44 protein-coding genes (2 of these 44 cut by a window edge) are annotated in these 57,671 nt (G+C 55.5%); 18 read left to right on the forward strand and 26 right to left on the reverse strand.

What is annotated here, in order from left to right; genetic code table 11:
• A protein-coding gene (locus AC3WRD_RS07140) for an alpha-xenorhabdolysin family binary toxin subunit B (RefSeq protein ID WP_102620016.1) crosses the window boundary here: on the forward strand, positions 1–970 show its 3' portion. It extends 74 nt beyond the left edge of the window; only the last 970 of its 1,044 coding nucleotides appear in the window; the start codon falls outside the window, past its left edge; it ends in the stop codon at positions 968–970.
• A 40-nt stretch (positions 971–1,010) separates the two neighbouring features.
• Here AC3WRD_RS07140 and AC3WRD_RS07145 read toward each other — a convergent pair whose 3' ends face one another.
• Complete coding sequence (locus tag AC3WRD_RS07145; protein WP_102620015.1) at positions 1,011–1,757, reverse strand: anti-sigma factor family protein; 747 nt, start codon at positions 1,755–1,757, stop codon at positions 1,011–1,013.
• Entirely contained in the window at positions 1,750–2,271 is a 522-nt protein-coding gene (locus AC3WRD_RS07150) for a sigma-70 family RNA polymerase sigma factor (RefSeq protein WP_096821442.1), read from the reverse strand. The genes AC3WRD_RS07145 and AC3WRD_RS07150 overlap by 8 nt, the downstream gene beginning before the upstream one ends.
• Positions 2,272–2,425: 154 nt before the next feature.
• On the opposite strand from AC3WRD_RS07150, the gene AC3WRD_RS07155 reads away from it, so the two are divergent.
• Positions 2,426–3,397, forward strand: a complete 972-nt coding sequence (locus AC3WRD_RS07155) for a metallophosphoesterase family protein (RefSeq protein ID WP_096821441.1) — start codon at positions 2,426–2,428, stop codon at positions 3,395–3,397.
• 14 nt (positions 3,398–3,411) lie between these two features.
• Positions 3,412–3,720, forward strand: coding sequence for a cupredoxin domain-containing protein (locus tag AC3WRD_RS07160; protein ID WP_102620014.1), 309 nt, complete (start codon positions 3,412–3,414; stop codon positions 3,718–3,720).
• A 44-nt stretch (positions 3,721–3,764) separates the two neighbouring features.
• On the opposite strand, the gene AC3WRD_RS07165 is transcribed toward AC3WRD_RS07160, so the two are convergent.
• The 13 genes from AC3WRD_RS07165 to AC3WRD_RS07225 all read right to left on the reverse strand — a co-directional run bounded on the left by AC3WRD_RS07165 (position 3,765) and on the right by AC3WRD_RS07225 (position 21,041).
• Complete coding sequence (locus AC3WRD_RS07165; RefSeq protein WP_102620013.1) at positions 3,765–4,814, reverse strand: hypothetical protein; 1,050 nt, start codon at positions 4,812–4,814, stop codon at positions 3,765–3,767.
• A gap of 30 nt (positions 4,815–4,844) precedes the next feature.
• Complete coding sequence (locus AC3WRD_RS07170) at positions 4,845–6,662, reverse strand: hypothetical protein (protein ID WP_102620012.1); 1,818 nt, start codon at positions 6,660–6,662, stop codon at positions 4,845–4,847.
• A 3-nt stretch (positions 6,663–6,665) separates the two neighbouring features.
• The gene (locus tag AC3WRD_RS07175) at positions 6,666–7,958 is read right to left on the reverse strand and encodes a hypothetical protein (RefSeq protein ID WP_102620011.1); all 1,293 of its coding nucleotides are present in this window, start codon (positions 7,956–7,958) and stop codon (positions 6,666–6,668) included.
• A 19-nt stretch (positions 7,959–7,977) separates the two neighbouring features.
• Entirely contained in the window at positions 7,978–8,898 is a 921-nt protein-coding gene (locus tag AC3WRD_RS07180; protein WP_096821436.1) for a hypothetical protein, read from the reverse strand.
• Between the two features lie 76 nt (positions 8,899–8,974).
• A complete protein-coding gene (locus tag AC3WRD_RS07185; RefSeq protein WP_102620010.1) occupies positions 8,975–11,344 on the reverse strand; it encodes a hypothetical protein in 2,370 nt (789 codons plus the stop codon).
• A gap of 10 nt (positions 11,345–11,354) precedes the next feature.
• Positions 11,355–12,497, reverse strand: coding sequence for a hypothetical protein (locus AC3WRD_RS07190; protein WP_102620009.1), 1,143 nt, complete (start codon positions 12,495–12,497; stop codon positions 11,355–11,357).
• Complete coding sequence (locus AC3WRD_RS07195; protein WP_102620008.1) at positions 12,476–13,921, reverse strand: alkaline phosphatase family protein; 1,446 nt, start codon at positions 13,919–13,921, stop codon at positions 12,476–12,478. The genes AC3WRD_RS07190 and AC3WRD_RS07195 overlap by 22 nt, the downstream gene beginning before the upstream one ends.
• On the reverse strand, positions 13,911–15,143 hold the full coding sequence (gene eboE / locus AC3WRD_RS07200) for a metabolite traffic protein EboE (protein ID WP_102620007.1): 1,233 nt from the start codon (positions 15,141–15,143) through the stop codon (positions 13,911–13,913). The genes AC3WRD_RS07195 and eboE overlap by 11 nt, the downstream gene beginning before the upstream one ends.
• Positions 15,140–16,024 carry a TatD family hydrolase gene (locus tag AC3WRD_RS07205; protein WP_096821431.1) on the reverse strand — a complete coding sequence of 295 codons (885 nt, stop codon included), beginning with the start codon at positions 16,022–16,024 and terminating at the stop codon, positions 15,140–15,142. The genes eboE and AC3WRD_RS07205 overlap by 4 nt, the downstream gene beginning before the upstream one ends.
• A 36-nt stretch (positions 16,025–16,060) precedes the next feature.
• Positions 16,061–16,816: an EboA domain-containing protein gene (locus AC3WRD_RS07210; RefSeq protein WP_102620006.1), complete on the reverse strand. Its 756-nt coding sequence runs from the start codon at positions 16,814–16,816 to the stop codon at positions 16,061–16,063.
• Positions 16,813–17,703: a UbiA family prenyltransferase gene (locus AC3WRD_RS07215; protein ID WP_102620005.1), complete on the reverse strand. Its 891-nt coding sequence runs from the start codon at positions 17,701–17,703 to the stop codon at positions 16,813–16,815. The genes AC3WRD_RS07210 and AC3WRD_RS07215 overlap by 4 nt, the downstream gene beginning before the upstream one ends.
• Positions 17,700–19,574: a 3-dehydroquinate synthase gene (locus AC3WRD_RS07220; protein WP_102620004.1), complete on the reverse strand. Its 1,875-nt coding sequence runs from the start codon at positions 19,572–19,574 to the stop codon at positions 17,700–17,702. Before AC3WRD_RS07220 ends, AC3WRD_RS07215 begins: the two co-directional genes overlap by 4 nt.
• 591 nt (positions 19,575–20,165) lie before the next feature.
• Complete coding sequence (locus AC3WRD_RS07225) at positions 20,166–21,041, reverse strand: LysR family transcriptional regulator (protein ID WP_158243855.1); 876 nt, start codon at positions 21,039–21,041, stop codon at positions 20,166–20,168.
• Between the two features lie 214 nt (positions 21,042–21,255).
• Between AC3WRD_RS07225 and panB the strand changes: the two genes are divergently transcribed.
• The 9 genes from panB to AC3WRD_RS07270 all read left to right on the forward strand — a co-directional run bounded on the left by panB (position 21,256) and on the right by AC3WRD_RS07270 (position 31,369).
• On the forward strand, positions 21,256–22,080 hold the full coding sequence (gene panB / locus AC3WRD_RS07230) for a 3-methyl-2-oxobutanoate hydroxymethyltransferase (protein ID WP_102620002.1): 825 nt from the start codon (positions 21,256–21,258) through the stop codon (positions 22,078–22,080).
• Between the two features lie 299 nt (positions 22,081–22,379).
• Positions 22,380–23,048, forward strand: coding sequence for a GntR family transcriptional regulator (locus tag AC3WRD_RS07235; RefSeq protein ID WP_096821385.1), 669 nt, complete (start codon positions 22,380–22,382; stop codon positions 23,046–23,048).
• Positions 23,049–23,127: 79 nt separating this feature from the next.
• Entirely contained in the window at positions 23,128–23,934 is an 807-nt protein-coding gene (locus AC3WRD_RS07240; protein WP_102620001.1) for an ABC transporter substrate-binding protein, read from the forward strand.
• An 11-nt stretch (positions 23,935–23,945) separates the two neighbouring features.
• On the forward strand, positions 23,946–24,722 hold the full coding sequence (locus tag AC3WRD_RS07245; protein WP_102620000.1) for an amino acid ABC transporter permease: 777 nt from the start codon (positions 23,946–23,948) through the stop codon (positions 24,720–24,722).
• 2 nt (positions 24,723–24,724) lie between these two features.
• Positions 24,725–25,504 carry an amino acid ABC transporter ATP-binding protein gene (locus AC3WRD_RS07250; RefSeq protein ID WP_096821383.1) on the forward strand — a complete coding sequence of 260 codons (780 nt, stop codon included), beginning with the start codon at positions 24,725–24,727 and terminating at the stop codon, positions 25,502–25,504.
• Between the two features lie 20 nt (positions 25,505–25,524).
• Positions 25,525–26,616, forward strand: a complete 1,092-nt coding sequence (locus tag AC3WRD_RS07255; RefSeq protein ID WP_102619999.1) for a polyamine ABC transporter substrate-binding protein — start codon at positions 25,525–25,527, stop codon at positions 26,614–26,616.
• Between the two features lie 25 nt (positions 26,617–26,641).
• Positions 26,642–28,252, forward strand: coding sequence for a gamma-glutamyltransferase family protein (locus tag AC3WRD_RS07260; protein WP_102619998.1), 1,611 nt, complete (start codon positions 26,642–26,644; stop codon positions 28,250–28,252).
• A gap of 131 nt (positions 28,253–28,383) precedes the next feature.
• Positions 28,384–28,899, forward strand: coding sequence for a cupin domain-containing protein (locus AC3WRD_RS07265; RefSeq protein WP_102619997.1), 516 nt, complete (start codon positions 28,384–28,386; stop codon positions 28,897–28,899).
• 1,189 nt (positions 28,900–30,088) lie between these two features.
• Positions 30,089–31,369, forward strand: a complete 1,281-nt coding sequence (locus AC3WRD_RS07270; protein ID WP_102619996.1) for a tyrosine-type recombinase/integrase — start codon at positions 30,089–30,091, stop codon at positions 31,367–31,369.
• 45 nt (positions 31,370–31,414) lie between these two features.
• Here AC3WRD_RS07270 and AC3WRD_RS07275 read toward each other — a convergent pair whose 3' ends face one another.
• The 3 genes from AC3WRD_RS07275 to AC3WRD_RS07285 all read right to left on the reverse strand — a co-directional run bounded on the left by AC3WRD_RS07275 (position 31,415) and on the right by AC3WRD_RS07285 (position 36,395).
• Positions 31,415–33,166 (reverse strand): UvrD-helicase domain-containing protein, encoded by a 1,752-nt coding sequence (locus AC3WRD_RS07275; RefSeq protein WP_102620060.1) that lies wholly within the window; start codon positions 33,164–33,166, stop codon positions 31,415–31,417.
• Positions 33,166–35,070, reverse strand: coding sequence for an ATP-dependent nuclease (locus AC3WRD_RS07280; protein ID WP_102619995.1), 1,905 nt, complete (start codon positions 35,068–35,070; stop codon positions 33,166–33,168). The genes AC3WRD_RS07275 and AC3WRD_RS07280 overlap by 1 nt, the downstream gene beginning before the upstream one ends.
• A gap of 290 nt (positions 35,071–35,360) precedes the next feature.
• A complete protein-coding gene (locus tag AC3WRD_RS07285) occupies positions 35,361–36,395 on the reverse strand; it encodes a DNA-binding protein (RefSeq protein ID WP_102619994.1) in 1,035 nt (344 codons plus the stop codon).
• Between the two features lie 178 nt (positions 36,396–36,573).
• On the opposite strand from AC3WRD_RS07285, the gene AC3WRD_RS07290 reads away from it, so the two are divergent.
• The gene (locus AC3WRD_RS07290) at positions 36,574–37,521 is read left to right on the forward strand and encodes a site-specific integrase (protein WP_102619993.1); all 948 of its coding nucleotides are present in this window, start codon (positions 36,574–36,576) and stop codon (positions 37,519–37,521) included.
• A 220-nt stretch (positions 37,522–37,741) separates the two neighbouring features.
• On the forward strand, positions 37,742–38,113 hold the full coding sequence (locus AC3WRD_RS07295) for a DUF7693 family protein (protein WP_492604504.1): 372 nt from the start codon (positions 37,742–37,744) through the stop codon (positions 38,111–38,113).
• Here the strand turns inward: AC3WRD_RS07295 and AC3WRD_RS07300 are convergent.
• The 5 genes from AC3WRD_RS07300 to AC3WRD_RS07320 all read right to left on the reverse strand — a co-directional run bounded on the left by AC3WRD_RS07300 (position 38,019) and on the right by AC3WRD_RS07320 (position 45,497).
• Positions 38,019–38,573: a hypothetical protein gene (locus AC3WRD_RS07300; protein WP_256580575.1), complete on the reverse strand. Its 555-nt coding sequence runs from the start codon at positions 38,571–38,573 to the stop codon at positions 38,019–38,021. The two genes, AC3WRD_RS07295 and AC3WRD_RS07300, sit on opposite strands and share 95 nt — an antisense overlap.
• A 1,094-nt stretch (positions 38,574–39,667) precedes the next feature.
• The gene (locus tag AC3WRD_RS07305; RefSeq protein WP_102619991.1) at positions 39,668–40,312 is read right to left on the reverse strand and encodes a hypothetical protein; all 645 of its coding nucleotides are present in this window, start codon (positions 40,310–40,312) and stop codon (positions 39,668–39,670) included.
• Between the two features lie 971 nt (positions 40,313–41,283).
• Positions 41,284–42,480 (reverse strand): hypothetical protein, encoded by a 1,197-nt coding sequence (locus AC3WRD_RS07310; protein ID WP_207267944.1) that lies wholly within the window; start codon positions 42,478–42,480, stop codon positions 41,284–41,286.
• 142 nt (positions 42,481–42,622) lie between these two features.
• Complete coding sequence (locus AC3WRD_RS07315) at positions 42,623–43,807, reverse strand: phospholipase D family protein (protein WP_256580574.1); 1,185 nt, start codon at positions 43,805–43,807, stop codon at positions 42,623–42,625.
• Positions 43,808–44,342: 535 nt separating this feature from the next.
• On the reverse strand, positions 44,343–45,497 hold the full coding sequence (locus tag AC3WRD_RS07320; RefSeq protein ID WP_178081848.1) for a hypothetical protein: 1,155 nt from the start codon (positions 45,495–45,497) through the stop codon (positions 44,343–44,345).
• Between the two features lie 622 nt (positions 45,498–46,119).
• On the opposite strand from AC3WRD_RS07320, the gene AC3WRD_RS07325 reads away from it, so the two are divergent.
• Genes AC3WRD_RS07325 through AC3WRD_RS07340 form a run of 4 tightly spaced genes read left to right on the forward strand, consistent with a single transcriptional unit; the run spans position 46,120 to position 52,584 of the window.
• Positions 46,120–49,902 carry an ATP-binding protein gene (locus AC3WRD_RS07325; RefSeq protein WP_102619988.1) on the forward strand — a complete coding sequence of 1,261 codons (3,783 nt, stop codon included), beginning with the start codon at positions 46,120–46,122 and terminating at the stop codon, positions 49,900–49,902.
• Positions 49,899–50,516 (forward strand): condensin complex protein MksE, encoded by a 618-nt coding sequence (locus tag AC3WRD_RS07330; protein WP_102619987.1) that lies wholly within the window; start codon positions 49,899–49,901, stop codon positions 50,514–50,516. Before AC3WRD_RS07325 ends, AC3WRD_RS07330 begins: the two co-directional genes overlap by 4 nt.
• Entirely contained in the window at positions 50,513–51,751 is a 1,239-nt protein-coding gene (locus AC3WRD_RS07335; protein WP_102619986.1) for a hypothetical protein, read from the forward strand. The genes AC3WRD_RS07330 and AC3WRD_RS07335 overlap by 4 nt, the downstream gene beginning before the upstream one ends.
• Positions 51,739–52,584 carry a DUF7281 domain-containing protein gene (locus AC3WRD_RS07340; protein WP_102619985.1) on the forward strand — a complete coding sequence of 282 codons (846 nt, stop codon included), beginning with the start codon at positions 51,739–51,741 and terminating at the stop codon, positions 52,582–52,584. Before AC3WRD_RS07335 ends, AC3WRD_RS07340 begins: the two co-directional genes overlap by 13 nt.
• A gap of 895 nt (positions 52,585–53,479) precedes the next feature.
• On the opposite strand, the gene AC3WRD_RS07345 is transcribed toward AC3WRD_RS07340, so the two are convergent.
• From AC3WRD_RS07345 to hyoA, 3 genes are all read right to left on the reverse strand, one after another.
• Positions 53,480–53,719, reverse strand: a complete 240-nt coding sequence (locus tag AC3WRD_RS07345; protein ID WP_102619984.1) for a hypothetical protein — start codon at positions 53,717–53,719, stop codon at positions 53,480–53,482.
• Between the two features lie 316 nt (positions 53,720–54,035).
• Positions 54,036–54,998, reverse strand: coding sequence for a restriction endonuclease (locus tag AC3WRD_RS07350; protein WP_102619983.1), 963 nt, complete (start codon positions 54,996–54,998; stop codon positions 54,036–54,038).
• A 644-nt stretch (positions 54,999–55,642) separates the two neighbouring features.
• A protein-coding gene (gene hyoA, locus AC3WRD_RS07355) for an NACHT domain-containing antiphage protein HyoA (RefSeq protein WP_102619981.1) crosses the window boundary here: on the reverse strand, positions 55,643–57,671 show its final stretch. It continues 2,315 nt past the right edge of the window; the window shows 2,029 of its 4,344 coding nt (coding positions 2,316–4,344); the start codon falls outside the window, past its right edge; the stop codon is at positions 55,643–55,645.

Consider the following 57,671-nt stretch of genomic DNA (forward strand, 5'->3'; position numbering starts at 1 on the left):
CGACATTTCGACCCTGGCGCGTTTTCGCAATGTTCATTCCGACGTGCTGCAAGAGCGCGCGCAACAAGTCGCCGCGTATTTGAACAACACCGATCAGACCCTGCGCGAAGCGTTTCCGGTTCTGTTGACCGCATTGAGCAACGCGTCCGGGGACAGCTATTTCTCGGCGCTCGAAGAATTGCGCGACACCCTCGGCCGGGATGACCTGACGACCGAAGACCGGACCTTGCTCAACGCTGAAATCCGCAATATCAAAGGGATCGTCGAGGCGATGTTCGAACGTGTGGAGGCTCGGTTTACAGAGTGCGCGCAGCGTCTGGACAACGATGTGCGCAGTGTCTACAGCGTCGAAATCGGTGAGCGCGCCAATGAGCCGTTGAGCGTTGCCAAACAGCGCAAGGCACGGATCCTGGCGCATCTGGATGAACACTGCCGGAGCAAGGCGACCTGTGTGGAGCAACGCGACACCCTGGTCAAGGCTCAGGAGGTGATTCGCGAGTTCAATCTGGCCGAGATGTACAAGAATGCGATCCCGTCGGGCAAGGTGCTCGACAGCATCGACATGGCCAACCCGAAGAAAGAGGCGGTGAAGCAGGGCATCGAACTGGTGCGCAAAGTGCTGGGCGTGGTGTCCGAGGGCATCAAGTACAGCGAGTTGGCGACTGCGCGCAACAATCTGGACAAGGAAATCCAGAGCATTTCCCAGGCAATGAATGCGCTCAATACCGATCTGCAAGCGGCAGAGGATGTGCTGTCGGATGCCAGTGCGATCGTCGAGATCAGCCGTCAGCGGCGGGTCGCGGGTGAAGAGATCACCGCAGTGGCCAATGTCTGGAAAGGCTTTGCCTTGGCACTTGAGCGCCTGAAGAACAGCGACTACTCGCGCAGCGATCTGTCTTCGCTGATCAATCGGTACAAGACGCACCTGGTCACGCTGAGTGCGGATTACAACGCCCTCATGATCAACTGAGGGCCGGGCGCAGTCGGTCAAGCGACGGGCTGCGCCTGCTTCAGACCCCATTTCTGAGCAGTTGGCTGAACGCCTCCAGCTCACTTTTCTCGACATCGGAAACCAGCACGAAACGCATGTGACCGGCCTGCCAGGAAATCACGTTGAAGCCGCGAATCGTCTGGCTCTGCGACGGTTTGTCGGCGTCCGTTGTCGGCAGGATAAACACATTGATGATGTGTTTGGCGCGGCCGTAACTCAGGGCAGCGGTGGTCTGGTGTTGCAGGTAATCGAGCCGTCCGCCGAGCAGTGGAAAGCCTTGCGCCGAGTAGTCGACGACGGGTGGTGAGAAGTCGAGTTTACCGGTGAACCAGGGTTTTACGGTGTGGCGATCCGACGACACCACATCGTTCAGGTGCTGGCCCATCAACGAGCGCACGTGGCTGGAGACGGCTTCGTCCATCAACGGTTGTTCGCTGCCCGGCGTTGTCACGTAAAGCACCATCGCCAAGGCCAGGGCCGCTGCGGAAAATGCCGGGGCGAACCATTTTCGCCAGCGTTCGAACGGGCTCGGCGATGCAGGCGCAACGGCGGCCAACACGCTGGCCGCCAGTGATGGCGGCGCGGAGTAATACGGCGCATGGCGTTTCACGCTGACCTTCAGTAATTTGGCCTCATCATGCAGCCGCGCACAGTCAGCGCATGTGGCCAGATGCGTAGCGACATCCGCAGCCATCGCCGGATCAAGTTCCTGATCCAGGTAGCCATGCAGTTGTGTCTGGCAAACCGTGCAGTGGAGTTCATTCATGATCGTGCAACTTCAGTAGTTCCAGCTTGAGCATGGCACGCGCCCGGGCCAGTCTCGACATGACGGTGCCGATGGGAATATCGACCACCAGGGCGATGTCCTTGTAGGGCATGTCTTCGAGTTCCTTGAGCACAATGACCTCGCGAAACGCCGGCGGCAAGGCGCTCAGTGCCTGCTGGAGCAACGCCGCGTTTTCCGTGTGAATGGCCAGCAGTTCCGGGCTCTGGCTGTGGCTCAGTGCGCCGCCGCTATCGCTGCTATCGCCGGTTTCGTCATCGATAGCGACCCAGTGGCGTCCGGCCGAGGCTTTGAGCCAGGTGTAGCTTTCGTTGCGCACGATGGTCAGGAACCAGGCCTTGGCGTTGCCATCGGCAAAACGCTGCAAAAACCTGAAGGCGCGCAGGGCGCTTTCCTGCACGACGTCCCGTGCAGCGCTGTCGTTGCCTGTGATCCAGCGCGCGAGGTTGTAAGCCGCGTCCAGGTGCGGCGCAATCAGTTCCTCAAATCGATTCATAGTGGTTTCCGCACCGTCACACCCCTATAACCGTGATGCGTCGTGTTTTATTCCCTGAAAAGAATTTGTTTTGCAGCGTGGAATAAACGTTCGCCCCGCGTGGTTCTACCTGGTGTCAGCTACATCACTGTAGTCCGCCAGCGAGGACATCCCCATGGACAATCAAGCAAAACATCCACTGCGCACCGACGGCTTGCTGCACAACCCCGACCGGCGAACGCTGCTCAAATGCTCGGCGTGGGCCGGGGCCGGGGTCCTCTGGGCATTGAGCGGCGGCATTCCCAGAGCGTTTGCGATGGATGAGGCGGGTAACGTCACCGACCCCAAGGCGTTGGCCAGCACCTTTCATTTCGTGCAGATCAGCGATTCGCACATCGGCTTCAACAAGGAAGCCAATCCGGAACCGGTGAAAACGCTGCAAGTGGCGATCGACAAGGTCATCGCACTGCCGAAACGGCCGTCGCTGATCCTGCACACCGGCGACATCACGCACCTGTCCAAGGCCGAGGAGTTCGATACGGCGGCGCAGGTGCTCAAAGGCCTGCCGTCTACCGTGCATTACATCCCCGGTGAACACGACACCCTCGACGAGGGCGGCGGCAAGCTCTATCTGGAACGTTACGGCAAGGGCACCAAAGGCAACGGCTGGTACAGCTTCGATGATCATGGCGTGCATTTCATCGCGCTGGTCAATGTCTTCAACTTTCAGGCCGGCCATGAAGCCACGCTCGGCGCCGATCAACTGGCGTGGCTGGCTGATGATCTGCGCGCGGTTTCGACCAGTACGCCCGTCGTCGTGTTCACCCACATTCCGCTGTGGACGATCTATCAGCCATGGGGCTGGGGCACCGAGGATGGCGATCAGGCGATTGCGATGTTGCGCAAATACGGCTCGGTGACGGTGTTGAACGGCCACATCCATCAGGTCATCCAGAAGGTCGAAGGCAACATCACCTTCCACACCGCCCGTGGCACGGCGTATCCACAACCGGCACCGGGCGCGGCGCCGTCTCCGGGGCCGATGACCGTGGCAGCCGATCAGTTGCGCAACTATCTGGGGATCACCGATGTGCGTGCGACACAAGGCGATCATCCGCTGGCGCTGATCGATTCGACACTGGTCTAGGGGAGGGCAGCCAGATGAAAACGCGATTTTTGGCGGTGGTGTGCCTGATGCTGTCGATGCCGGCGTGGGCGCAGGAGGTGAAGGTCGATATCAAGGAGTTCATGTTCGGCCCCAAGGACCTGACCGTGGCCGTGGGCACCAAGGTGACGTGGGTGAATGACGATCAGATCCCGCATACGGTGGCAGAGACCCACAAGGTGTTTCGCTCGGGGGCGCTGGACACCAATGACAGTTTTTCCTGGGTGTTCAACACGCCGGGCGAGTTCGAGTATTTCTGCGTGCTGCATCCGCAGATGATCGGGAAGATAGTGGTGACTCAGTAAACAGAGGGCGCGGCTTCAATGAGGCCGCGCCCTTTTTTCTGTTTTCAGAGCTGCACCCGACGCAGTCTGCCGCTCAACGCAACTACCTTGTTATCCGGCGTGGGCAGCGGGCGCCCCGTCAAACCCATCCCTTCGCTCACCAGCACCGCGTCCTGCACCAGACAGAGGTTGGACGGAGTATCCAGGTCGCGGGCGAGTACGGTTACTTCGCTCGTTTGCAGATCGCAGCTCAACAGTCGCCCGCTGAACCGGGTGAACCCGCCATGCAGGGTTTCGCCATTCCAGTCAGGCGGCAAAGGTTGTTGAAGACGACTGCAAAGCTCCAGCACCAAGACGTTTCCTTGCGGACACAGCGCGAGTCCGGTGGGCAGTTGCAGGCCGCGAATCAGCACTTCGATCCGGCCGGTGTCGGGCCAGACCCGGATCACCTGGCCGGCCTGATCATCAAAGTCGATGCCTTTGCGGCTCGGGTCGCTTTGCAGCTCTCCGGAGAACAGGCTGATCAGCACGGCGTCCGTCGCCGGTTCGTGCACCAGCGTGACGGGGACGGCTTCCTGGCCCATGTCCAGATCGGGCAACTGCACCAGCACCTGTTCATCCTCACCGGTGCTGAACTCCACCAACTGATTGGTATCGGGTTTGACGGCCAGCCAACTGCGGCGAGTCGGGTGATAACACAGCGCATTCAGATTGCCCCGGCTGTGAAACACCGGCTCGGGCGGGGTGTATTGCAGGTCCAGCAGTTTCGAGCCCTCGACATAGTCGGTCTGGCTGACCAGGCAGCGCCCGTCACCGCAGGCGATGTCCGACAGCCCCATGATTTCATCGCGCAGCATGCGGGCCTGCATGTTCATGGCGCGGAAACCTTGCGCCAGTGTTTCAGGGGCGAGATACGCGCCGGGCTTGAGCAGGTTAGGTCGCAGTCGGCTGATGCGACCGCTGAATGTCTGGTCCGGCAGGCCTGAACCGGCTTCGACCAGCAGCAGGCTGCCGTCGGCTTGCACGCAGGCGCCGCGAGGGTTCAGCAGGCCTTCGGCGATGATGGTGCTCGGGCGCAGGGTCTCGCGGGGGCGCGCAGGAATATGAACAGTCATAGGTTTCTCTCCATGGGCTGATGGACGCGATTACTGCGGCGGTTGCCACGGCTCGCCCGTGAGATAGGCCCGCAGCAGTGCCCGCTGACAGGGCGACATCGAGCGCACCACGGGCATGAACAGCGTGGTGCCTTTGTAGGCATCCGAGGTTCGGGCGAGGATCGGGTTCTTCGCGCCCATGATCGCGTCGGGCTGGTTCAGCGGGATGTAGCGAGACATGGCCGGGAATGCCAGGTAGTGAAAGCGCAGAACGTTCGGATACATCAGTTGCCAGGTGATGGTGGTGCCCCTGGGGATGCCGAAGTCGGTCTGGGCGTATTTGCGGAAGTTGGTGAAATACGTGCCGCTTTCCTGACCGTTGACGGTGTAGGTCAGGGCGACGAAACCGGCGAAGGGAGCTGCTGCGGGTTTTACGTTGACGGAGAAAGTGACGGCCAATTGACCGGGGCTCACCGTCAACGCCGGGGGGAAATAAAGGAAGTCGCAGTACCGCTGTTGCGTGTAATACGGTCCCGAGGGCGCGGCGGTGAGATCGATTTCAGTTGTCCTGGTCACCGCAGCACCCAGATACCGGACCTGCAGCGTAATCGACAGGCCCTGTGGGTAGTCCTCGGTATAGACACTGCGTTGATCGGCATAGATCCGATAGACGGACTCTGTTGCCTGCAACGTAGTCCCGGCGACCGTGCCGGGGGCATTGATGGCCAGCGCTGAGGATCTGACCGCAGACTGCTGAGTTGTATTGAGAGGCACATCGACAATGCCGCCATACACGTAATAATCGAGCAGGGGACTGCTGGTCGGATCGAGTGTAGTCAGGGTGGTCTCACCGGCTGCCAGGGTCACAGGACCGTAATTCCCGTTAGGTCCGATAGGGCTGGTGATGTCATCCCTGACGACTCTGAACGTCTCTTTCGGAATGATGTTGACCATGTCGACGCTCAGCATTTGCGCGTTGCTCAGGTCGGCGTAGCCGGTGCCGCCGGTGTCCTGATTGACAATCTGACGGCCCGCCTGGCAGTTCAGCGGCTCATTGGCGAACGCCGGAGCCAATGTACCGATGACCCGGCCAATGCTCGGGTTCGGGGTGTCTCTGCCGGCGGCATAATCGGCTTGCAGCTGGGGCGTGGTCATCGTCGGGCACATTTCGAACATCACGAAGCGCAGGACGATACCGGTGGCCCCCGGCGCCTGGATGATCGATCGCAAGCCGCTGCTGTTCTGGTTCCAGCTGACAATACTGCTCAGGGGAAAGGTCAGCTGGAAGGTGCCACTGATACGGCAAGAGCCGGGTGAATCCATCTCACTCGGCAGTGGCTGCAGCACCCGCATGCCGAGATCCAGACTGCTGCAAACCGTATTGGCGCGAATCAGCAATTGGATGTTGTTACTGCCACCGATTTGCAGACCACCGACAAATATCTGGGTGGTGGTGGTCGAGGTGGGGTCGAGATCCACCATCATCGGGCCCGATACCGGCCCTTGTCCGGTCACCGGGTCCACAGAACCCAGCAGATAGACCGGCTGGCCCACCATATCCCCGGTGGTACTGACGCTGCCGGGGCTGCCCTGGGAACTGATCAGCGCGTTTTGCATGTCGACGACATGCTGCCCGTAATGATTCCAGCCGCCGGCGGTGTAGTAGTCGCCCGTGGGCGCATTGATCATGTTGTTCAACTGATCGTCGGTGTAAGACTGGGCCCCCGCTGCGAGGGTCGAGGTGGTCAGGTCGAAGATCGGCCAGTTGTCATCGCCGTTATAAGGAATGGTGGGTGAATTGTTCGGCAGGCTGACATCCGTGCGGATACCACCCCAGAAATTCAGTCGCGGGCCATTGAGGATGCTCATGATTTATTTCCCGTCCTTGATGGTTTTGCCGAGTGGCGAATTGGCGAATTTGAACAGATAGGAGTAATCGGACTTGTAAGGACTCTTGACTGGTGTCGCCATGGAGTGACAGTTCATGCAACTGCTGTTGGGCTGGATGTAGCTTTCCATGGTCACGTTGGCCGACAGTGCCGGCGTCGGCTGACCCAGCGGGTTGCCGGGGTTGTCGGGCATCAGCGGGCGTTGGGTGGTGATGAGCTGGTAGTACTTCAACACGCTTTTTTGCAGCCCCGGGTCGGCCTGGTAACTGGCGTTGATCTGGTTGGTGATGTCGGCGATCGGGGTGACCCGGTTCAGCGGATTCGGGGTCTGGAACGTGGTGCCGGGTTTGGGCACGCAGACCTGATGCGGGCCCTGAGTCTGCCAGTCGCACGGCGACTGGTTGAGCGTCGCGGCGGGCGCAGCAGCGTTGAAGTAGGAATAGGCCGTGCCAGACGCGGGCTGATCGACCCACTGACCGTTCACCTGCACCTTCGGCGGAACGTTGTCGACCTGTTCGAAGGTCGACCAGATCCACTGCGGATAACCGTTCGCCTTGGTGATGATGTGCAGACCCACCAGCCCCAGAAACGCCTCGCTGACCCCGATCTTCTCGCCTTGGTCATTGAACCTGGCCACGCGCGCGATCATGGTCAGGTAACGGCGGGCGTTGTCACGAGGCGTGAGAATGCGCCAGCTCGATTTGATCTCGATGACGCCCCAGGGGAATTGGATGTTGTTGGCTTTGGAAACGACGTCGGCGTTATAGAAGTTGTTGCCCACGATGTAGTTGTACGAAGTCTCGTTGGCCGAGATGTCGTAGTAGGTCGGGTTCCGGGCCTGATCGATCAACCAGCCGCCGACCGCCTGATCGACGGCGTTCACCTGAGCGCTGTTTTTCAACGAGGCGATGTTGATGATGTTGAAGCTTTTTGCGATTTGCGGGGAATTCCACGGCCCGGGATTGGCGGCATTCGGCAGAAAGATTTCGCCGACGGTCTTGTAGGTCTGCCAGACGGTGTAGCCGGCCGCACCGGGCTGTTTGGTGCAGTCGGGATTGCCGCGCTGCCCGTTCTTTGCCGGCCAGCTCAAGGCGATGAACATCTGCCAGCTGTACTGATCGAATTGATCCTGTCCAGCCGTAGCGGCCGGTGCAGTACTGGGCGGCTGGCAGTTCAACTGGCTGGCCTGCGTCGATGTCATGGCTTGTTCCCTGGCCAGCACCGGCAGGCTGGCCAGACCCAGCAATATCACGGAATAACGGAATGTGGTTTTCATGGCGATCCTTCGTCGTTGATCACGGTTTACGCTGCATGAGTTTGTTCCACTGCGCTTTGTGGCCATTGCTCTGCGATTCCGGTGGCTCGAACAACTGGCAGGGCGGCGGGTTCGACGGGCACATGGCGGCGACCTGCGCCCAGGTCTTTGCCGGGTCCGGTTTGGCGATGTGAAAGTCGGTGTAGTTCTGGCTGACGATCGGCGCGTTGGCGACGCTGCTATCGCCGGAAAAGAAGAACGATTGCGGCGGCCGGTAGGGCGGTTGTCCCGACATTTTTTTGTAGAAGGCATAGCCGAACAGGATCGGACCTTGCGGCGAATCGAGATCCAGGGCGTAAGCCTGCACGCTGCCGTTGAGGTTTTTGCTGCGCTCGGCGCTGTAAGGAAGGTGTTCGATGAAGTCCTGCCGTGGCGGATGATTCATCGGGGAAAACATGCAGCAGGCCGGCATGTCTTTCGGGCGGTCTTGCGGGTAGGTCAGGAAGTACGCCTTGTTGCCCAGGGACACGAACGAGCAGGTGTAGTTGTTGTTCTTGATCGGGAAGATCGGCAGACAGTATTTCTCGTAGTGCTCCATCATCGCGCCGAAGCCGTCGCCATCCGGCGGGATGTACGTTGTGTCGTAGTAGCTGGTTCCGCGAGAGACGGTGTAGTCCGCAGGCGTCAGGGTCGAAGGTGGGTTGCTGTAGGGTGGCGGGTTCTTTTCGTAGTTGTGCATCACCCGGTACATGGTCCAGTTGCTGATCCAGAACGCCGGGAAGAACGGATCGGAGGGCTCGCCGGGAAGACGCGTGGCGATGCAGTTGCCATTCTGCTCATTACACCCTTCGGTGTTGTGCACCCCCATGGTGAAGTACACGGCGCCGGTGTCCTGGGCAAATACAGGCGGACTGAACAGCAGGATCAGCAGCAACAGACGATTCAAGAGGCTGACTTTCATGGGTCACTCCTTGGCAAAGCGCACGGCGGGAGCGAACTCCCGCAGTGGCTCATCTTTCCTGATTGAGCAGCGTGGGTCAGAGGTTGTCGTAATCACTCATATGGAGTGGCATGGGCGGGAAGTTGCGCTTGACCAGTTTCTGCGCCCACAACTCCAGCACGGCGCGACGGCTTTGCGACAGGTCGCGGGTGATGGGCATCGCGAGGGTGCTTTCTTCCTGGTACTCCTTGCTGATCAGCCGGATCAACTGATCGACAGCGCCTTCCACCCGCGTGCGGGAGTTGAGCGGCATGAACTTGTTCATGATCGGGTACAGGTAATAGAACGTCTTGAGAACCCGTGGGTAGATGAAGTCATCCCAGATCGCTTCGGGCGCATTCTTGTCCTTGTAGATGTCGTTCCAGTAATTGACGAAGTCCTGTTGCAACTGCATGTCCAGAGGCAGGACGCGTAGTGGGGTGAGGAAGTCGATCTGAGCCTTGTTGAGCGCGAAGCTGAACGGGATGACCGGGTCGCTGGTGCCTTCCTTGACGATGAAGCGCAGCGTAGGGAAACCCGGAGCCAGAGCCTTGAAACTCACCTGGGCGATGCCGTTGGCGTCGGTGGTGGTGGCGACGTAGGAGTAATCCACCGTCTGATCGTTATCCAGCGTTCCACTGACGTAGACGCCGGCGTCGAACTCCAGGCAAGGGGTCAGGGGGACCGTGATCGGTTTGCTCGGTCCATTCATGAATGACTGATAACTGACCGGAACGCCCACCGGTTTGTCTTTGGTTTCCAGATTGACCAGTCGACGACCGCTGCCGGTGGCCAGGTAGTTCGCTACAGGCGCCGCGCCCTTGAACTGTGGCAGGTGGGCGGTGTTTTTGTTGCGGTCTGCGTTGTCGTAGAACAGCGTGAAGTCGGGGTTGTTTCTGAACGTCAGGTAATAGTCGCTGGTGGTCACGTTGTAAGGGTTGCCGTATTCCACCACCCAGAGCGTGGTGTTGGCGGCCGGTTGACCATTTTTCTGCACCATGATGTTCAGCGTCTTGCGATCGTTCACGTCGACGAAGGTGCCGCTTTCTACCACCTCGGCGGTCCAGACTTGCTGAACGGCGGCCTTCACGGATCCTGTCGAGTTCTGTTGCTGCAACTCCAGCGGACCGGATTGCAAGGTGGCCGTTTGCGTGGCGTTGAGAGGGATATCCAGCAGGCCCGAGCGCTTGTCGAATGCCGACTGTCGGTACTGATCGAAACCGATGTCGACCACCGGCACGAAATTCCCGTTCTGCGATACGCCCAGCTTATAGTCGCCGGCCTGGAACTTCTCGGCAGTCAGGACATCGGCGTTCTTGTCCAGCGGATAGAACGGAAACGTGTTCGCCAGATCCAGCGACAGCGTGTTGTTGGTGATCTGCGCCGATGTCACACCCAGATTGGTGCTTGTCGGCTGAGACATGCCGGGGCGAGTGACCATGATCTTCTGGTCGGTGACCAGACGCGGGCCGGCGGGCGCCGTGGGGTATTCGTGGTCGAACCACAGACCCAGGGTCGCTACGGTACGGTTGTAGGCGGGGTTGAAGAAAATATCGGAAACGTTGTCCAGCCCCTTTTGATACATCGCCGTCATACGGGCCAGCGCCGATGGATCATTGTTGCGGGTGTTGATGTACGGGAAGTCGTTGAACACACCGTTCCTGTCGTAACAGGTGAGGTACGTGGCGAACCTGAACATCAGGCCCTGAGCGTTTTGAGCCTCCATCTGTTGCTGGAGATTGCTCAGCAGGACGGAATCGCCGATGACCCATTCCAGATTGTCCCGGGGAAAACAGGTCTGCCAGGTGGTGGTGACATACGCCAGACCGCCAAAGTCACCGGCCCAATTGAACGTCAGGAAGCGGTCGAGCATCCGGTATTGACGATTCAGGGTCAGGCCACAGGTGGCATCCCCCAGCTGCAGCTTGTCGAAGTACAGCGCCGTGAAGGTGTTCTGCCACGGGCTGATATCGACGAAGCGGGCGGCCGTCGGGCTCTGACTGCCAAAGGGATTGCCGAGCAGCTGGAAGTCCCTGCCGACCAGCGCGTCCTGAGCAATGTAGGTGTTGGCCTGCAACTCGCCGCCAATAATGGTCGAGCGGGTACTCTGGTAACTCACCGTCCCGCAGGCGTTGTCGCCAAACAGGTCCCATTCGGCGGGTATGAACGGGAAGGTGTTTGGGCTTCCGTTGGTCGGAACCTGCTGCACATAGGGCGGCAGATCATTCTGCTGCACGGGTGAAATGATCCAGGGCATCAGGGTGGTGGGCGCGTTCTCCTGCGTGATGTCGTAGTAGCTGGTAAACGGCCAGTTGATATCCATCTTCACCGCGTCATAGAGCGGCAGCACATCGTTGTTGTTGGCCGTCGGCGGGTTCCAGAACATATGGCCGTTGAGGTAGATGCGGGGGAAGTTCAATACGCTCATGTCATGCTCCTTAGCGTTGCCACTGGGCGCGTTTCAGCGACCAGACAAAGTCCAGTTTTTTGTAGCCTGCGAAGTCGGAGGCCGGCAGCGGAGTGGTCGGGTAGACGATGCCGCCACCTTGCTTGAGGGCGAAATTGAAGTAGCCCTTGTCGTTCGAGTAGGCGGCGGTGCCATGGCAGGCCAGGCAGGACGAGGTGTTCTGGAACGCCGATTCCAGCTGCGAGTTGGCCAGCACCTGAGTGACGGGCTGGTACTCGACCCCGATCAGTTCGTACTTCGACAGGGTCGGGTTGCTGGCCTGGAAGCTGACGTTCACCGGTTTGGCGGCCGGGGTCGGCCCGGTGGTGTTGGTCATCGGCGTCGGTGTCGGCGCGTTGGTCACCGTGTATTTGCTGTTGTTGATGTTTTCGAAGGTGGTCCAGACCCAGTTGTCATCCAGTTTGTTGACCACGTGCAGCCCGCTCAACGCCGCATAACCGACCTGATAGGTGCCGTCGTCCTGCTGGAAATAGGCCTGGCCAATGTAGTAACCGTCGTTGGCCAGGGTTTGGCGATAGGTCGTATCCGAACCGATCCAGAGCCACGCCGCCTTCAACTCCCACGAGGTGGCCGGGAAGTCCAGGTTATCCGGCAGCGCGGCCTGACCGTTCATGTTGTAGACCTGACGCTGCACGATGTAATCGAAGGTGTCCTGACCCATCAGCAGTTGAAAGCGTACCGGGTTGCCTTTTTGCGCCGCCGGCACGGAGCCGCCCATGTGCAGCGCCAGCCCATCGACCTGTTGCGTGGCATTGATGTTGTGGAAGGTCCGGTTCAGGTCCATCCCCAGCGTTCGGGCCTGTGTTATCACCTCGGTCGGAGGCGGCACGGGACTGGCGTAGGCGCCGGGCGCAGCGCCATCGGGCAGGTAAACCTGGTCCGAAGGCTTCATGGTTTCCCACACCCGGTTGCTGGCCTGGGTGGGGCTGAATTGGTTCAGACAGACGAACCAGTTCCAGGCCATGGTCTCGGGGTTCTTTTCGAACGCTGCTTTGGTCGTGGGGATGTCATTCCCAAACTTCAGGAACTGGCTGCAATCGAAAGGGGTGGTGTCCTGTGCCTGAGCCAAACCGGCCAGTGCACTGAGAACAGTTATAGAAATGGCTCGCCGCATGGAAGCTCCTTGGCATTGGCCGAGTGGGTGTATGAGTGCCCCAGAAAATGCTGAAGGAGCAGTTGTTTCACTGCCGTTGCCGCCAGGGTTTGCGGCAATGGCAGATCGCAATTGGTGATGAGCAGCGGGCCGGTTTCCTCGCGCTCGGGCAGGCGACCGTGACTGCCACGGACCAGTCCGGTGTCCAGTGGAATCAGGTCCATGTAGTAGCGAAAGCCGAGTTTCTTCTGCAGCAGGCGCCGCGCCACTTTCAATTTCGGGAAACGAATGGCCGGGTCGATGAACAGTTCCAGTGGGTCGTAGCCCGGCTTGCGATGGATATCCACGGTGCGGGCAAAGTCGGGCGCCTTGCGATCGTCGAACCAGTAGTAGTAATCGAACCAGTAACCGGCTGCGGCCACGGCCACCAGCTCGCCGCTGCGCGGGTGATCCAGCTGAAACGCCCGCTGTTCGGCCTTGTCCAGCACCTGCTCGATGCCGGGCTGGCGCTGCAACAGTGCTTTGACGCGAGGAATGTCTTGGGCCCGCTTCACGTAAACATGCGCGATCTGATGATCGGCCACGGCAAACGCGGCACTGGCGCCGGGGTCGAGCAGTTCCCAGGTCAGCGATTGGCGGACTTCCAGCAAACCTTCCGAACGAAGCACGCGGTTGATAGACACCGATTGATTGACCGCTTCGATCCCGTATTCCGACAACAGCATCACCGCCGCGCCCTGTTCTTCGGCGAAGGCCAGCAGGCGGCCGACTTCTTTGTCGATGGCCCGCACTTCGTCGGCAATCGACGGATGATCGGGCCCCACGCGCTGAAGGCTGTAATCGAGGTGCGGCAGGTAGATCAATTGCAGGTCAGGCCGATTGAGCTGGAATTCAGCGATGGCGCAATCGACGATCCAGCGGCTTGACGCAATGCCCGCCGCCGGCCCCCAGAACCCCGGAAAAGGAAACTCGCCAATCTGCCGTTCGATCGTTTCGTGCAACGAAGCCGGTGACGAATACAGACCGAACATCTTGCGGCCATCGGCCGGGTAGTGAGGGCGCGGGGTGATGGCGGCATCCACGTCCGCGAACATGTTGAACCACCAGAACAACTGGCTGCAGCGAAACCCTGGCAGCTCGCGCTTGAGCGTCTCCCAGACCTTTTCACCCTGGATCAGCGCGTTGGGTTGCAGCCAGAAACGCACTTCGGCCTGATCGCGAAAATACCAGCCGTTGCCGACGATGCCGTGCTCGGACGGCGGGCGCCCGGTAAGGATCGAAGCCTGCACCGACGACGTGACGGCCGGAAACACCGGTTGCAGGCTGGCCATTTTGGCGGTTTTCAGCAGGGCATTGATGTGCGGCGTCGCGTCACCCAGCAGCGATGGCGTCAGCCCGACCACATTGATCAGCAGCAGCGGTTGACGTGCATGATCAGAGCGCATCGGCGTACGCCTCCTGCGCTTGTGGTTGCAGCAATTGCCGTTGCCGCAACTGGTCCTCGACCCATTTCAGCTCTGCGGCGATTCCCTGAAGCTGGGCGGACTCGGTCGTCGGCCGCAGTTGCGCGGGCAGGACGCCCCAACTGTAGGTTTCCACTTCCAGCACCGGCCTGAAATCCTCATAGCTGGCGAGAAAATCGAAGGTCTGCGACAGGGCGATCTGGCTGCCGCTCAGCTCGGGCAACAACAGCTGTTCGCTGAACAACGGGATGTGGAAATGAATCCTCAGCTCGGGGTATCGCTGCGGGTGTTTGGCGCATTCGACGAGGGCCGCGGGCAGATCCGCCCAGGCCTGCAGCTGACCCAGTGCATCGCGCGCCTTCACTTGATGCAGGTAGGTGGTTTCGCAGAAGTCGCTCAAGGTCTTGAGGACCTGTTCGCGGCGCTTGTCGTCATCGCAAGGCAGACGACAGATCAAGGCATTGGACAACTGGATCTTGCCAATGGGCACCCGCGCCTGACGCAGCTTTTCCAGCGACTGATAGCAGTCTTCGAACATCACCGCCTGATGGCAGACGTCAAAACACAGCGCCAGGTAGGCATGGTTCGGGTCCGTGGTTTGCCAGCGGCGGAAGAAGGCGATGGCCTGGGCAGTGGTTTCCAGCACGCAGTCCGGTTCCATTTCCAGGCAGAACACGATCTTCTTGCCGGTTTCCCGATGCAGCTGGGCCAGTGAAGCCGTGAGTTCGCGAAGTTGATACTCGGCCCGTTGTTGCAGCGTTGGATTCCAGGTGGCGGCATAGCCCAGCGGCACGCTGGAAATCACGCCCTGATGACAATCCGGCGGCAAGGCCTGCGCGAGGATGTGCGCCAGATTGAGGCTGTACGCCAGGCGTTTCGGCTCGGCCCAGCTCGGCAGGTAGACCTCGGCTTTCACCGCACGGTCATGAAACTGACCGTAGGGAAACCCGTTCAGCGACGTCAGCCGTAGCCCGCTGTGTTGCAGCAGGCTGAGGAACGCCGAACGCGCCGACTTCTGTTGCAGCTTGGACTCGGCGAGGGCACTGATCCACAGCCCGCTGTCCTGCGCCGGCAGCCCGCGCAGGGTCCGCACGCCCTGAAAGTGCTGCTCGATCGAAGACTGCAACCCGGCCAGGTCGCGAGTCGGGTGCACATTGCTGCAATAGCCGATCTGCCCGGGCGTCCAGCCCATGCCGGCATTCATTTGATCACCGGTTCCTGGCCCCGCAGGGCGGAGTTTTCCTGCCACTGCCGGCGCTGATCGATGGGCAGCGGGGTGCTGATCAGGGTTTTGTCCAGTTGACCGCTCTGGGCGAAAAAATCCACCGGGTTGTGGAACAGCACTTGCTCGACCTGAGCCTCGCTGAAGCCGGCCGCCAACATCGCCTGACCGGTTTTCGGCACTTTGAGCGGGTCGCTGATGCCCCAGTCGGCGGCGCTGTTGACCACCATTTTTTCGGTGCCGTACTGCTGGAGCAGGGCGACCATGCGCTGTTCCGACATTTTGGTATTGGGGTAGATCGAGTGGCCGCGCCAGCAGTCGCTGTCGAGTACCAACGGCAGGGTCAGTTCATTGAGGTGGTCGATGATCACCAGGTTCTCATTGATCCCCACCTCGCGAATCACTGCCAACGTCCGTTTGGTGCCGCCGATCTTGTCGCGGTGCGGCGTGTGCACCAGCACCGGCAGGTTGAACTGTCTGGCCAGTTCCAGTTGCGCGGCGAGAAAGCGGTCTTCCTCGGGCGTGATGTCGTCGTAGCCGATTTCGCCTACCGCCACCACGCCGTCCTTCACCAGATACCGCGGCAGAATCTCCAGCACCTCGTTGGCCACCGACAAGTCATTGGCCTCCTTGGGATTGAGGCCGATGGTGCAGAAGTGATGGATGCCGAACATGCTGGCGCGAAAGCGCTCCCAGCCCAACAGGGTGTCGAAGTAATCGATGAAACTGCCGACACTGGTCCGGGCCTGGCCCTGCCAGAAGGCCGGTTCGATCACCCCAGTGATCCCGGCCGCGGCCATGTTCTGGTAGTCGTCGGTGGTGCGGCTGACCATATGAATATGCGGATCAAAGTACTTGGGCATGGTGAATCCTCGTCAAGGGAAAGGAATCGTTGGGCATCAGTTCAGATGGCTGCGCCATTCCGGCGGCAGGCGCTGCTGTTGGTTCAGGTCGGCCAGTCGCTGGTGTTGCGCCTGGCTGAGCTGGTCGAAGGCAATCGCCAGGGGCAATCCGGCGGACACGGTTCGATCAGCGGCGAGCTGTTCTTCCAGCAGGTCGAGGGCCAATTGATTGAGGGTGACGCTGCGTCGCTGTGGCAGATCGATCAGGCGTCGGACAGCGAGCCCCATGCCCAGCGCTTTCAGCACCAGTTGGTGGAAGGCCCGTTCCGGGTAATGACGCGACGGGTAGGGCGTGTCGAGGGCGAGGGCAGCAAACACCTGGCTGTTGCTGGTGCGTCCGGCCTGCAACGCCAGTTCGACGCACACCCCGTGGCTGTCGAGCCAGTCGAAGGCTTTGAGGGTGGCGATCTTTTCCTGATCGTCGCCCCAGAGAAAAAGCTGGCGCAGCAGGGACAATTGTCCGCCCTCAGAGGACAGTTCAAGGACCTGCGCCAGCAACAACGCGCGAGCCAGTTGGATCAGGCTCCAGTGGCTGTCGGGCAGTGCACGGTCACGCAGATGCCGCTTGCACTGGCCGCTCAAGAGCGCCGCAGTATTGGCGTCCGGCTGCCGGGCCAGTTGCGCCTGTGCCTGACGCCACCAGTGCAGCTCGGTGTCATCGAGTTGCCGGGTCAAGACCTGAAGGTGTTCGGCGAGGCAATCGTGGCGCATGCCGAGGGCCGCCGTTGGCGGCGCAGTGACGTCCATGTTCATGTCGGTTTGATCCAGCGCTGAAAGTGTGGGAGCAGGAAAAACACCAGGACACACAGCAGGCTGCCCAACGGCTGGTTGGCCACGGCCATCACCAACGCATCGAACAGAGGCAGCGCTGCCAGGCCGGCGCCGATAAAAGCGCGGACCTTTCGATGCTGCGGATTGGCGAGGTGATGCCAGTAATGCCAGCCCAGCCAGCCGAGCCAGAGCAGCAGTACCGGCCAGAACCACAGGTTGTCGGAGTAGATCGCCAACGCAAGCGGGCTCAGCATCAGGATCAGGGGCAAGCGACTGAGCAACTCATTGTTGTGCTCATTGCGGGCCAGGTAGGTCAGCCCGCTGATATAAACGCCCAGCAACATCGCACAGAGCCAGATCGGCTCCGGTGGCACCGCCAGACTGGCCGCCGCCGTGAGGTACAGCGCCGAGCGGCAGGCGCCCATCAACCACACGCTGTGGGCGTATTTTTTGTGCAGCACGTTGTAGCCGATGATGCAGCCCACCAAGAGGGTGACGCTGGCCAGCAACCAATGCGGCTGATCGATCAATTGGCTCAGGCCCAGCACCGAGGCGGCCGCCAGTGTCAGCAACAACACGGTGGCGAGGCGCACTTGCTGGCGGCTGACCAGACCCAGGGTGATGGGCCGGGGATTTTGGTGTTGCTGGTCCCAGTCGGCGTCCAGCAGATCGTTGAGCAACATGCCGGCCAGATACAGCAGCGACAGGGTGAACAGCAGCAGAATCCACACCAGCCACGAGGGCGGCGCCAGGGCCCCGGCGCTGCTGGCCAACAGGGCGGCGGCCAGGGTGTTGGTCCACACCGTGGGCAGGTTGGAGACACGGCCAAGCGTCAACCAGGTTTTGAGGCTTTGCGGGGTCTGGCTCATTTCGCAAAGCCCTCGCTCAGGTCGAGCGCCGGAGCGTTGCGGGCGGACAACTTCTGCAGCGCCTGTTCCATTTGCACGTCGTCGATTTCATGCAGGTCCACCGATTGGCCGATTCCGCTGAGCATCGGGATCGAGAGTTGTCCGCCGAGGTGTTGGCGGAACTCCTCCAGCCCGAGCAACACCGGTGAGCGACCTTGCGCATCTTTCAGGGTCAATTCCGGCGGGCACAGGTTGAAACCGAGCTTGGTCAACAGGCTCATCACCCGCTCACTGTCGGCGTCGCTCAACAGCCCGAGGGCATTGGCGTAGAGCCCGTCGAGGGCCATGCCCACCGCGACCGCTTCGCCATGGCGCAACCGGTGATGGCTGAGGTTTTCCAGTTTATGCGCGGCCCAGTGCCCGTAATCCAGAGGCCGCCCGTTGCCGCGCTCAAAGGGATCGCCGGCGCCGGTGATGTGCGCCAGGTGCAGTTCGGCGCAGCGGCGAATCGCATAACGGCTGGCCGGGTGATCGAAGCGGGCGAGGGCGTCGGCCTGTTGCTCCATCCATTCGAAGAACGCCTGGTCCTTGATCAGCGCGACCTTCACCGCCTCGGCCAGCCCGGCGATCTGGTCGCGGCGGGTCAGGCTGGTCAACAACTGGAAGTCATTGATCACGGCCGTGGCAGGGTAGAAGGCCCCGAGCAGGTTTTTCTGGCCGAAGGCATTGATGCCGTTTTTCACCCCGATGCCGGCGTCGTTCTGGGCCAGCACGGTGCTTGGCACGCGGATCAGCCGGATGCCACGGTGGAAGGTAGCGCAGGCGTAGCCCACGGAATCCAGTACCGCACCGCCGCCAAGGGCCAGGACATAACAATGCCGATCCAGTCCATGTTTCAGCATGTCGGTGTAGAGCTGCTGCAACACCTGTGAATCCTTGCTCAGCTCCCCGGCTGGAACGGCAATCGGCGGCGCCTGCAAATGCAGGTCCGACGCATGGGCGGCAAAGTAACTATCGATCTGTTCCAGCAGTTGCGGAGCGCTTTTCAGCAGTTGTTCATCGGCGAACACCATCACCGTCACCCGGCCGTTTTGCCGGGCGGTGAGTTGTTGATGCAGACACGGGTTGAGCGGATCGAACAGGTGATCAGTGAACACCACCGGGTAGTCATAACTGACCTCGAAACGCCCGTGCAGTGCTTGCTCGGCGCCGCGTTTGCGCAAGGTCTTGAACAGGCTGTAGCCGGCGATGAAAAGCCCCGGCAACACCATGCTGGCGAGGATGGTCACCAGCAGCGCGTTCTCTTCGACGAGGACCGTGCCGATGGCGCTGTAGGCCAGTGCCAGACCGGCGTTGGCCAGGGTAGTCACCAGCAGAAACGCTCGTAGCGGATAGCGTTGCATGCCGGCGGCCACCACAGAGGTTTCAGCCAATACCGGCACGCCGCGCAGGCAGATCAACGACAGCGTACCCAGCCGATACGCCAGTTGCCCAGGCTTGCGCTGATGCAGACCGAGGCGACTGGACAGCATCCGGAAATAACCGGCGCCCAATGCATAACCCAACCCGGCACCCAGACACAGGCCAACGAAAATCACCAGATAACCGCCGACACTGCCCAGCATGGCCACGGCCAGAAGCGCGACCACGCTGGAAGGCACGGGCAGCACAACGTCCAGCGCCAACAGGGCGATCAGCAAAAGCGCCAGGTTGAGTTGCTGGGTGGGGGAAGACGGAAGGTACAGGTCGAGATGAGTGAGGAAGTCCTGGATCTGCTGTTCGAACAACACGAAGCTGGCGATCACAAGACCCGCAAAGCAAAACAGTGACAGCCAAAAATGTTCGGCTGGCGCCTTTTTCGAGAGCGCACGATACCAACGGCTGTGCTTCATCAAGCATCCCTCTTGAATTGTTATGACTGAGTTCCGTTCAGCAACTAAAGCAGAGTCTGAATTATTTCAGGGGAATGAAATCTCCGGTCAGGTAGGCTGTTTTTATTGTTCAGTTGATCGTGCCTTTGAAGATATTCATGAACCTAGACGGTTGTTGTGGTTTTGCAAGTCGATTGAGAGAGGGGCTTTTTCAGGAGGTGTTTAGTGGGTGTGGGAGTTTCGGGAGCCGGCGGTTGTTTACTGAAAAAATATCTAATGCATTCAGGGTGATGAGTGAGTTTGTTGCAGTCGCTTAAATGCTGTTTATTCAGCGTAATGAGAAGAGTTTTCAACGGGATTAATTAGCAAGCTATTGAGATGGTGGCGATGTGGCATTATTTTTTGTTATTTGAGTTATTGCCGCTGGCTATAAGAACTTACGTTGATTGATTCGTTGGGTGAATGGGTGCGTGTCAGGGCTTTTAAGTTTTGACGAATGATTGAATGAAAGTTGCGGTACGAACAACCGATTCATTCAAACATTCGGCATCCCCATTCAGACCAGCCAAGCCTGACGATTGCGCCATGCATCGCCCAGACCAGACTCGCTATTCAAGAGGCCAACAGTTCAAGCCATTGCTGTGCCGCGATCGACAGTTGCGCGTTCTTGCGCCAGATGGCGACGAGTTGCCACTCCAGTTCCGCGCATTCGAGCGGGACGATTTCCACACCGGGCGGGATGTGGTGTTGCGCCAATAGTCGGGGCAATACCAGCAGGCCTGCGTTCGCGGCCACCAATGACAAGCAAAAAGCCAGGTTGTCGCTTTTGGCTGCCTGTAGACGACTGACGTCCACAGCAGGGCAGCAGAGCTTGATGCGGTGATTGAGAATCGAGGCGCCCTGCAACTGCACCCATGGGTGATGCGCCAAATCCGGCAGTGTCAGTCGATGGCGGTTGGCGAGTGGGTGGCGAGGTGGCAGGACGACAACCAGTGGTTCCTCACAAATCGGCAGCCAGGCCAGGTCGTCTCCGTCGGGTCGCAGACTGATCGCCAGTTCTATCTCGCCCTTGCGAACGGCCTCTTCCAGAGCCTGGCCTCCTTGCTCACGCAATTGCAGTTCCACTTGGGGAAAGCGCCGCCGAAACTCGGTCAACACGGCCGCTACTTGATCGGTACTGCCCAAGGGTGGCAGCCCCAGCTGAAGGACACCGGTGACGAGGCTGTTGAGCAAGTTCACGTCCGTCAGCATTTGCTTGCTGCGACTCAGCAATCCCTTGGCGTGGTGGAAGACCACTTCGCCCGACGGGGTCAAGCGTGACGGCACGCCCGGACGGCTGCGAACCAATAGCGTCGCGCCCAGTTCCTCTTCGAGTAATTGAACGGCTTTGCTCAGTGCCGATTGGGTGACGTGAAGGGTGCGGGATGCCTTCGAGAAACTTCCATGCTCTGTCACTTCCACGAAATAGCGCAAGTTCTTCAGGTCCATCTTGTATTCCATTTCCGCATACGGTTCAGAAAAATTGTTCGCTCACTCCGGCTGGAGAAATGCTTCTACCATCGCCCCCGAAAAACGTCCGGATACAAGGACGGGGAACATTAAATCAGAAGTGGAGGCCAGCCTTGTTCGGAGATCGTATTTGGCGTCTGCGTCGATTCAAGAGGTCCTTCCTTTAACGCTGTTTTCGCGAGGAGCTCACGTCATGAGTACCGCAGTCAATGAAACCCGCCGTCTGACCGTACCCGACATCAGGGCTTGCAAGGGCAAACGCAAGATCGTGTCGTTGACCGCGCACAATCGATCGCTTGCCGAGATCGTTGACGAATTTGTCGACGTTATCCTGATGGGGGATTCGACCGCGATGGTTGCCTACGGGCAGCCCAACACACTGGATTTCACACTGGATCAGACGATTCAGCACAGTCGTGCGGTGGTGCGTGCCACACAGCGCGCGTGCGTGGTGGCTGATCTGCCATTCGCCTCTTATCAGGAGTCACCGGCTCAGGCTTTTCGCAGTGCCGCGCGGTTGATGATGGAGGCCAATATCGCTGCCGTGAAGCTGGAAGGCAGTGCGGTCATGGCGCCCACTGTGCAGTTTCTGGTGGAGCGGGGCATTCCCGTGATGGCGCATATCGGGTTGATGCCCCAGTTCGTCAACACCATGGGTGGCTTCAAGGCCCAGGGCATGGACGAACGATCGGCAGACGCTATCCGTGAGGCCGCCCTGGCGATGGAAGCGGCCGGTGCGTTTTGCATTGTGCTGGAGGGCGTAGCAGAGCCGCTGGCCCGCGAGTTGACCGAAGCCTTGCGCGTGCCAACCATCGGAATCGGCGCCTCGCCTGCGTGCGATGGCCAGGTGCTGGTGATCGAAGACATTCTCGGGCTGGGTGGTGAGTTTGTACCGCGCTTCGCTAAACGTTATGCCGACGTGCATGCGGTGATCCGCGATGCCGTGGGGCAGTACGCTTCGGATGTTCGTGAGGGAAGTTTCCCTGAGCTTTCGCACTGCTTTGGCGTGAAGCGCTGATTGGCACTGCGCAATGTCTCATTTCACTCGCCTGCTGCGTTGGCAGGCGAGTGGGTGCCGACCGAATTGTTTTCAAGAGGTGTTACTCAGCTACCGTTCTGCACCTTTCCGGGTCTCGCAATGAGCCATTAGGTAGCAAATCTCCAGTGTCGCACCGGCAGATCTGATCGCTGTGCGCGCTGCTATTTTTCCTTAATTCATTCGAATCAATCGCTTGGCGGGAAGATGCGGGTTTTGGCATGCATTCTGCTTTTATGTATCCGTGGATAATTGGATACAAAATGACAAAAGGTGCCGCCATGCAATTCGCTCCCGCCTATGACCAGCGCCAACCGATGACCGCCGAGGAGGAGGCCTACAACTTTCTTCTGGAAGGCATCTGCGGCGGTCGTTATCGCAAAGGTGACCGGCTGATCGCCGAGGACATTGCCAGTGAAATCGGCATGAGCCGGATGCCCGTGCGCGAAGCCTTTCGCCGTCTAGACGCCCAAGGTCTGGTGACGCTCAGGCCTAATCGCGGCGCGATTGTCAGCGGTCTGGATGTCGAGGAAATGCACGAAGTCTTCGAGATGCGCAGCGCCCTTGAGGGACTGGCGATTCGAGTCGCGGTGCCGAAGATCAGTGAACGTCAGTTGACTGCCCTGGAACGCCTGCTCGATGAAATGGATGACTACCGCGACGAGAGTGCGGCCTGGGTCAGTCGCCACCGCAAGTTCCATGAGTACCTGTGCAGCCTCAGCGGACGACCTCGTCTGGTGAAACAGATCAGCGCGCTCTACTCGCTGATCGAAGCCCCCATGCGTCTTTGGCTGCAGCACGTTGAAAAGCCGCTGAGTGCACGCCAGGAACACGTGGTGATCCTCGATGCAATTCGTGCCGGTGATGCCGCGAAGGCAGAGGCCGTGGTGCGCGAGCACATCGAAGGCACGGTCCCTGAGCTCATCAAGTTTCTGCAATCGGAACGATAACCACAGAGCGGGCACCGAGCCCGCCGATGTTTTGACTTTGAGAACTGCCCCGTTACTAACCGAACTGGAGTGTCTGGTCATGCATACGTCTCGCCTGCTGTTGGCTGCAATTTCCCTGGGGCTCTGTACGCAGTGGGCGGTTGCCGCACCCACTGTGCCGGAGCGCTTGCTCAAGGTCGACAAACTCACCTATTGCTCGGGCATGGACTCGCCGCCCCTGGTGTCCTTCGATGAAGCACAAAAACCAAAAGGCCTGACCGTCGACCTGGGCCTGGAAGTCGCCAAACGTCTGGGAGACAAGAAGGTTGAGTGGCGGGTGATCCCGTTTTCCGGCTTGCTGCCGGCCTTGCTGGCCAAGCAATGCGACATGATCGTCGACCAGTTGTTCGACAAGCCCGAGCGCCGCGAGGTGATCGACATCGTCAACTACATGTATTCCAGCCAGGCGGTGGTGGTGCCCAAGGGCAACCCGAAGGGGCTCAAGACGCTGGCTGATCTCAGCGCGCACAAGATCGCGGTGCTCAACGGTTCGACCATCAAGACCTTGCTCGATACCGAGAATGAAAGCCTGGCCAAGGCCGGCAAGCCACCGATGAAACTGGTGGTCTACAACACCGACACCGATGCATTCCAGGCGCTGCGCATCAGTCAGGTCGATGCTTACGGCACCACGGTGGAAACCGCCGGGTATTACGCCGCCATGGCACCGGACCTGTTCGAGGAAGGCGTTCCAGCCTTCAGCCGGATCCTCACCGGTCTGGGTATTCGCAAGGACGATCCGCAACTGAGTGCCGCGGTGCAGCAAGTGATCACCGACATGCGCAGCGATGGCAGCTACAACCAGCTCCTGAGTAAATGGCACGTCTCCAGCGACACTCTCGATTGAGGTAAGCGTTGATGAACTTCAATTGGGATGTGTTCTGGCAGTACCTGTTGCAGCCCAGCGGGGTCTACCTCACCGGGCTCTGGCTGACGTGCCTGATCAGTGTGCTGGCCATGTTGCTGGGCTGTGTCCTGGGATTGGCGGCGGCGCTGCTGCGATTGTCGAAGAACCCTTTGCTGCATCTGCCGGTGCGTTTTTATGTGTGGCTGATGCGCGGGACGCCCTTGCTGGTGCAGATCGTCTTCCTCTATACGGCGTTGGCGGCGGGCGGGATTTTCCGCTTCGAAGACATTGATCTTTTTGGCTTGGTGGTTCCGGGCAACATCCAGGCCGCGATCATTGCGTTGGGCCTTAACGAAGGCGCGTACATGGCCGAGATCATTCGCGCCGGTATCGGTGCCGTCGACAAGGGGCAATACGAGGCGGGGCGCTCCCTGGGCATGACTTTCGCCAAGTTGATGCGCCGTATCGTCTTGCCACAGGCGTTTCGGGTCATCGTGCCGCCGCTGGGTAACGAGTTCAACGTGATGCTTAAAAACACCACGCTGGTCAGTGTGATCGGTGTTCAAGAACTGTTGCTCAGCACGCAGATGGTGACTTCGGCGACCTTTCGGGTATTCGAGTTGTACCTCGTGGTGGCGATCTATTTCCTGTTGCTCACGACGCTGTGGGGTTTCTTCCAGCGCTGGCTGGAGACACGTTTCGGCCAGTCGGATCGGCCTTCGTCGCCGCCGCCGGCATCCAGCCGGATGTTCGGTCGCAGCACGCTGAAACTGCTGAGGGGACGTTAATCATGGCGCACCAAAGTGACGAACTGATCATCGAAGCGCTGGACATTCACAAGTCGTTCGGCAACCTCGAAATTCTCAAAGGGATTTCCCTGCAAGTCCGGCGCGGTGAAGTGGTGGTGCTGATCGGCGCCTCGGGGTCCGGTAAAACCACGTTTATCCGCTGCATCAATTTGCTGGAAGACATTCAGTCCGGGCAAATTCGGGTCAACGGCCAGTCCATGGGCTATCGCACGAAGGCCGATGGCAGCCTGGTGCGGGATTCGGAGCGCAACATTGCACGTCAGCGGCGGGACATCGGCATGGTGTTCCAGCGCTTCAATCTCTTCCCGCACATGACCGCGCTGGAAAACATCATCGAAGCACCGATTCAGGTGTTGGGTGTGCCGCGCAAAGCAGCGGAGGAACAAGCGCGGGCACTGCTCAAACGTGTCGGGCTGGCGGAGAAGGCCAACCATTACCCCTCGATGCTTTCCGGTGGCCAACAACAGCGGGTGGCGATAGCCCGGGCCTTGGCGATGAAACCGCAGGCGATGCTGTTCGACGAACCCACCAGTGCCCTGGACCCGGAAACCGTCGGCGAGGTTCTGCAGGTGATGAAGGAACTGGCGGAGGAGGGCATGACGATGGTGGTGGTCACCCATGAAATGGGTTTTGCCCGTGAAGTAGCGGATCGTGTGGTGGTGCTCGATCAGGGTGAACTGATCGAGCAGGGACCGCCGGAACAGATATTCAGTCGGCCCTCTCATCCCCGTACCCAAGCCTTTCTCAGCCGCGTGCTGTGAGACTCACAAGGATAATGACGATGCGTTTATCGAGCGTGTTTGCGGCCCTGTGCTGCGCTGCCATGGTGCCCATGATTCAGGCTGCCGACTCGGTGGTGAAGGTCTACAACTGGTCCGACTACATCGGCCCCGATACCCTGAAGAACTTCGAAAAAGACAGTGCCATCAAGGTTCAGTACGACATCTTCGACACCAATGAAATGCTCGAGGCCAAGTTGCTTTCCGGACACTCGGGGTATGACGTGGTGGTGCCGTCCAGCCAATTCCTGTCGAAACAGATCCGGGCTGGTGCCTATCAACCGCTGCAACGGTCGCTGCTGGATAACTGGAAGCACCTCGACCCGCGTTTGATGCAGCGTCTGGAAGCGGCCGATCCGGGCAACCGCTATGCCGTGCCTTATATGTGGGGCACCGTGGGCATCGGCTACAACGAGGAGAAGGTGCGCGCGGTGCTGGGCAAGGACGTGCCGCTGGACTCTTGGTCGATGGTGTTCGATCCGCAAAATCTTTCCAGACTTAAAAGCTGCGGCGTGGCCTTTCTCGATGCGCCGGTGAAGATCATTCCTCAAGCGATGCTTTATCTCGGGCTCGACCCCAACAGCGTCAAACCGGACGACTACAAGCAGGCGTCGAAACTGCTGATGACCTTGCGGCCCTCGGTGACTTACTTCAACTCATCGAAGTACACCGCCGACCTGGCCAATGGCGACATTTGCGTGGCGATCGGTTATTCCGGCGATGTGATGCAGGCCCAGACCCGGGCTCGCGAGGCCGGGAAAAACATCGATATCCGCTACCTGATTCCCAAGGAAGGCGTGAACCTGTGGTTCGACATGCTGGCGATTCCCAAGGATGCCGGCAACGTGGCCAACGCCCATGCGGTGATCAACTATCTGCTGCGGCCCGAGGTCATTGCGTCGGTCAGTGACTATGTGGGGTATGCGAATCCGAACAAGGACGCCACGCCCTTGATGGATCCCAAGGTCAGCGGCAACCCGGGAATCTACCCGGGTGACGAGGTGATCGGTCACACCTTTGTCTCCGCCGATCTGCCGGAAAACATCCAGCGCTTGATGACCCGCGAATGGAACCGGATCAAGTCCGGTCAATGAATCCTTGTTTTGAAGAGTCTTTGCCATGCTGAAATTTTCTGCTCACGAGTATCCGTATCCGTCGCAACGCCAGAGTGTTTTTGCCCGTCGTGGCATGGTGGCGGCGTCCCAGCCTTTAGCCGCTCAGGCCGGCATCGAGATGATGCAAAAGGGCGGCAATGCGATCGACGCCGCCATCGCTACCGCGGCTGCGCTGACCGTAGTCGAGCCTACAGGTTGTGGTCTTGGCGGCGATGCTTTTGCTCTGGTCTGGTTCAAGGATCAGTTGCATGGGCTCAACGCCAACGGCCATGCACCGGCTGCTTTGAGCATCGAAGCGGTCAAGGCGGCCGGCCATGAACAGATGCCGCTGTATGGCTGGACGCCGGTGACGGTGCCCGGTTGCCCTTCGGCCTGGGCCGAACTTTCGCAACGCTTTGGCGTGCTGCCGTTCGCGGATTTGTTGCAGCCGGCCATCAGCCTGGCACGGGATGGTTTTCCGCTGTCGCCCGTGGTTGCCCATCAGTGGCAAGTCGCTTTGGATGAGTTCAGTCCCCATCGCGACGAGGTGCTGGACGCCTGGTTCGATACTTTCCTGATTGAGGGGAGGGCGCCGAGGGCAGGGGAGCTGTTTCGCAATCCAGCGCAAGCGCGGACGCTTGAAGAGTTGGCGCAGAGCCGTTGCGAGAGTTTGTATCGCGGCGCTTTGGCCCAACGACTGGATGCGCATTCGCGCGCTACTGGCGGGTATCTGCGAGCTACGGATCTGGAACATTACCGTGCGCAATGGGTGGAGCCGATCCACGTCAATTATCGCGGTGTGGATGTCTGGGAAATCCCGCCAAGCGGCCAGGGTCTGATTGCGCTGATGGCGCTGAAGATTCTCGAGGGTTTCGACTTTGATCATCGTGACAGCCAACAGACCTGGCACCGTCAGCTGGAGGCCATGAAACTGGCGTACAGCGATGGTTTGCACTACATCACCGATCCATTGCACATGCGCGTGGCGGTGGCCGATCTGTTGAGTGATGGCTACAGCGCTCGGCGCCGTGGGCAGATCGGTGAGAAGGCTCAGCCACCCAAGCCAGGTGATCCTCATGCCAGCGGTACTGTGTATCTGGCCACGGCCGATGGACAAGGCAATATGGTGTCGTTCATCCAGAGCAATTACCACGGCTTTGGTTCGGGTGTGGTGCTACCTGACAGCGGCATTGCGCTGCAGAACAGAGGGCAAGAATTCAGCCTTGATCCGGAACATGCCAACTGTCTGGCGCCGGGCAAGAAGACGTTCCATACGATTATTCCGGGCTTCCTGACCAAGGATGGCCAGGCGCTTGGGCCGTTTGGTGTGATGGGCGGCTATATGCAGCCTCAGGGGCATGTGCAGATGGTCATGAACCTGGTGGATTTCGGATTGAACCCGCAGTCGGCGCTGGACGCTCCACGCTGGCAATGGCTGGGGGGGATGAAGGTAGGGATCGAGCAGGGGGCTTCGAGGGATTTGGCCAATGCGCTGGCGCGACGGGGACATGAGGTACAGATCGCTTCTGACCTTACGGATTACGGCAGAGGGCAGATTATTATTCGTGATCCGGTCAGTGGTGTGCTTTGTGGTGGGACTGAGCCCAGGGCGGATTCGCATATTGCGGTTTGGTAAGCACAAGCTAACGAAGAAGACGCTAAATGAGGCTAACATCTTCGAATGTGTCGACATATTAGGTTAACTACACTAAATGAGCCTTTAGTTGAGCTATGCGAAAATCTACTGTGAAATCAATGGAGAAGGCTATGTTGAAACGCCAGGCGAGCGCAAAAGACGTCATTGCAGCCCTGAAACTTGAATCTCATATTGAAGGCGGCTATTTCCGCAGGACATTTCAGGCCGACCATCGAGAAATGCTCGAAACCGAAGGCGGTTCACGTTATTTGATGACGTCCATTTATTACCTGTTGACCGAAGAATCGCCCGTGGGCCAGTTTCATTTCAATCAGTCAGACATCCTGCATTATTTCCATCTGGGCGACGCCATCGAGTACAGCCTGATTCATCCTGACGGTTCGCTACAGACATTGGTGATGGGCAGCGACATATTGGCAGGACAATATCTGCAATTGCACGTACCAGGCGGAATCTGGAAAGCCTCCAGACTATTGAATGGCGAGAATGGATTTGGCTTGATCAGCGAAGCGGTTTCGCCAGGATTTGATTTCGCGGATATGGAAATGGGGAATCGGCGGAAGCTTACGGCGCAGTATCCGCAGCATCGAGCGCTGATTGAAAAGCTGACTCGTGACGAGGATTGAGAGCAGCACATTCCAAATAGAGCGACCGCCAGGTATCAAAGGCAAGGTGCTTTGAGGAGCCATGGTGGAGATTGAAATCGGGTGTGCAACCGGGCTGATCTCGTAACATCTTGTTACGTGTAATGTATATTATGTTAAACGAGGTGCTATGTTAAATATGTTCATGAGCATCCTAAAGCCCTGATTCGACAATCCCACCTGTGACGTCCATGTCACCGTCGCGATTCTCGGACACCAACGCCCCCTACATCACTACAACCCTTGAATCACCTAGCTTGCAGCGTTAAAGAAACCAGTAAGATTCGCTCTAATCCGATGAATTACGGACACTTTTGCTCTGATTCTATTTTCATAACCCATTGATTTTAAATGTTTTAGTATTCAAATGATTGTTTAAACAGTGTCAATCAATTCTTCTGCATTCTGGACACTTCTAGATTATCGGCGCTACCCACCACACACTGGGAATCCAGAAAACCCGCGGTCTCCAATGAGATTTGCTCATTTCTGGACAAAATCTTGCGAGTACACCGTGCGGCCTATTCTGGACACAAACCTCGAAATCCCCGGCTGAGGAAGTATAAGGATCGCACTCGATAGATCCCACACAGCGGTTACACTGACACGCTGCACCCCAAGAATGCCGAGGGCTGCGGGTAAATGATTGCCCTTCGATAGCTATTTTCGAGTAATCCGGCACTTCCGGCCTAGGATATGGCCTAAGGACGCCTTTTCCTTTAAAGCGATAAAATTCAAGACAAAATCAGAAACCCTGGCTTCCTCACTCGCAGATACAAGCCCGTTTCTCTAGGCTCCAGCCAATTTGCAATAATCCGGACAAAAAACGAAAAGCGAGAAGTGAAAATAAAGCGGACACTTTCGCAGCGTCAATTTTGCAGTAAATGTGGCTAAGTGATTAGAGCGCCAGTGCATAAGAATATGCCTCTCCTAAAAAGCCAAATTGGCAATATATGATTAATTAATTGCTCTAATCGCTGTCGCGTTGGATTTAGTAAGTTGTCAACCTTGTCTCCGATATTTTTTTCTTGAGGTGATGTTGCACGACAAAAATTCAGCCGCTAGGATTATTTCGTCCTTGCATCCCCTTATACAGCGCACCGGGGGAGTCGCAAACTTCCAGTAACTGTCAGAACTGGAAGTCCTCAAACGTCGAAATCGGTAACCAAAAATGGCTTCTGAACCAAAACCGTTATTTGAAACTTTTGAGTCTTTCTTGGATCAGGACTTTTCATGCGAAGGTTCGTCTATCAGATTCGTGAGAAACTATGTAAGTAGTTTCGATAGCGGCCTAGATGCAGTTGCCGGTTATCAGACTGTGCGTTCTTTTTTACGCGCCTATGAAAGTAGCGAACAAACATTCAACTCGTATAGGACTCACGTTGAACGATTGCTTCTGTGGGCTTTGATTGTAAGAAAAAAATCAATCTTCCAGCTCAAGCGGCAAGACGCCGAAGCCTATTTGAAATTTTGCCGAAACCCACCTTCAGAGTGGATTGGCCATGTGACACGTGGCCGCTTCATCACCAACAAGGATCCTGAGACCGCAGTGGGGTTCCCAGAAGTACCGAATCCTAACTGGAGACCCTTTAGCCAAAAGCATCAGAAAGATAGCCGGCAGACCGACCCTATCCCAGCCTATGCAGCATCGAAAGGAACCATGAGCCAGATCTTTTCGGTTTGCAGTTCCTTCTACGAGTTCCTAGCGGAGGATGGCCTGGTTAGCCTCAACCCATTTAGGTTGGTTAAAAACAGGCAGGATTACACAGGCAACCTTGCAGGAGATGGCCTAAACCGGGCACTGACTCCACTGCAGTGGGACTATGTTATTGAAACGGCTGAGGCTATGGCAAAAACTGAGCCATTGCGACATGAACGCACCCTCTTCGTCTTGGCCACACTTTTCGCTATGTATCTCCGTATCTCTGATCTCGTTGGCCGAGCCAACTGGGAACCCTGCATGGGAGATTTTCGTCAGGATCCGGAGGGGAGTTGGTGGTACCACGTCATCGGCAAAGGAAACAAAGCTGGGAAGATTGCGGTTCGGGACGAGTACATCGATCAGCACCTGAAACGCTACCGTGTATTCCTCGGATTGTCCGAGTTGCCTGAGGAAAACGAGCGAACTCCTTTGCTGACGACCCTGAATGGAAGGTCGGGCCTTTCTGGACGGCAAGTGCGTACCCTCCTCCAATCCGTCTTCGACAATGCCTTAGCCAAAATGAAATCAGAAGAGCGTGAGGCGTATGAGATGAACAGCCTGCGATCCGCGTCAGCCCACTGGCTTAGACACACGTCTGCGACATTCGATGCGCCCTTTCGTAAGGCCAAGGATCTGCAATTGGATCTTCGTCACAGTAATCTGAGCACTACCCAAGACACTTATTACCACTCTCATGACCAGGAGCGGATGCACTCTATTAAGCGTTTGGGAATGAAAGAGAGAGGTTAAATCCTCAATCGAAAAGCATGCAGTAATGCTTACTAGCACTGGTTCTCAGGCAAATTCGAACCCCAAACCAGTCAGAGTGTCTTTCTCAACCGCTTTTAACTGCTTCACTGCCCAGATGAGCATGTGCCGGGGGCGCGAACTCGCCACATATGCAAATCTGGAACCTTCGGACGTTGGATCGGCGAGCCAGTCCCGCCAATGGGAAAGGTGAACGCCTCGCTGACGTGACGAGACCACCACCGTTGCGTCGTGGGTTTCACCTTTAACTTGATGGATGGTCTCGTAACGTAATCCGTCTACGGAGGATTGCTGGGCAACACCTTGGCTAAGGCGCACGGAGAGTGCGATGTCTCCCTGTTTGGCAGGTGATCTAATGATCAGGCTCCTCAGTGGCTCAAGCTCGTTGCGGATTTCGGCTAACACGAACGGTTGTTCGGGCAAGCTACGGATGGCTCGTTTTGCTACTGCAGCCCACTCCTTCCAGGTCAAATTCATATCGCCGGCGCCAGTGGCAATCATGTGCTTCAAGCTTTGATGAACGAACTTACGCCAAGCGAGCTTCGACTCAACCACCACGGGGCAATGAGGGCCTGTGTGTGTCACCTGCAGGGAGAGCTTGTCTGCAAACCACTCGGCGAACAACGCTATCGCGACGTTCAGTTCCTTCAAACTCCCGCTCTCGGCAGCAACGCATGCCAGCGCCAGTACTTCAACTCCAGTGAATTTGTCGCCTTTTCGGAAGCGTTGCAGCGTGCTGTGGCCTCGGGCGACTACCACGACGTGTTTGTATGCGCTGGTCAGCTCGATGATTTTTGGTAGAAGTTCAGAGGGACATTTCGCATATTGAAGCAGAAGCGGCTTGAGCGGTTCGATCTCAGGATTACCTGTAACTCGCTCGATTTGCAGTAAGTCGCTGCACAGATCCACGATGGCCTGACCGCTTCGCCAATTCGCCGTGAGCGCGAGCTCTGCGAAACTGAGCTCGCCTAGCAGCTTCTTCACGTTCACAGGATTAGACTTTCTGAACCCGTAGATGGATTGGTTCAAGTCACCTACAAAATGGAATTTCACACCAAGCTGATGGAGCTTTTTCACCATAGCCAGTTGTTCTGCTGATAGGTCTTGGCACTCATCAACGATGACAAGCGGAAATCGCTTCGCGATGCGTCGAAAGTACTCATTTAGTTCCGGCTTTTTGAATGCCGACAAGGCAATCATGTCAACGTCTCTGTAGGTCGCAAACCCTGCTTTCCATAGGCGTTTTTTTGTTTCAATCAGGTCTCTGAACGCAGCCTCGTTAATTACCGCAGCATTGAGCTGAGTATCCTGGACACGATCGCCGGTCGAGAACGTGAAGCCTTTAGTGTCGAGGTCATAGTTGTACTTACAGGCGGAGATCCGTCGACCACTGATCTTGGTGCGGGTATGGAAGATGTCTGCCTTATTTTCCAGGATCCTGATTCGACCATCCCCGTCCTTCCCCGGAAACTCGGTGACCTCGCTTGCGATGTTAGCGACCAGGCGTGACAGCACAAAGCTGTCGAAGGTTGACACCAAATGAGGGAAAGGAACTGGCTCACCCAGGTATCGTACCAATCTATCCCTCAGCTCATCCGTTGCGCTGTTCGAGAAGGTCAGGACGGCTATCCCAGCGGGAAAGCCCTTCCACTCGCCAATGGCCTTGGCCACCATGGCGGCGATGACTTCGGTTTTACCACTGCCTGGACAGGCTTTGAGATACACGTGCTTGTCGAGAGGTGCGCCGATGTAATTTTTCTGCTCGTCACTTAGCTTGATCATCGGGCCGGGGCTTCCTCGAGTCCGCAAGCCCAAAGAATGGCTTCACGGATGTAGGCAGGTACGACAAACTCGCCCTCTTGTTTCTCCAGTTTTTCAGCAAATGCCTGCGCATATATGCCTTTGCCGACGCTGGTGGAATCGATTCGTGTAAGTAACTCGTTCGCGTAAATCGCTCGTTCAGGGCTTTTCATGTCGTCAAAAGCGAGCTTCGCTTTTTCTCGTAGCTCGGGAGCTACCGTTCCCTCCTGAGCGGGCCAGAGATCAGCGGCTACGGAGAGCATCATCTGCAGGTTCGCACCTTCCATTGCGATGTCGTATTCAAAGGTTTTGTATTTGCCTGCAAAGAGACGCCCGAACTGTGACCGACCAATCTTGGCGATGTAAGCGAGCGCATGGTTCTCGCCAGCCCTTAGGTCGTCGTCATGCGGAACGTAATCAACAGAGACCTTTTTCCCTTCTTCACCATCGACCGTGATCGTCTTTGGAGGATCTTTGTCGGTCAATCCGGCGCATCGTACCGGCACGTTTTCGCCTGTGCTCTCATCACTCACGTCGCAGAACAGCTGCATGAAGTGTTTGAAGTAGATTCCACCTAGGTTGATGACAGATACACCGTAATCCTCCAGCGTGTTTTCGCCGTCACCATACTGAGCGAGCACCCTCCTCGCCAACTCTGGGATTACCATGGCCTCTGCGATGCCTTCAACTAGGATGGAACCCTTGGAAAAAAGCAGGTTGGATTTGGTTACATCGAGCCACCGATCGATGAATTTCCTGCTGGGTTCTGTCAGTCCACACGTCCGGAGGGGAATCGCGATTGGAGTGCCTGCGTTTGAGATATGGATTATTTCGTTAACTGACACTGCAGATGAGATGACCGTAGAGTGAGTGGTGATAATCACCTGGATGCCTTTTTCTTTGGCCACCGTGCTGAGGTGCTTCAGCAGACGCATTTGAAGCTGGGGATGTAAGTGTGCCTCGGGTTCTTCAATCAGAAGGAGGCGAAGATAGGTTTCTTCCCCTCGCTCCTCCTCCACTTCTAACGTCAATTCAGCGAGAATCGAGGCAATGTAGAGCAGGTTGTTGTAGCCAAGACTGTTTTCCTCCAGAGATCGGAACTGAGTAGCCTCGGCCGCAGCCAAGTTCGGGAAATAGAGCAGGCGAAGTCCCTCAATGATGCGAGAGAAGCTCACCTCCGAGAACTGAATGAGTGTGTTCTGCGACAAATGCAACCCTAGCGCTGCTTTCAGGCTATTGCCGATTCGTTCATTGGCTTGCTTAATGGCGTACTTGTCGCTCTCCGAGAGTTCCTGGTTGAACGCGCCAACTCGCTCTTCCAAGGGGTGCGGCTTCCCCTCCTTACGAGCTGTTTCAAGCTCCTTGCGGCAGAGCGCCTTCAAAAGTCGGGCTAGTCGGGACTGGCGCCCATCTCGGAGTTTCGTTTCCGCGTCACGTAGAGGTGGTAGGTATATGCAATGGATGAGGTCAAGGGTTTCAGTTTCCAGCGCTGTTGTTCTTGCGTAACCGCCAAAGAGGTGGCTTTTGAATCGGCCCCGAGATTCAAGATTGAGCGCAGTGAATGTGAGTTTTGCTTCCTCTTGATTGCCGCACCAATCCCTGAAAGCGATGGCGTCATTCTCATCCAGATCAGAAAAGGTAGCTTGGATATCGATCCGTGGTGCTTCTACTGCTGCCTCATGAAATCCACGATAAAAATCCCTTTCGTTGATTAACCGTTTGCCAGACTCCGAGTCATTGAAGAGCTGGCGGACGGCAGCAATGACGCCTGTCTTGCCCGCTCCATTCTCGCCCACGAGAACATTGAGACCGTCGTGGAATTCGATCGTGAAAGGCTCGCCAAAGCACTTAAAACCATGAATGTCTAAGGTACGTAGATACATGAGAATCCTTTCTTATCCTTGAAACCTGGAGGTGTGCTCGTCGCAGCACGGTCAACGACGCAAATATGCTTGGGGCATGCACTAGCCAGCGACCTTGCGAACACTTCAATTACCACGTAAAACTGTTTTAAGTTTATCCCACACGCAAGCTAGCCACCCCCCTGCCCTTTGAGTAGTGATGGCCAGTCTTCCGCTCAGCTCGCAATTGCAGATGGCCTGCAACCGCATGCTCCCGGAGTCGCTGGAGGGCCTCCCGAAATCCGGATGCGCGTGGTTCATCTAGATGTGTATCACTCTTGGTGCTGATCATCTGCTCGCTCACTCCGTGATGGATTCTTTGCATTTGGAAGTTGGTTCAGCTTTTGCCGCAATTGGTCGACTTCATGCTGAGTCGTTTCCAGTAGCACCTGCGCATTCTTGGCTCGTGTCTCGGCCTGGGTGACGGATTCGCGTAGGGAGGCTGACTCTTCTCGGGAATGAGCAAGCTGATCGATAAGCTGCTCCTTGGCGCCCTCCTCTCTAGCTGACGCGATGGCCAAGGTATTGAGGTCAGCAGTAAGTCGCGCAATGGTGCCGTCTTGGGTGGCCATAACCTTGGTCTGCTGACGAGAGTCACTGAGCAGACGCTCGTTGTCTCGATTCAAACGGCTGAGTTCCTCCTGCTTCACCGAAAGAGTCTGCTGCAACTGACGATGCTCAACCTGGATTTGTTGAAGCTGCCCTTCATGACGTCGCTGTTCTTGTTCACGCTGCTCTTTCACGGCCGTGCGGTAGTGCTCGAGTGCATCACGAGCATGCAGGTGTTTTTCTTCAAGTGAGCGAATCTGCTCGTCTTTCTCGTGCACCCGCACTTCTAGGTCGGCGCAGCTCTGGCTCAAGCGGGCGTTGCGAGTGAGCTCAGATTGCAAGCTGCTTTGGCACGTACTCAATTCGCCTGCCTGGACATCGAGCGCTGCCTGAAGGTTGTCGTGCTGGCGCTGTAAGTCCGCCAAGGCAGCTTGTGCCTGCGCGAGCTGTTCATTGACTGATGCTCGGTGCTTATCGAGTTCAGCACGAGCCTCGGCGACTTCTTCTGCGCCCTCCTCCAGCAAACGCCCCAGCAACTGGCCAACCAGTCCACTGAGCTCCTCACTCAAGCGTTCACGGCGTTCGTTTGGCCGCGGCTCCACTTTTTCGAGTTCGCCCAGATAGCGGGCAATGGTCGTCATCGAGCCCGTATTTCCAAGCTCGACGCGCACCGCATTGATGCTCGGATTTACACCTCGAGCGATCAGCGCATCTCGTGCTATCTGGACGATTGCCCTGTTAATACCGCCGCGTGCCATGTCTTCTCCTGCGATTTCGTAGTGTAAACGTAATGTGTAATTACATATTACATCTAGATAAAAAATCAGTCACGAAAATCGTATTTCTATGATCAAATAATGGAGGCTTATCGCATTATAAGGCTGATTTTTGCGTTTCAATCGCTGGAAAATTTACGTTTCGCATTGAAGGGGCGATATGAACAAGGCTGATCGGTACCTACAGGCCGGCACCCGGGAAAACACCCGGCGTAGCTACCGCGCCGCGGTGGAACACTTCGAAGTGACTTGGGGAGGGTTTCTGCCTGCGACTGGCGATGGCATCGTTCGCTACCTGGCTGAGTACGCGGACAAGCACACCATCAGCACTCTGAAGCAGCGTCTGGCTGCCCTGGCTCAGTGGCACATCACGCAGGGGTTTCCTGACCCAACGAAAACGCCCAACGTGCGGCAGGTGCTCAAAGGCATCCGGACATTGCATCCGGCTCAAGAAAAGCAGGCGGCCCCTCTCCTCCTCACTCACCTGGAGCAAGCTGTGATCTGGCTTGAGCGCGAAGCAAATCTTGCCGCTGAGCGGAATGACTACCGAAGCGTGATGAAATGTCGACGCGACATAGCCTTAGTGTTGATTGGTTTTTGGCGAGGGTTTCGCGGGGACGAACTGGCACGACTACAAGTCGAGCATACTCAAGCGGAGGCCGGCGCCGGCATCACCTTCTATTTGCCTTACACCAAAGGCGATCGACAGCACCAAGGGACGACGTTCCATACCCCTGCCCTCAAGAAGCTATGTCCTGTGCAGGCTTACATGAACTGGATCACCGTGGCCGGCATTGCTCGCGGCTCCGTCTTTAGGAAGATTGATCGCTGGGGCAACCTTGCTGACGACGGAATCAATTCCAACAGCCTGATCCCAATGCTGCGTCGCATATTTACGCAGGCAGGTGTGCCATCGGACATCTACAGTAGCCACTCGATGCGGCGCGGGTTTGCCACTTGGGCTTCCGCTAATGGTTGGGATATCAAGTCACTGATGAGCTATGTCGGCTGGAAGGACATCAAGTCAGCGATTAGGTACGTTGATGCGGGCTCCTCTTTTGGCGGCCTTGCGTTGAAGCCATCAGTGCCCAAAATGGAAATCCTCTAAAGTCGTCTTGCAACATCGGTTTGACACAGAGCGCCCAGGGTAGACGCCGCAGTTTACTTTCGTCACATCCCAGGTTTACCCATCATGGATACAAGAATGCTCAACGCTCAAGAGATTCACTAGGTACTCCATGATGTTTCTGTCGGTTTACGCTCAATGTGCCGAATCACTGAGCACACATGGTTATTGTGGTTTGATGACCCTCGAAGCAGATGGCTGGATGATCACTTTTTTCATTGATTGCGCTGAGCTAGACTACTTCGATAGCTGCTGTAGCCCTGACGACCGAACGTACGCCTTTACCTCGGGCATGAACGCCCTTGATCCAGTGGCTCTTCTGAGCCTGGAGGAACATCGCAAGCTTGAGGAACTGCTCACCAATATTTTGATGGCGCCTCAAGCAATGCTATCCGTGCGTCAGTCGCTGTTTTCGCCTGTTAGCAAGCCCAGAGATTCGCGCAGAGTGGCCCAAGGCAACACTCTGAGCTCAGGGAGGCCTACAACCCGCTCGTTGTCTCTAAGAGATCCAGTGGCTCACGCCCCATCGCCTCCATCAGCGCATTGGCAAGCCACACCGCGTCGATCATGCTGAACGAATAGCACATGAAGTTAAAAATCAGCTCAACTCCCCCCTCTTCAATTGTGTAGACGCTTACCTTTTCAGTTTTGTCGCTCTCTTCTGTCGCGAGTTCAACAACGTAGCCTTCTTCCGCTTCGTGACAGTCGAACTTGCCATCGGCGAAGTAATGCCACTCTCCAGACACTCTTTTTCGATATCTCCTTTCAAGAATGCTTTCGCGATCCGCTGGTGTCGGTACAAACCCTGCAAGATTTCCCACGGTTATGAGTACGGCATCGTAAAGGCAACGCGCGATATCTTCAGCTACGGCGTCGGCAAACCTAAAAGGCATGATGTCTAACTTTAAACTGACATACTGATCAACCTGCCTGGATACTTGGCACGGATACAGTTCGTCAAATTCACGACCACGCCAGCATATGAATTCGCGTTCTGCAAAAAAAGTTGCCGATTGCATTTCAGTTTTGCTCACAAAATCCACCATCGTTATGTTCTTAAAAATAACAACGGATGCTTTGTAGAAAAACTTTAGCGAAAAGTTGAAATAATTTTTTTTGGGGGGGATAGAGCTTTAAGAATCTGATTTAGGGCCGGGCGAGGTTTGACCACCTAAGCTTGAGATCAAGCTCCGAATCTGCAGGAAAAGTCTGAGCCTTAGCCTAGCCTGCTGGGCTCGAACAGGCGACAATCGATCGATGCACACTGACCTTATTTCCTGGTTGCATCTTTGTCACGGCAAGACCGAATGATTATGGTTGGCACAAAAAACCTAGGACATTTACCCGCTCATCAGCAATCATGCCCCCATAAATCTTGGCGTTCAGAGAAAGACATGAATAGGCTCGGACAGTGCATGGCGTGGTTTTGGCGGGACAAGAGGTCTCGATCTGAGCGGACGCGTGAGCGTGCGTTTATCGACTCAGTAAACGGGTTGAAGACTTTGAAGGTCACGCCTGACGGCGGTATGTCGATAGATCCCCAGGAGATACGCGACCGAGTAATTGCAACTCGGCATGCGCTTAAGCATTTCGTTAGGAAAGCGTAAGAAAACCTCCCCTGTGCGGGCTACCATCAGCCCGTTTCCGTCCGCCAGGCTCCGCACTCCCTCGCGCTTCGGGGCCTTACTGGGGCTAACTGTAACGTAACTTTTTCGCTTGTAACGTAAGCAACGTTACAGAGCAAAAAGAACGTTACAGACCAATGAATTCAGGCATTTCGTTGAAATGAGGTATCTGACCAAGCTCGAGGCCGCTTATGACATCTAACCCGTTCCTCTCTAAACAACTCCGAAATCAGGCTTAACCTGCCTATCAATGACAATTCCGTCATGGGCAATGGAAGCTGGAGCGCTGCATGAGGTGGCTAGGTCTTCGTTTGTCGGGACAAAAGAAAACCATGTGCAAGAAATTGCTCTCGCTATCAATCATGGAGATGATTTTGAAATCGGCGTGTTGACCAAATACGCGACAAGCTATCCCTGCCTGCTCATATTGGTCTTTCACCGAGATGCGTCAACTCTTGCGAAAGGCTGTCGCATCCCCCATCTGTGAGCGTCAGCAGCTCATTTCATAACCATTGGAGACCGCATTTTAAGATTCCGGAGCTAGGATCTCTCGCACTGCGATGATGCAAGCTATCGGATGCTATCGCCAGGTGGAACCAGAGCCACAATGCCTGCTTTGCAGTGAATTCCATCATGAGATCGCCAAATACCATCTCAATGGTTTCACCAATTTCAGGCGCTACAAACATGCGGAATGTGGCACCTTCTCGACTGCGAAATTCAATCCTTGGGTCGGGGTCAACAAACTCACCACCAGCAATAAACAAGTAACCGGGATCAGACAAAATCTCTAAGGATCCCAGCTCGTTTTTCGGAAATATTTTGCCGCTAACCCTATCGCTAGCAAAGCAATTGAATATGTCTAGATATGTTTTTGTCTTGGTGGAATCGATAGGCGAGAAGAGTCTAGGGTTAATCTCTTTAATTGCTACGAGCGCATCGAAAATGCGCCAGGCGACATCAGTCGCTTGATGCGCTGTATAGTGCTGTTCAAAATCATCCAATGTCATTCTGATTATTTGGCATTGTAATGCTATTGATGCTTCGTAAGTGTCACCAGTACCTCCCAGCCAATGGAATTCTTCAAATTCCTCGAGCTCCAGATCACTACCGTATTCAAGATCGCAAACATTCTGTGAGTAGCTCATCACGCATCTCGCTTCGACAATCGTATTTATGCTTAATAAAAGCAACGGATTAAAATGAGCAAAACTTTAGCGTCGAGGAAAAATAAAATTTCACCCATCTGAAATTCAATGCGTGGTTTCAATTTGAGAAAGATTTTTGTGATCACCCTTCCCCACAGACATAAGCACGGCCTGATGCAACTATTACTAAACGATCGTCACTCTGTCGAGCTCAAAACAGGCATCCGTTAATTACCAAGAAATGGGACATTAAGTGTCAAAAATGCGGTTAATGTCCCTTTTGGGGGTCTTTAAGAGGGGCGAAAATTCATCAACTTAAATCCCGTTACGGTAAAAAAATCTCCTATCGCGCTCAAGGTTTTTCAAAACGTTCCGTTTTTCATCTGTATGCACACAGTGAGAAATCAGCATTGAGCCTATCGACGATTGCATTCATCCAGTGTCTGCAGAGCGCTATTCCGTTTTCCAAGACGACCCAAGGAATCGACAAAGACGAGCGTGGGAGCGACTGATCGGTTACATCGAATTATCCGCCTCCCTTGCTGAGTTTGACAAAGCTGCGGCCCGAGCGGAGGGGTATGTACAGGCACTTGTAGATAGCGAGCAGATCGACACCAAGTCCACTGAGCGCGACCTACTGTTAATTGCGACCATTGATGCATCGCGCCGACATCACATCCAACCTTCTGCTCAGACGACGAGCTGCGTTGCGCAAAACGTATGATCTTTACGTTCAAGGTTTAGCGCCTCGCGCGCATGATTAGCGTGCAGCTAAATAGCTTTTAGATATTCTTTTTGAGGCATGCCTGAGGCCCGGCTGACGTAAAGCAAGCCCGCGAATCTTGGCCCGTTGGGCTTCCATCCTCATGCCCTTCGACCATCCTGGCCTGCGCGATCCGCTTGTACGATTACCTGAGATATTCGGGGGTTGAGCCTACGGTATGTGATGTGGACATGCTGACGTTCCCTCATCACGTGTAGAAAGCCAACTGATCCAAGGTCAAGATCACCTGGAGCGCCTTGATCATCGTATAGCTCTCACTGTTTGCGGCGCCATGCCCTACCGCGTGCCGCGAACCCGCATCGCCCGCGTGATTGTCTGGGTCGTAATTGGCGAAGGTGTAGTTCAGAAGGTAGCGGTTGAATTCGGTAGTGAGGAACAAAGTACCTGGGCCACCAGTGCGCTTTTCCGCGCTCGTGATGGCGAAATCCAATAGCACCTTGGTCTTGGCTGCCTTACCATTATGCGTCCTGTAAGCTACGTTCAAAATTCCTTCAATTTCGGTGACCAAGATCTTGATGGCCGTGATGGGTCTGCCCAGATGGAAAGCCTCGACGCCTTCTCGTAATAAAGCCTCTTTGACAGCGAAATGCGGTTTTGCAAACCAACGAGAAAGCATGTGATCCAGCCTTTCCCGATCAAATTTTACGACCACCTCAGACTCGACGTCAGTCAGGTCAAGGCCGCCATCGAAGTGTCGAAGAATCTCCCCGAACTCTCGGTGAAGGATTTCCACAAACGGAAACCAGCCTTGTGCCATCAACTGATCAAGGCTCACCTGGTTATCGACGATTTCGTATAGGTGCCTGAAGTTAAGCAACCTGTAGAGTCTGCCCAGTTCTCGACCAAAGTTATATATGTCCAGCTGGCCTGCCGGGTTCATGTCGAACGCTAAACCGAAGCCCCAGGCTTCCCGCATCAGGCAAAGCACCTTGTCCTCTTTCCCGAAATATACACATGGGAATTGCATGGCCGTCACGTCAGCAATGTCGTGATGAAAAACAGCTGTGCCGGCGACAACGTCACGCGCCACGATGCATTGCAAGGCCATCGCAGCGGTATCAAGCCAAAGCTCGGCAGTCTGATCAGGCTTGAGAACCAGCAAGACGGTCTTGTAGTTGCTGATTTCAATAGCCATCTGCGAATCATTTGCCCAAGTCCTGATCATGCCAGCGATCGAATCAGCAAGACGGTGAAAGCCTGGCTCATCCGAGGTGATGGCCAAGCGCGTGATCACTTTTATCTCTTGCCCTTCGCGCCCAGAGGAGCCACTGAATCCAATAATCGGTTCTACCAGCTCGAATCTTATTGGATCGCCACCGTTGCCCGTGATCGTCCCAGGAATAGGAGGGAGGCATTCAGTCCCGTCATCTTGTGCATCGGCCATAATCGTCCCCCGTTGAGTCATGGATCTCGGTCGGTTTGCTTCGAGCAGGCATTCTGAATTCAGAAGCTTTTGACGTAGTCGCTAAACACTTCGCATGATTGGACGTGCTCACTGTAGATGTGCATGGCCTTACGGTTACCGTCTACTCATCTAGCCAGTATACATAGTTGAACAGAGCGTCTACCTCTGAGAGATTTTCCAGCTCCAACTGATTTTGTACCTCCCGGGCGTCTCGGCAGAACTGCTCGTAAAGCTCAGGAGTGACATTGGTCTTAAGTGGTCGGAGGGGGTATTGATCGTACCCGGCAACTATCAATCCGCTCACTGCGTTCTGGTTCATGACCGCATACCGCTTGTTGTCCAAGGCGTGGAGGATCTCCGTCAGGACATTGATGCCTGCTCTTTCAATAGCCCCGAAGTGGCTATGCAACAATGCAAATGCTTGGGCGGGTGTTGCTCGGTTCAGCTCTAATATCTCCGCAAGGGCAGTGATGAAACGACTCGACTTTTGCGACACAATGCGCTTTCCGCGATGTAGTCCTCCGGAATGAAAACATTCGATCAGGCCTGCGTAGGCGCCAAGGAAGGTATCACGGGCTACCTTACCTAATCCTGCGATCTCTTTGATCCGACGCCTGGCTACTAGCCGATTTTTCGCCCGGTGGATTTTTTGGGCAGTAAACCCATAGGGCGAAGTGTCAGCCTTCATGTCTGCGAGCCGGTCAGCCAACACGTCCAAACTGTGCAAGTCACCCCGGCTGATTTTTTCCGCACGTCGATTTGCCATCTTCCGCCAAGCTTCGTGAACGGCATGGAGTTTTGCGTATTCATCAATTTGCGCCTTCGATGCTCGAGTAAGCGCGCCCTCTTCGATCAATTCACCAAAGTGCTTTTGAACAGACGTCAACAATGCACCGTATTGGTCGTTGACTACGACTGATGCTTCGTAGTTGTTAGAGAAGCCGCCAGCAGTCAGGTTGGCGGAGCCGACAATTACTCTGTGGCCTGCTGATTCGCGTACTGCGTACACCTTGGGATGGAAGGTGTCTTCTGTTGAGCTGATATAGAGTTCCAGTTTGTTCTGGGAGTTTTTTTCCACCTTTAGCAGCTCATACAGCATTGCGGGGTCTGTCACGAACAGACTGAGGCCAACAGCCACGCGAGCTGTCATCCCACGAGCAATTGCCTGCTTGAGAGGTTTCATGAACGTCTCGCTAGCGGAAGACTTAGCAAATGCAACCATGCATTCCAGGTGCTCAGCATTGGCCAGCAGCCCAATGATCTCGTCACCATGACCTGAGTCATAGCCATTCAGCAACAGCTTCAATCCTTGTACCATTTTATTACTCGCAGTTTTTGAACAGACCTGGGCCATCGAAAATAACGATTTTTTGGCTGCCCAGATGGAGGTGGTACAGGCGTTACCAAGACATGGGTGTAGTCGCTACATATTAGGAACTACCTCCTATCTGATGATCGCCATCAAATACCTAGGACATGTTCGAGACGGTAACCTTTGAGCTCTGATGTCAGCTTTTCGAGCGGCAGTAAGTGAAAAAGACAGTCTGCGAGGTGCTGGCTATGGCATGAGAGCAACGCAATGTGTTCTGGAAATGCATCAAGGGATTTCATCCCAGTGCCGGCCTCCGCGAAGGCTGTTTCTAACACCTGCAGGACTTCCACTCCCACCCATTCACTTCGAAGGTATTCCGTCGAACTTCGTGTAGGCTTGGGCCCAAAGCCATCAAGTAGATCCACCACAGTTTGATGAAGGCCGGAGGTGCCAAGATGAGCCAACGCGGCCTTCCAAAGCAGCCCTTCCTGGGAGAGGTTAAGTCGACACCGAGTTGCTATTGCCTGGTTCATGGTTGTTTATGAGCATCCCGGCTTTCCTCTACCGCCGCATCAGCTGCGAGCATAGCTGCATATTCTTGGCGCACTTGATCCTCACATTTGTGGCAGGCGAAATATTGGATTCTTTCCATATCTCCTGTCACAAAAGCACCGCAACGCTCACACGTAATTGCCTGCCATCCGCGATCAAAGCATGAAACGCAACTCCACAAACCATCGATGACGAACACGGAAGGCCGCGCGCACTGGCAGTTATGGCATGACGCAATATGTTCGGCGCCCTCCTCCCACCACTGATCCCCCTCATGTATGTGAGCTGTACAAAGGTCAATCAAAGAGTCGGTGTTGAAAGCGAAGTGGCACGTCGGACATTCGGTGAGCTTTGCATCAAAGAACTCTATTTCTTCATTGCATCCTAGGCAGGGTAATTTGATATCCGCCTTCACCACCGCAGTGTCACTGACCCCGCACACCAGGCAGCTGTAATCTGTCCCCCAGGCGTGTACTTCACCCGCCACTGCTGACGCCAGCTCGCAGTGGCCGCACGCGATGATCGTCTTGCCTTTTTTCACCTCGATTTCGATTTGCGGCTTGAGGATCGTGAACCGAGAATTGAGAAAATCACGCTGCCTCATCATGCGACGATTCAGTTTTTGAAGCTCAATTTTGTAAGGCTCGAAAACGTCCTTCCATCTCTCTGTGAGCATGGCATACAGGTAGTGCCATGAGGCCCACTGCTCAACGATGACGCCCGCTTGAGTGGCTGCGAGGTCGTCATGACCTGAATGAGCGAAGTGGACGATTTGGTTGCGATGTTCACCTAGGGCTTTGAAATTATCAGAGGCGGCGGTGTCAATTCTCTCTCCAAGTATCGAATTGATTCGCTTCAGAGCGTCATCGAGATAGACGGAAAGAAAGTCTCCGACATACAGGTTTTGGAGGTCGGCTGTCTCTGGTTTGGACAGCATAAGCGTCCAGTGCTCCGCCATGAGGCGTGCTTTGAGAAAGAGCTCAATGGCCGTATACAGGTCGACGATAGAGTTCTTGGGCCGCTCCTTAACGTGATCCAGAGAAGTCTCTACGAACCCCAGCGCGTTCTTCACCAACGCATCGAACAGCTGTTCCTTCGTCCGCTTTTCCTGCTTGAGCCACTTTCTTCCCATGATGTCTACCTAAGTCAATGCACGGCCGCCTGATAGCCGATATGCCGGCTGAGATTTTGACTCAATGGGCATGGTGGCGCCATAGTGGCTCAACGAGGTTTTCATATGGACGCTGCGCTACCCCTTCTAAGCCCGTGTGCAAGACCAGTCAGGAAGTGATCGGGTTTCATTTATGGGGAATTCGGGTGGTTGAGTAATGCGTAATCTAGGAACGATTTGACCGGACTAGGAGAGCATTTTCGATGTGTCCCGCATCAAGCAGCTAAGGCGCACGGAAGCTTAGGTGTAACGCAATTTTGTGCCATGTAACAAACCCAACGTTACAGTGAGAAAAGTACGTTACAAGCCAATGGATACGGAGGCGAGAGTACTAAATTGCATCCTGTGTAAGGAACCCCTTTCGTTGCACCTGCCAACCGTTCCGGTTTAGCCGTAACGTCACCTTGAACAAGGCTAAAATTTACCGTCATCGACAAACCATGTCACGAACCGGTCACTAACCCTCGAGCAGCAAATTATCATCAAGATGTTGAGGCCGGCTGGTAACACTATCAGTGCTTCACTGTGATCAAAGCAACAATTCAGAACAGTCACAGCATCGCAGCATGACAAAGGAGTTGTTATGAATACTGATTCACATAACCCCAGTCTCGACCTTCTTGCACCTGAGGAGGTTGTGGGTGAGGAGCCACCACTGCCGGTGGAGGATGTGATCGCAGCGCCACAGAACGCGCCCCAAGGCCTATTTCGACTGATGAACATCCATCTCATCGATTCGCTATCCCGCGGACGAGTTCAAACGATGGGCATTGACGGAGGCATGGCGCTGACCGGACGTAACGGTCGAGGCAAAACCTCCCTACTCTCGCTAGCGCTGCTGTTCGCCGGCGTTGAACCGCGAGATGTGGTGTCGCAAGGCAAGGACTCGTTCATTGACTATTACCTGCCGAACCAGACCTCCTACCTCGTTTATGAATACGAACGCCCGGATGGCACCCGCCGGCTCGTAGTCGTGCTCAGCAACTCCACCGCCGACAAGATCCGATTCCGATTCGTGAACAGCCATTTCCGACGTGACATGTTCGTCACCGATGACGGTCAGTTCGTACTTAATAAGGAGTTTCGGCAGCGCTTGGTCTACCTGAGAATCCCGCATGCAGAGAAACTGGTAGATACGTACACCGATTACAGAGCGATCATCCAGGGTTGGCAGCCGCCGCATGTCGATCCGACGCATAGACGCTATCTGTTCGGGATGGCCGATGTTTATGCGTTCACCACGTACAACCGACCATTAAGGCACTTAGAAAAGCTCACTAAGGGAATGTTTTCTCGCAAGGCCAATTTTGATGACCTTCAACAAGTGGTTGCCGATTGGGTTTTCGAAGGTAAGCCGTCCGTGGGAATTCAAACAGAGCGCAAGCGCGTAGAAAGCTGGCCTCGAGACTACAATGCTTACCAAAGCATCATGAATATCACACCACTGGTCGACGTCGCCAGGGCGCACCGTTCTGACCTTGAAGCTGCCGAAGATGCCATCCGAGAAGTGAAGGAAAAGTTTACTTTCCTGCAAGACCACCTCTTCTTCACAAAAGCTCAGCGTGAAAGCGAGCTATCCGCTAAGCAAACTTACCTCGACGAAGAGACAGCGGCTCATGAAGAGAACGCCTTGGGACTAACCAAGGCCATTCAAAGCGCACAGTTCGATATCGACGCTTGCGAACGTAACCTCAAGGAGATTGAAGCAGCCCGGCAGGACTATGAAAGCAAGGGCGTTGATGAGAAGCGTGCACGTGCGGCTCAAGCGGCAGTTTTTAACGATGAGCTCAGAAGCGTTGACACGAAACTGGATCTGGCCCTCGGCGCAGCTAGGGGGATCAAGGCCAAGTTCGACAAGCAGATCAATGAAGAGAACCGGCTACACAATGATTTCCGCGCTGTGGCCCTCGATAAGGTCAACGTCCTCCGGGATGAGGCTCGCGAAGCCCAAGCGAAAATCGAGGGCGTCCACGCGGATGCGCTGAAGGTACTGGACGACTCTTCTTCCTATGAGCTCCATCGCCTAGTCGGTGAGGTAAAGCAACGCCATGGAGAGCTCGCACGTTCTCAGGAGCGTGCAGCCAACCCAACGGTTGACGCTTCGATTCAGGCCGGGATTGACAAGAAAAATCTCGACCTTAGAGATGCGAACAAAGCGATAGGTGAATCACACGCATCGGTCGCTAATAGGCAACGGCTTGTCGACGATCTTCAGGCTAAATCGTCCAAGTACGATGTGACGATCGGCTCAACCAAGCAATCCATCACTCAACAAAAAGACCTAATTGAAGAGATCCTGCGAGCTCACACACCTGGCCAAGATAGCCTCCTCGCTTTCCTAAGAGCCAACCGTCCAGATTGGTCAGAAGACATAGCCAAAGTCATAAACCCTGGTCTCCTCCACCGTACTGATCTCCACCCACAGTTGGCAGCTGTGTCTGCAAGTCTCTACGGGATTGCGCTTGAACTGGAGTTCGTCGAGGCCGCAGATGAGGCGGATGAGTCGAGGCTCCATGAAAAGCTTGATGAAGCGAACCAGGCGTTGGACGTGTTTCAAGCCCAGCTTGAGCGAACTATTGAGCAACAGCTAGAGCTTCGAAAATCGATCAAAACTGCTGCGGACGAACTGACACTGGCACGCTCAGCCTTGATGAAAGCTAACTCAGCTACACAGGCCCTGGAGAGAGAAGTCGATGAGCTGGACGCTCAACAGCGTAAAATGCTCGAGGCAGCTCGCCAACTTGCGCAAGCACAAATGGTCGAATGCGAGCGTCGTGTCAGGCATGCCGAACAGGCTCACGCAGACTTCATCGGACGCATTGCCAGTAAGAAACAGTCTCTCGCCCAGCAGCTTGAAAAAGATATCTCGGCGGTTAGCATCCAGCTGAATTCAGAGATTCGGGATATTCAATCCAGCATTGAGGCTCATAAACGTGCGTGCGAATCCAGCATCGAATTTTTTCTGGAACAACAGAAGAGAGAGCTCGCCGGCGAAGGAGCAGACGTCAACGTCATTACCATGCTCGAAAACAAGCGTGAGGAGCTGTTGAAGACGCTTGAGGATATCAAATCGTGGAGTGAGCTCTTGTCAGAATGGCAGATCTGGAAAAAGCAGGTACTTCCACAGTTCTCCCTGTTCCAGGCTAAGAAAGAGCAAAGGCAGACAAACTATGACCAAGACACCATCCGTCTTCAAGAGGCTACTGATGCCTGGATTCGAAAACGCGACCAGGTAGTCGCCTCCATTAAGGATTGTCGCACGGCAATCGTAAGCGTTGAAGGTCAGTTGCTGGTTGTTGCCAACTGCCTTGAAGACCGGCTGAAATCCTACGAATCAACCAGCCGCCACGAAGCCTTTGACACCGCCTGGGAAGCCAATTCCCTGCGGGCGGCCATGATCACGTTTCAGCAACAGATCACCGAGTCCGAAGGGCAACTGCGGAAGCTCACCCTCAAGATGCGCACTGCGTTCCTCGAAGTGCCACATGCTGCCCCGTCGACCTACTTCCAGGATCGCCTCTACAACATCCGCACAGAAACCGGTGAAGAGGTGGATGCTCGCATGACGCTACGCGTCGTCGAAGACTGGTTCGCCACTGAGCATGACAAGAGCCGGCGTTTGTTGGTTGCAGATGCCAAGACCATCTTCGGCGAAATCCAGGGCCTTCACCGTGTGCTGCAAACATTCAATAAAAAGCTCTCAAGCTTCAATGCGTCTTTGCAGGAGCACCTTGAGCACAGCTCGACTGTGTTCGACAACCTCTCAGAGCTGAAAATCTCGATCTATTCGGGTGTTGAGGAGCTCGACTACTGGTCTGTGATCACCAAAATTACTAATGACCGCGAGGAGTGGACGCAAGAGGACAGTCTGCCCAGTGCAGATGCCGTTGCCCATCTTAACACCCTCCTCGCCATCTGGGACGGCAACCGGGGCATCAATGCTCAGTTCAAATCTCTGGTCAGCATCCGGGGCTCCGTGCGCGAACAGGGTAACTACCGCCAATTCCGCAATCGCACTGAACTTGAAAATATCTCTTCGAATGGGCTGAGTTACCTGGTACTCATCATCCTATTTCTCGGTTTCATCGGAAAGGTTCGCGGCAACGCCCCTGTCCAACTGACCTGGTGTGTGGACGAACTCAAGGCCATTGATGCCGAAAATATCGTGTCGCTTTGCAACTACCTTGGGCAGAACCGAATCACCCTCTGCACCGCATTCCCCGATCCTGATGCTGAGACGCTGATGCTGTTTGAGCACAAATACAAATTGGATGCTGAACGACGCTTGGTGCACTGTGAGCTCTCCGTTGAAGAGGAAGCAGCCGATGACGGCGAGCTCGAACTCGCCTGGGAGGATGGCGAATGAGCATCTTTGCACGTGTGGCGACCGCACTGATGGGAGGCGGGTTCATCTGCCAGATCACAGATTATGAAGGCCATCAGTTTCTGGCTGACTCAGCACATCATGATGATGTCGATAAATACCTAAGGCGAATCGACCTAAGGCTAACGACGACCCGTGATGGCGGCGCGTTCTTCGCCGCCCACGCAGACATCGACGTCGAGGGAAAAAGAGACGCGAAGAAGCGCTTCACTGAGGTCAAAAATACCCTACGCCCCATGGTGTCTTTCCTTGAACTGGTGATGCGCATCACTGCAGATGACGACTCAATCGCTGCTGGCCAAGTTCTTAATCTCAACCAGATGATGGCCAGGATCTCGGAAAATCCGAGCTTGTATCTTCAGCTACGTCAAACAACCATCGACATCAACACAAAAGACGGCTCAGATCGTGAGCGCTTGAACAAAATCGTTAAGCGGTTTCAGAACGAGGGGTATCTGCTTCTCGTCAATCCAGAGTCAGAGATATATATGTTTACGGGCCGCATAGAGTGGCTCATGGAGGCCATTGAGTACCTGATGCTGCATGACGAAATCTCTGAGGAGGATAGCGAGTACGAAAAGAGGGCTGACTCATGAGCGCCCTCGAAGAGTCGGTGATGAAGCACCTGGAGCTTCTTCATAAAAACCGTAGTTTGATCGCCCAGATGTATTCCGCCGGCTATGTCACTCGAGACAATGAGAATGCTCGAACGCTGACGAAACTTCAGCAAATGAGGGCCGTGCGAATCAACGCCGCTGTTGAGAACACCTACCGGCTATCCCCTACCCTCAATCGCCTGCTCAACGAGGCAACGCATCGCACGAGAAACTACGACGTCTCGGCGGACTTTGGTGAGCAGATGGCACGCCTCGTCAAGCTTATGGACGATTACTCGGACGCCTGTCTGCAGAATCGTTTCGATGACTCGCTGCTGATTCAAGGTGACATCGATGCGACCTTGTACGAAATGGCGGAGGCCATGAATGACTTCCTCCTCCTTGTCCGTACTGCCGCTGAAAACAACTTCGGCAATGTCAGTACCTACAAAGAAAAGGAAAAGCAGACCCAACACTACCTGAATCAACTTGAACGTATCCTCAAAGCGTTGAGCATGTTCGATGGCGAAGCGATCCTAGAGGAACTAACCCCCCCAGAACGCGAGATACTCGAAGCGCTCTACCAAAGCCATATCCTAGATAAGCTTTCCGAATGGCGCTCCAGGGCCGTCGATATCATTCAGGTGCTAAAGACCTACCTCTACAAAATCAGGACGGTCGCCCCTCGCGCGCGGCGCATTCGCGCTCTGCAACTCTACCTGCAGAAGCATCCCGAGTATGAGGTGCGCTCTCCTGATGAGTACCCTGAAATCCCGGAGTGGGCGTATCACCATGAGCCCCTGAAAATTCAGCTGGTACCTGACCTCGGGAATCAAGATATCCGGGACGCTTTGGTCGACGTCGCCAAGAGCATTGAGAAGGCAGTCGCGGTACCCGCTAAGACACGAAAGCCGGGCGCACTGGTCGATGAAGCTGCACCGAAAGCGGCGCTCATCAAAGGATCGCCACTTGTGGTGGTTAGTCAGCGCCTGCTCAACGAGGCCGCCAAGTCCCTTGTCAAGATGTCGGCTGCTGGCTACTTCTTTGAAGCTGAGGAGACCAAGACCTTGGATCAAGAGTCGTGCATGATGTGCTTCCTCACACTCGTTGAGAAACAGATCAACGCCAACGCGAAAATCATCAGACGCGTCACAATACAGCCTGTCGCCAAGAACGAAGACGATACCCTGAGCGGCAACGTGATCATTGAGGATGTCTTGCTATGCCAACGCTAGCACTCACCAAAAAGCTCATGTCTGTCTATCAGTCGGACGAACAGGACTTCCGACATAGCAAACTACTCGAAGACTTCTGCGAGGATTATGGTGTTGGGCGCCGGGTCGGATCTCTTTGGAGGTTCAGCCAGAGCGACAAGGAAAAAATCGCGACATTTCTTGCGAATGAGGCCAAGGTCGATCCGAACCAATCGCTCGATGCCTGGGATAATGAGTCCCGACATGGCGCTCTTAAGAAGGGCGGGGATGAGAAATACGCCAACAAACGTCTTCGCGGAAAGCGCGTTGCGGTGAAGTCCTTACCGGGCCGACCTTTGCTCGTAGGCCCGACCCCACTCCACCTTCCTCCAGGCGCCTGCCTAGATCTCGATCGCCATTGGGTGGCTGAATATTATGGCCACGACAGCGTTTTGCTAATCGAGAACTGGGAAAATTTTGAACTCACCCACGAAACACCTCTGCTCGAGCAACTGCCGGGGAATCCGTTAGTGGTGTTTCGAGGTGCACCAGGCAGCTATAAGACCGACAGTAGCCATGCGTTGCTCGCAGATCTGAAGTTGCCTGTGATTGCCTTTACTGATTATGACCCAGAGGGTCTGTGTATCGCTGCCACCCTTCCCGGCTTTTCTCGGTATCTTGCTCCATCAGATAAATGCCTGACGATACTCATGGGCGAGATCAACACCGAGCGGCGGTACCAGAAACAGGTTGCGGGGAAGCTAGCATTCCTCAATAGCTTGACCGACCCAGAGCTGGTTCGGGTATACAAGATCGTCCGTAAAGCGGGTAAGGCATTGCCACAGGAAAAGCTAATCGGCCTGGAGGTAACTTGAGCAGGCTTCATCGATTAAGGAACAGGGTCTAAGGGCTTACTGTCGCCTAAAACCGCAGTATTCTCCTGCTGCGGCGCCAAGAAAAATCACGCTGCCGCAACCAGTCATGTGAGTCCGCTGTGAAGCTATATGTTGAATGCTTCCGAGGTTGCCGAGTAGAAAAAGCCGGAGGTTCGCGGCTCCAGGGCTTCTATTTTCGCCTCCATCCCTTACTGGTTTGACGAACGTGGGTGATCCGTGGTCATTGGCCCGAAGAAGCGATCTCTCCATTTACTTCACACCGCCGCTTAGCTAATGGCAGGCGAAGCACCGTCCACCGAAGGCGCTCCTGGGCTCGGACTGTTACACCGCTGCGGCACGACGCTTATGAAGCTGCTCCCGCCAGGTACTTACCCTGACGGTAACGTTGAAGAATACAAAGGATTGTTAGAACAGATCTCAAATTCACTGCCTGAGGAGTGCCGAGCATTCGCAGTACGGATCGTTTTAAGCTCTGCTCGACAGCCAGAAAATCTTGACTGGATGCAAAAGGCGAATGACGAGTTTAGCTCTCATCCCGTGGTGCGGAAGCCTTTGCGACCTTACTGCGATGACTGATGCACGCCAAAGAGTCTAACAATCAGTATTAGGACTTACTGACGACCCTTGGGCGCGGCACGCAAAAATTTCTTGTTCGGATTAGGTCTCACATTCGCGAATTAGCCCCGAAGTGTACAGTTCGATATCGTACCTGCGCTCTTTGATCCCAGTTTGGGCATTGTGAATACCCAACCCCGGCAGGCCACTGTTTAGGTGATTTCCCCTTCCTGCGTCGCCACGGTGTACTGCGACTCCTCAAGAAAATGACTGCCTCAGCATTCACGAAACACAAATCACTCTTCATCGTTCCGTTAGCTCACCCCTTAAGCTTGGCATCAGCTACCGCTTGTGACAGATAGCTACCTGGCGATTGCAATGACTTACGAAACTCGATCGTAAAGCTATCTCCATCATAGTGGGTGAGACGACCAATAAGGTCTTCCCGTATGGAGAAGGTGTTGTTCAGTTTGCTGGCATCACCACCCATCGCAACCGCCGTAGGATTATCGGTCTTTGCAAGCACGAGCCTAACTTCTAGTTTCCCTGCCAGGGTCATTTCAAGGTGTCTTCGCAGCAAGTTCCAGCCCGCACGATTGCTACCGTTCCACCGCGACAGTGAGTCGACATATCGAAGAACCCCACCCGTCGGGCGTTCGAAGTATTACTCCCAGCAACTGATCACCAGAGCGCCATCTGCGGAAATGGCGGAAACAGCCCAGTTAGGGTTATCAAGCTTTGCTTTGTAGCGATTAAAAGCGGTCGTGTAGTTTAGGCTACCCATTGGCTTTACATCCTTGATGTCTGGCAGTGAAAGGATCCGTGTAGGGGCGATCTCAGTACGGATGTTCGTAGTCAACTCAGAGAGAGGCTGGTCACCACTTCCCAATGCCCTGCTCGATCAGAAGCTTTGCGAACTGATCACCATCTACCAGCTCGATCTGAATCCCCGTAGCTTCGGCATAGTCCTCCGCCGCTTTTACAGCGCTTTCCGCAACTGTGCCGGAGGTGATAACCATCCCTAGGTTGGCGTTCGCCGCCTCTATTCCGTCGATTAGCTGCTCGACGACCTTGTTGTTCACTGCGGCTTTGTCATTCCAGTGTTTGGCTTGTACGGCGAGTGTGTATTGGAAGGTTTCGGCTACACGAAACGTGGCAAGTATGTCTGCACCTTTATCCAAAAGCCTGGGAACAACCGTTGCTGTCTTTGCGCCCATTTGGATCAGCAAATCCTTAATCAGATGCTCAAAAGCGAAGCTGTCCATGTGGCCTGACCTGAGATGCTCAACGGTCTCTTTGATCAATGCGGTTTGCAGTTCGTCCTTAAACGATGGTTTGTTCCCGGCCTCCGCCCGTGCAAGGGCATCACGAATGTCGTCGAGCAAATCAGTTGCCAGGGCAGTCGTACCATATACCTTCATTCTGGAAATCAATGGAGCTTTTGCAAAATCACGTGGAATCGCTTTCTTATTGTTGAGCCACCGTACGTTGCGCCGATAGCTCGTATCCTCGCCAGCGTGTTCTTGGAGATACAGCGCGTCGCTTGTTATTTCAGCCAGGTAAAATTTTGGGCCGTTTGGAACGACCACCAGATCGCCCATCTTCATGTCTCGGACAAACCGCCACATATGCCCGGCAGCTGCACCAGCACGGCGGAGATTTTTTTCGGTCGCGTAATGGGTGTCATGGAGTTTCTGCCTAAACGCCTTCCAAGATAGCGTTTGATCAAGAAGTCCGGTGGTTGCAGACCAGCCGATGATTACTTGATCACTTTTCAGCGCCAGCGGCACCTTGTTTACGTTGCTGGGTGCAATTCTGAGAATAAATGCCTGTTGCATGCTTACCGCCGTTTGCCAGCTTATATATCGCCCTAGGGCGTAGGCTGGATGGGTTGATTACGTCCGACTCCGTGCGTGGAGAACACGAAGATGGTAAACCTCTTGATGCCTTTGATTGCTCCTCCCTGCCACTGATGGGAGTTCTGTGCTAGAACTGCCCTAGGCTTTCATTCCTTTCTTCTTTTTACCCGTCGTTGCTAGCCCACGACGTGACTATGTACATCGCTGAAAATGCTGCCATGGAACATGAGAATAGGAGCATGGCATGAAGTGGCTAGGTCGATTGATTAGGTTCATTTGCCGAGACAAAAGAACAGCCCGCGAGCAAGCCAGAGATCGCGCTTTCATAACCTCTCTCAATAGTCTGCAGTCTCTTCGCGTTACTCCAGACGGCGGTATGTCGATAGATCCAGATGAGATACGAGAGCAGGTGATTTCGAGTCGCCGTTCACTCAAGCGTTTAGTGCGATGACCAGTACAGTTCATTCAGTGTCCACGCAGCCGAGCTTATGGCTCGAAGGAGCGATGGCAAGTCACCAATGGCATCGTGCTCGACCAGGCTTTGCCAATACAATCATTCTCTCACGACGTAAAAGCCGCCCCCTTTCTAGCTCGCTTTCAAATTGCTTAGCCACCGCATGCTCTCATTCATCATCGATCTGGTTAACCTCCGCCTGGTTGGCTTCGATCGCTTTGGTCGCGGCCACCCCTCCCCGCTTGGTGAGGTCTATGCCGATGATCTTGATGTCTTCGACGTTAGGAAACCTCGAAGCGATGGCCAACCAGTGTTCTTGCAATGCGATTACTAGATCATTAAACCCGACCCGGCCTTTGGTGGAGGTCTCCCACGTCGCCTGACCTCCATGATTTACCAGCAAAAAGATGCCGCAGCTTGAGCTTATATCGCGGAGGTAATCCCCGCAGAGTTGATTCTCAAGTCGCTCGAAATGCCCGGGGCCGCTCCAGTTCTGTGAAAGCTTAAGTTCGACAGGTACGGGTGCGTAGTAGTCGCTGTTTTGAAATCGATAATCAGGGCGTTTGTCATCGGCAAGCTGCTCTTCCTGAGGCACGACGTAGCGTCCCGCAGCATGATCCCTTAACCACTTACCAATGAACTTCCGAATGGAAGTCTCGTGATTGGTCTGGAGCAAAATTTCTGCGTAGCTCGAATCGCTATCTTCAAGATCATGCTTTAAGTCCAGAAGTCGATCGATCGCGATATTCCAGAGATCACGGTGGGTCGACGGTGTGCTTTCCAGCGACTTATGAAATTCAACGATCTTCGATGGTTCCCACGGCGGCGTCTGCGAGTCAGCTGTTGCTTTTTGCTGAGCATAGAATGCGCTCCACGGCCGTAAACGCTCCGCAGGGTGGGCCTGTGCAATTTCCTGCAATGCTAGGAATGACTCCTTCCCCGGTGCCTCTCGGATAATAGCTAAAAGCCCATCACGAGCATTTTGGGCGTCGTCCCTAAGTCCCGGCGAATAGACGCCTTTTCCTGCACGGTCAATGTCCTCTGCAATACGTATGTATGTGTGCATCAGCAGATACAGCGATTTGACATTCTCAACCGTTTTGTACTTCTGCCGACAACGGCTGGCAGTGCGGCTTCCGACAATGGCAATCAGGCAAAGCATGGCAAATGTGGTTTTTTCCTGATCTGAAGATAGCGAGTCGATGCGAGCTACTAATGCCGGAATAGCAAGCACCGGCTCCACTCCAACCCAAACGGCATACCAAGTCGGCGCAACCTCCAAATTGACCTCTTCTATGGCACGCTTGCAGGCAAGCTCAGCCAGTAACTCATCAGCGACCGACGACTCCTGCACAATGCTCAGCACGAGCTGGTTCGACTCAAGGTCGCTTATGTGCTGTGTCAGCCGGAGCATGAGCGGAGCAGCAAGCTCCTCGTACATCCAGCTCCCACCCCAACGCAGTCTCTGTAGCACCCGATTGCCGCCTAACTCCAAACGTGGCGCATCAATCTCGCAATTGATTTCACGCATTACGACTTCTCGGATAACTCGCGGGTACAGCCCAAAGAGCTTGGGTAACCACTCCGGAAAACCGTTCAGCTCAAGCATCCCATAGCGAGCTGCGTACTCAGCCTCATCGACGGACATCTGCGAGAAGCGGGATGGCTCCTCTTTGGACTCAATAGCAAGTCCAGTCAACCCAAAAATCACCTGGTATGGGGTCGAGTTTGCGGAAGCCCCATCAGATGGCAGTGCAGGACAATAACCCCGCCAGAAATTAACAGCGCCAATACGAAACGCTTGGGCAACTGGCAAACCGAACTCAGTTACGAGCGACTGCCAATGTCCGCTGCTCCAAGTGTTAGACGAGGACGAGCCCTCACGCATCCTTTCCATTAGGTAAGATTGGCTTCGAGTCATTACGCCTGGCTGAGGGCTATTTATCAGAGCCACATCGGCGGCGAGCCCCTCTTGCCATGAGCGACGATGCTCTGCTTCTTCAGCTTTTCGTTGGGCCGCTTCCTCAGTCCACTGAGCCTGCTTGATCTCCCACTCCTCAACTTTTCGCTCCGGTGGGTTTAAGAGAATTTCAAGCTTCTCGCGAAGCTCGTCGTGAGCATCAACGGATTGCCGAAGCTGGGTCTCCCACGAGGATGGTTTGCTGTGCTGTGTGTAGATGTTGAAAGCCATACTGAGC

It is taken from the genome of Pseudomonas sp. FW215-R2 (genome assembly GCF_058789255.1).

What these genes read in the sequence shown, in the direction of transcription:
- AC3WRD_RS07145 (WP_102620015.1), bottom strand. Translation starts at nt 1,757, where the DNA reads ATGAATGAACTCCACTGCACGGTTTGCCAGACACAACTGCATGGCTAC.
- AC3WRD_RS07150 (WP_096821442.1), bottom strand. Translation starts at nt 2,271, where the DNA reads ATGAATCGATTTGAGGAACTGATTGCGCCGCACCTGGACGCGGCTTAC.
- AC3WRD_RS07155 (WP_096821441.1), top strand. Translation starts at nt 2,426, where the DNA reads ATGGACAATCAAGCAAAACATCCACTGCGCACCGACGGCTTGCTGCAC.
- AC3WRD_RS07160 (WP_102620014.1), top strand. Translation starts at nt 3,412, where the DNA reads ATGAAAACGCGATTTTTGGCGGTGGTGTGCCTGATGCTGTCGATGCCG.
- AC3WRD_RS07165 (WP_102620013.1), bottom strand. Translation starts at nt 4,814, where the DNA reads ATGACTGTTCATATTCCTGCGCGCCCCCGCGAGACCCTGCGCCCGAGC.
- AC3WRD_RS07170 (WP_102620012.1), bottom strand. Translation starts at nt 6,662, where the DNA reads ATGAGCATCCTCAATGGCCCGCGACTGAATTTCTGGGGTGGTATCCGC.
- AC3WRD_RS07175 (WP_102620011.1), bottom strand. Translation starts at nt 7,958, where the DNA reads ATGAAAACCACATTCCGTTATTCCGTGATATTGCTGGGTCTGGCCAGC.
- AC3WRD_RS07180 (WP_096821436.1), bottom strand. Translation starts at nt 8,898, where the DNA reads ATGAAAGTCAGCCTCTTGAATCGTCTGTTGCTGCTGATCCTGCTGTTC.
- AC3WRD_RS07185 (WP_102620010.1), bottom strand. Translation starts at nt 11,344, where the DNA reads ATGAGCGTATTGAACTTCCCCCGCATCTACCTCAACGGCCATATGTTC.
- AC3WRD_RS07190 (WP_102620009.1), bottom strand. Translation starts at nt 12,497, where the DNA reads ATGCGGCGAGCCATTTCTATAACTGTTCTCAGTGCACTGGCCGGTTTG.
- AC3WRD_RS07195 (WP_102620008.1), bottom strand. Translation starts at nt 13,921, where the DNA reads ATGCGCTCTGATCATGCACGTCAACCGCTGCTGCTGATCAATGTGGTC.
- eboE (WP_102620007.1), bottom strand. Translation starts at nt 15,143, where the DNA reads ATGAATGCCGGCATGGGCTGGACGCCCGGGCAGATCGGCTATTGCAGC.
- AC3WRD_RS07205 (WP_096821431.1), bottom strand. Translation starts at nt 16,024, where the DNA reads ATGCCCAAGTACTTTGATCCGCATATTCATATGGTCAGCCGCACCACC.
- AC3WRD_RS07210 (WP_102620006.1), bottom strand. Translation starts at nt 16,816, where the DNA reads ATGAACATGGACGTCACTGCGCCGCCAACGGCGGCCCTCGGCATGCGC.
- AC3WRD_RS07215 (WP_102620005.1), bottom strand. Translation starts at nt 17,703, where the DNA reads ATGAGCCAGACCCCGCAAAGCCTCAAAACCTGGTTGACGCTTGGCCGT.
- AC3WRD_RS07220 (WP_102620004.1), bottom strand. Translation starts at nt 19,574, where the DNA reads ATGAAGCACAGCCGTTGGTATCGTGCGCTCTCGAAAAAGGCGCCAGCC.
- AC3WRD_RS07225 (WP_158243855.1), bottom strand. Translation starts at nt 21,041, where the DNA reads ATGGACCTGAAGAACTTGCGCTATTTCGTGGAAGTGACAGAGCATGGA.
- panB (WP_102620002.1), top strand. Translation starts at nt 21,256, where the DNA reads ATGAGTACCGCAGTCAATGAAACCCGCCGTCTGACCGTACCCGACATC.
- AC3WRD_RS07235 (WP_096821385.1), top strand. Translation starts at nt 22,380, where the DNA reads ATGCAATTCGCTCCCGCCTATGACCAGCGCCAACCGATGACCGCCGAG.
- AC3WRD_RS07240 (WP_102620001.1), top strand. Translation starts at nt 23,128, where the DNA reads ATGCATACGTCTCGCCTGCTGTTGGCTGCAATTTCCCTGGGGCTCTGT.
- AC3WRD_RS07245 (WP_102620000.1), top strand. Translation starts at nt 23,946, where the DNA reads ATGAACTTCAATTGGGATGTGTTCTGGCAGTACCTGTTGCAGCCCAGC.
- AC3WRD_RS07250 (WP_096821383.1), top strand. Translation starts at nt 24,725, where the DNA reads ATGGCGCACCAAAGTGACGAACTGATCATCGAAGCGCTGGACATTCAC.
- AC3WRD_RS07255 (WP_102619999.1), top strand. Translation starts at nt 25,525, where the DNA reads ATGCGTTTATCGAGCGTGTTTGCGGCCCTGTGCTGCGCTGCCATGGTG.
- AC3WRD_RS07260 (WP_102619998.1), top strand. Translation starts at nt 26,642, where the DNA reads ATGCTGAAATTTTCTGCTCACGAGTATCCGTATCCGTCGCAACGCCAG.
- AC3WRD_RS07265 (WP_102619997.1), top strand. Translation starts at nt 28,384, where the DNA reads ATGTTGAAACGCCAGGCGAGCGCAAAAGACGTCATTGCAGCCCTGAAA.
- AC3WRD_RS07270 (WP_102619996.1), top strand. Translation starts at nt 30,089, where the DNA reads ATGGCTTCTGAACCAAAACCGTTATTTGAAACTTTTGAGTCTTTCTTG.
- AC3WRD_RS07280 (WP_102619995.1), bottom strand. Translation starts at nt 35,070, where the DNA reads ATGTATCTACGTACCTTAGACATTCATGGTTTTAAGTGCTTTGGCGAG.
- AC3WRD_RS07285 (WP_102619994.1), bottom strand. Translation starts at nt 36,395, where the DNA reads ATGGCACGCGGCGGTATTAACAGGGCAATCGTCCAGATAGCACGAGAT.
- AC3WRD_RS07290 (WP_102619993.1), top strand. Translation starts at nt 36,574, where the DNA reads ATGAACAAGGCTGATCGGTACCTACAGGCCGGCACCCGGGAAAACACC.
- AC3WRD_RS07295 (WP_492604504.1), top strand. Translation starts at nt 37,742, where the DNA reads ATGATCACTTTTTTCATTGATTGCGCTGAGCTAGACTACTTCGATAGC.
- AC3WRD_RS07305 (WP_102619991.1), bottom strand. Translation starts at nt 40,312, where the DNA reads ATGAGCTACTCACAGAATGTTTGCGATCTTGAATACGGTAGTGATCTG.
- AC3WRD_RS07310 (WP_207267944.1), bottom strand. Translation starts at nt 42,480, where the DNA reads ATGGCCGATGCACAAGATGACGGGACTGAATGCCTCCCTCCTATTCCT.
- AC3WRD_RS07320 (WP_178081848.1), bottom strand. Translation starts at nt 45,497, where the DNA reads ATGGGAAGAAAGTGGCTCAAGCAGGAAAAGCGGACGAAGGAACAGCTG.
- AC3WRD_RS07325 (WP_102619988.1), top strand. Translation starts at nt 46,120, where the DNA reads ATGAATACTGATTCACATAACCCCAGTCTCGACCTTCTTGCACCTGAG.
- AC3WRD_RS07330 (WP_102619987.1), top strand. Translation starts at nt 49,899, where the DNA reads ATGAGCATCTTTGCACGTGTGGCGACCGCACTGATGGGAGGCGGGTTC.
- AC3WRD_RS07335 (WP_102619986.1), top strand. Translation starts at nt 50,513, where the DNA reads ATGAGCGCCCTCGAAGAGTCGGTGATGAAGCACCTGGAGCTTCTTCAT.
- AC3WRD_RS07340 (WP_102619985.1), top strand. Translation starts at nt 51,739, where the DNA reads ATGCCAACGCTAGCACTCACCAAAAAGCTCATGTCTGTCTATCAGTCG.
- AC3WRD_RS07345 (WP_102619984.1), bottom strand. Translation starts at nt 53,719, where the DNA reads ATGACCCTGGCAGGGAAACTAGAAGTTAGGCTCGTGCTTGCAAAGACC.
- AC3WRD_RS07350 (WP_102619983.1), bottom strand. Translation starts at nt 54,998, where the DNA reads ATGCAACAGGCATTTATTCTCAGAATTGCACCCAGCAACGTAAACAAG.